The organism is Mesorhizobium caraganae (assembly GCF_016836705.1).
Classification (GTDB): domain Bacteria; phylum Pseudomonadota; class Alphaproteobacteria; order Rhizobiales; family Rhizobiaceae; genus Mesorhizobium; species Mesorhizobium caraganae.
Map to the genome: position 1 here is coordinate 57,055 of NZ_JAFCGY010000018.1, position 55,437 is coordinate 112,491.

Here is a 55,437-nt window from a genome sequence, read left to right on the forward strand (position 1 = left end):
AGGCCGGCATCAAAAGCAGCGTCGACGTGGCACCATCGGGCCGCTCGACCGCGTGGTGATGGCGGACGGGCTGCACAGCACCCTCGCGGAAGGCCGCGCGCAATGTCTCGACCAGTCCGGGAAAGCTCAGCGCCTGGTCGACAGCGTCGGCCGAAATGGTCAGCATGCAAAACTCCGCGAAGGTAAAAGCGCCGGCTTCAGGCCGTTGGCTTCGGCAGCGCCGTCCCCGGGGCAGAACCTTGCGGCGCGGCCGGCACGCGGCTGACCGCCTGGCGCAAATTCTCGGCCTCGATGCCGCGCTGGCGCGCCAGCTTGCGGTAGCGGCCCTGCTTGACCCAGGTCGCCAGGCTGCCGACGACCATGCCGATGGCCAGTGCCACGAACAGGAAGATAAACAGCGGCAAGTTCAGTGTCAGCTTCGGATTGCCTGGGTTGAACGGATCGAGCGTGAAGGCGACGAGCTCGCGGTTAGCGACGGCCAGTGCAATCAGGATGACGGCCAGCGGCACGAAGACCACGATAAGCATGAAGCGGTTGAACATAGAGATTCCTTGGGAAAGGCAGGCCTTGAGGAGGCCGACGCGTCAAGTCCGCGCTTATTTGCCGCCGTTCAGCCGTTCACGCAATTCCTTGCCGGTCTTGAAGAACGGCACCCACTTCTCCTCGACCTCGACGGATTCGCCGGTGCGCGGGTTGCGGCCGGTGCGGGCAGGGCGGTTTTTCACCGAAAAAGCGCCAAAGCCGCGCAACTCGACCCGGTTGCCTTCCGCAAGGGCATCAGTGATCTCGTCGAATATCGCCCCCACGATGTTTTCGACGTCGCGCAGGAAAAGATGCGGGTTGCGCGTGGCAATGATCTGCACAAGCTCGGATTTGATCATCAGAAAGGTCCCCGTGAAAGCGCTGCGGTCAAATTATCAGGATGATTTTATTTGTTTTTTTACTCGCCCCAAACGGCAGATCAAGGGTGCCAGACGGAAACGAGACCGTCAAGAAACAAGCGATCGGCGCCGATTTCGTGAAGAACGTCGCTTCCGGTCTCCGACAGACCGAGCGCGCTGCCGACGCTGCGCGCTATTGCTTTCGAGAACAGGAAGCTGCCGCGCCGTTCGGTGTCCTTCCATTCCACCACCTTGAGCTTGTGGTCTACACCCTTGGTCGCCAGCCAGTCGATGGCCACGCTTTCGCCGCCGACGGCGTCGATCAGACCGTTGGCGAGACCCTGGCGGCCGGTGAAGATCGACCCGTCGGCGAGCGCCAATGCCTGGTCGCGGGTCATCTTGCGGCGCTCGGCGACGATGCCGACGAACCAGTCATAGCTGTCGAGGATGAGCTTGCGGACCATGGCGCGCTCGTCTTCATTGGTCGGCTTGAAGGGCGAGGGCGCGGCCTTCAGCGGCGAGGATTTCACCTCTTCGAGCTTGATGCCGACCTTGTCCATCAGGCCGCTGACATCGGGATATTGGATCAGCACGCCGATCGAGCCGACGATCGAGGTCTTACGGGCGACGATGTGGTCGCTGGCGCTGGCGATCATGTAACCGGCCGATGCGGCCAGCGTGCCGACCTCGGCAACCACCGGCTTGTCGGCGGCGAGCTTGCGCACCTCCTCGTAGATCGATTCGCCGCCGACCGTGGTGCCGCCGGGCGAATCGATAGCCAGAATGACGCCCTTGACCTGCGAGGATGTGCGGATGGTTTCCAGTCGCTTGATCAGTTCCTCGTCCTCGGTGATGGTGCCTTCGATCCTGACCTTGGCGATATGGTTGATCGAGGAGCCGCCGAGATCTTCGCCATAGAACCAGCTTGCAAGTGCAATCACCCCGAGCGCCACGATGGCAATGGCGGCGCCGCGCCAGAAGGTCAGCTTGCGCCGCAAGCGGCGGCGGTCGATCAGGTCGTCGGCTCTCAGTGCCATAGTCTGCCTCATAGTCGGTGGGAAGCGATGCTTTTAAAGCAAGCGTCCGCGCCCGGCTACCTCTTCCTCACGGGCCTGCGACGAAGCGACCGCGCCAGTGGCGGCATTTCAGGAAAAAATGACGCGACGCGTTCGTTTCTGCTATGAAGTGCCGAAATTGTGACGCCTGATTTCCGTTTGCAAAAACAACGGCCGTCACATTTTTGCGGTTTTCCTCCGCTTGTGCTTGCTTGCGGGGGCCGGCAACCCACCTATAGCAGGTGTTTTGGCGGGCAAGGGTTTATTAGAAGACAGTCATGCTAGCTCGATCGAACGAACCGACCAACGCCGATGCGGCCTTGGCGCCCACGGCGCCAGCGGGCACGCGCGGGGACGCCTTCGACCGCGCCCAGCGCCATTCGCGCCGCGTGCGCGTGCTGAAATTCGCAGTGCCGGTGCTTGCCGCTGGAATCGCGGTTGCGTTTCCGGTCTATTCCTATCTTGCGGCGCCGGTCTCGGTCTCGATACAGGCCGACGGCACCGCCTTTGCCGACGGCAAGCTGGTGATGGCCAATCCCAAGCTCAACGGCTTCACCAAGCAGAAGCTGCCCTATTCGCTGACGGCGCTGCGCGCCATCCAGGACGTCGGCAAGCAGGACATCATCCAACTCGAAGGCATCCATGCCAAACTGCCGCTGACGGCGGACAATGTGGCGATCGTCGATGCCAAGCGCGGCATCTATAACCGCAACGCCAACACGATGGACATGACCAGCGACGTCACCGTCACCACCACCGACGGCGTCGCTGCCACGTTCAAATCGGTCTTCCTCGACATGGGCAAAGGCTCTATGAAGACAGGTGATCCGGTCGATGTCAGCCGCAACGGCTCGCGGATCACGGCGGGTTCGATGTCGGTCGAAGAAAATGGCAACGTTGTCGTTTTCGAAAATAAGGTAAGCGTTCACATCGATCCGGCCACTATGAAGGCGGCAGAGGCAAAGAGCGGAGAATCGAATGCGTCCCAGTAATTCGGCACGGCTTGTCGCCGCAGCTTCGGCCTTGCTGTTGCTGGGTGTGGCGCCGTCCTGGGCTCAGTCCAGCGCCAGCAGCCAATCCGGGCTCAAACTGTCGGGCGACGAGCCGATCCAGATCGAGAGCGACAAGCTCGAGGTCCGCCAGGCCGACAGCATGGCGCTGTTCAGCGGCAACGTCACCGTGACGCAAGGGCCGACGCTGCTCAAGGCCGGCAGTATGGAAGTCTACTACGTCAAGGACCCCAACGCCGCCAAGGGTGCGGCCGCCGGCGCTTCTGCGATGACAGGTTCGGCCAACATCGATCACCTGGTGGTCAAGAACAAAGTCTACATCAAGTCGAATGACCAGATCGCCACCGGCGACAACGCCACGTTCGACATGAAGACGCAGGTTCTCGTCCTGTCGGGCAATGAAGTCGTGCTGTCCCAAGGCCCGAATGTGCTCAAGGGCTGCAAGCTCACCGTGCAGATGAAAAGCGGCCTGGCTCAGGTCGATGGCTGCGGCGGGCGAGTCATCATGTCGATGACACCGCCGCCGAAATCTGAGGCGCCGAAATAGTAATGACTGGCGTATCTTCGCTGCTGACCCGCCTTCCGGGACGGGCGGCCAGCAAACTTGCTGCACCGGCCACAGTCACCGTCGATTCCGCGAAGTTCAAGGGCACCCTGATCGCCAAGGGTCTGACCAAGAGCTACAAGGGCCGCAAGGTGGTCAGCGGCGTCACCATCGGTGTGCGCGCCGGCGAGGCTGTCGGGCTGCTCGGCCCCAACGGCGCCGGCAAGACCACCTGTTTCTACATGGTCACCGGCCTGGTGCCGGTCGACGAAGGCACGATCGAGATCGACGGTTTCGACGTCACCTCGATGCCGATGTATCGCCGCGCCCGACTCGGCATCGGCTATCTGCCGCAGGAGGCGTCGATCTTCCGCGGCCTCAATGTCGAGCAGAATATTCGCGCCGTGCTCGAGGTGGTCGAGAAGGACCGCAAGGTGCGCGAACGCAATCTCGACGAACTGCTCGAGGAATTCCACATCAGTCATCTGCGCAAGTCGCCGTCCATGTCGCTGTCCGGCGGCGAGCGGCGGCGCCTGGAAATCGCCCGTGCCCTGGCGACACGGCCGGCCTACATGCTGCTCGACGAGCCTTTCGCCGGCATCGACCCGATTGCGGTCGCCGACATCCAGCAGCTGGTGCGCCATCTGACGGCGCGCGGCATCGGCGTGCTCATCACCGACCACAATGTGCGCGAAACGCTCGGCCTCATCGACCGCGCCTACATCATCCATGCCGGCCAGGTGCTGACGCATGGCCGCGCCGACCAGGTGGTGGCAAACCCCGATGTGCGGCGGCTTTATCTCGGCGAGGGTTTCACGCTCTGAGCGTGAAATTTGTTTCCTGAGGCGATTTTTGCCGCCCCGTAGGGCCTTTTTCTCCGATTTTGCGTGAGATAGCGCCCCGGTAGAGGCCTTTTGCCAGCATTTTCCTTGACAAGCAAAAGCTGGGCCAGTTTTTATGGAGGGTCGGAAAAATTCATTTTCCGGCAGCTTCTGATGTGTAGGCTTCCGGGTGCAGAAGGGCGTTTGAAACCGAACCATGGCGCTGGCGGCGAAACTACAGCTACGACAATCCCAGTCGCTGGTGATGACGCCGCAACTGATGCAGTCGATCAGGCTGCTGCAGCTCACCCATATCGAGCTCGACCACTTCATCGACGACGAGATCGAGCGCAATCCGTTGCTGGAGCGCGCCGAGCCCCAGGATGACGCCGCAAGTGACCAGGTGCAGAAGGGCGACGCCGCGCCTGAGCCTGCCGCCGATGGCGACTGGTTCGAGAGCGAGACGGCGTGGAGCGCCGAAGCAATCTCGGACAAGCTCGACAGCTCGCTGGAGAACCTGTTTCCAGACGATCCCGGCACCAGCGAGCGACTCGGTCCCGACCTGACGGCGCAGTGGAAGTCGGCCACCGGCAATGGTTCGTCCGGCTCGTCCGAAGGCTTCGACGTCGGCGACATGGCCGCCGCGGCGATCACGCTGCGTCAGCATGTCGGCGAGCAGATCGCGCTTGCCTTTGCCGATCCGGCTGCAAGGCTGATTGCCGGCGAACTGGCCGATGGCCTGGACGAGGCAGGCTATCTGCGCGCCGATCCCGCCGAGATCGCGAAGCGGCTCGGCGCCGATCAGGCCATGGTGGCCAAGATGCTGGCCGTTTGCCAGACATTCGAGCCGGTCGGCCTGTTTGCGCGCGACCTTGCCGAGTGCCTGTCGCTGCAGCTTGCCGTGCGCGATCGCCTCGATCCGGCGATGAAGACGCTGGTCGGCAACCTTGAACTCCTGGCGCGGCGCGATTTCCAGACGCTGAAGCGGCTTTGCGGGGTCGACGAGGAGGATCTCCTCGACATGTTGGCCGAAATCCGCGCGCTCGACCCGCGCCCGGGCATGGCGTTCTCGGGCGGCACCAGCGACGCCATCGTCGCCGATGTCGAAGTCCGCGCCGCCAATGACGGCAGCTGGACGGTCGAGCTCAACGCCGAGACGCTGCCGCGGGTTCTGGTCGACCACATTTATTTCGCCCAGGTCTCGCCGCAGGCCAAGAACCAGGCGGAGAAGGATTTTTTGGCCGAATGCCTGCAGAACGCCAATTGGCTGACGCGCAGCCTCGACCAGCGGGCAAAGACGATCCTGAAAGTGGCGTCGGAAATCGTGCGCCAGCAGGACGCTTTTCTGGTCCATGGCGTGCGTCATCTCAGGCCGCTCAACCTGCGCACGGTGGCCGATGCCATCGGCATGCACGAATCGACCGTCAGCCGCGTGACGGCCAACAAATACATGCTGACGCCGCGCGGCGTGTTCGAGCTGCGCTATTTCTTCACCGCTTCGATCGCGGCATCGGGCGGTGGCGACGCGCATTCCTCGGAAGCGGTGCGCGACCGCATCAAGCAGCTGATCGACGAGGAAAAGCCCGCAGACGTGCTGTCCGATGACGCCATCGTCGACATGTTGAAAGAAAGCGGCGTCGATATTGCCAGGCGCACCGTGGCCAAATACCGCGAGGGCATGAACATTCCCTCATCGGTGCAGAGGCGGCGCGAGAAGCGCGCTCTGGCCAGCGCCGGGCGCTAGTTCTGCTTGCCCGACACGGCTTTTGCTGTGGCTGGATTTCCACAACTCTAGGCCTTCATTGACAAGCCGCAATGAAGTGTCTAGAAGCCCGCCCGCATGAGACGGGCTGAATTGCCCGCATGCGGATGGTCCGTCACGATGAAGGCCACGGGACGGCCGAGAAGGCGGATTGTGATCAACCGGAAAGTTCGGATCTAAAATCGGCGCGAGTTGACGCCGCAAAGCTTGTGCGCACGGACCACGAGTATAAACTCTGGCCAGTTTGAAGCCTGAGCAAGGAAGGTCAGTTTTCAGATGAAGCTGCGCATATCGGGAAAGCACATGGATATCGGCGATGCGTTTCGTACGCGCATCACCGACCGTGTCGGAGAGGCGATCGGAAAATATTTCGACCGCGGTTTTTCAGGGCATGTCACGGTCATCAAATCGGGTTCGCGTTACTCCGCCGACTGCATGATCAGGCTGGATTCCGGCGCTTCGCTGCAGGCGACCGGGGACGCCCAGGATCCAACGCTTGCCTTCGAGGCGGCTGCGGATCGCCTCGAAACGCGGCTTCGGCGTTACAAGCGCCGGCTGAAATCGCACAATTCAGGCAACGGAAATGGCGAAATCACCGACATCGCCTATACGGTGATGGCGCCGCTTGCCGACGACGACGAGGAGATTCCGGAGGATTTCGCGCCGGCCATCGTCGCCGAATCAACCATGACACTGCAGACCATGTCGGTGGCGTCGGCAGTCATCGAGCTCGACACCAAGGACAGCCCGGTCTTCGTCTTCCGCAACGCCGGAAACGACCACCTCAACATCGTCTATCGGCGGCCGGACGGAAATATCGGCTGGATCGACCCGTCCACGACCAAAGTCGCACAAGGATGACGACAATAGTCGCACAGGGATAAGAACCAGCCGCGCGAGGGGCGAGGACTGGCGACGGCAGGCGAATAAGGGATTTTCAAGCATGGATCTGAGCGATCTTATCAACGTTCCGGCGATCATGCCGGCGTTGAAGGCGAACTCCAAAAAGCAGCTTCTGCAATTGCTGTCCGAGAGAGCGGCGGCGATTTCCGGCATTCCGGAGCGCGAAGTGTTCGACACCATCCTGCAGCGCGAACGGCTGGGCTCCACCGGCGTCGGCAACGGCATCGCCATTCCGCACGGCAAGCTCGCCGGGGTCAAGCGCATCGCCGGCGTCTTTGCCCGGCTGGAAACCCCGGTCGATTTCGAGGCGCTGGACGACCAGCCGGTCGATCTGGTGTTTTTGCTGCTGGCCCCGGAAGGCGCCGGCGCCGATCACCTCAAGGCGCTGTCGCGCATCGCAAGGGTGTTGCGTGACGCCGACACGGTGGCCAAGATCAGGGGCACGCGCGATGCGGTCGCCATCCACGCGCTGCTGTCGGACACGCAGGCCTCGCACGCGGCCTGAAGTCTTTTGGGGATTAAGTCTTCCAGGGGCCGCCAAAGGCGGCCCTTTGCATTTCCGATCCTGACAATCGCCGATTTCTATCGGTCAACCATGATCTTGCCCGAAAACCGGTTCCCACTTTTCGGGATCGTGGTTTTAGTGAATGGCGACAGTGGTCAGGTCGTTTTCCATGGCGCCGGCCAGAGCCCGGTCTTTCGCATCGGAAAGCAGGATCGGCTGGCCGTTGGCGGCAAACAGGGCCCACAAGACCATGCCGGGCGCGATTTCGCCGAGATTGGGGAAGCGACCGAGCAGTTCGTCGCTCGAGACCTTGCGGAGGTAAGCGACCGAGCCTTCGCCGAGATGGGCGAATTCGCCGCTGGTCATGGTGATGGTTTCGTCAGTTCTGGTCATTTCAAGCCTCCTTGGTGCGTGGACGCCGCTCAAGGCCATCCCGCATGAGAGCCATCGGTAAAGATCAGTCTTTCACCGATATATTTATTTTCCGTACCAGCCGTTCGGACTCCGGCCGATCGAGATCGATCGACAAAAGGCCGTTCTTCAGTTCCGCTGCGATCACCCGCATGCCGTCGGCCAGCACGAAACAGCGCTGGAACTGGCGCGCGGCGATGCCGCGGTGGAGGAATTCGCGCTCGGTGTCGTCGGTCTGACGGCCGCGCACGACCAGCTGGTTTTCCTCCGTGGTGACATCGAGATCGCTTTCGGCGAATCCCGCCACAGCGAGCGTAATGCGCAGCCTTTCGGCCTTGCCGTCGGCACCGCTGAGGCGCTCGATGTTGTAGGGAGGATAGCTGTCACCGGATTTCGCCAATCGTTCCAGGGTCTTTTCCATGGCATCGAAACCCAGGAGAAGCGGGCTGGAGAAGGGCGTCATTCGGCTCATGTTACACTGTCCTCTTTGGAGCGACATAAACTGGAAAAACCCGGATGGCATTTTTCCCGATGGTCTTGATATGGTCCGCGCCGCGGCGAAGTTCAAGCCGTCTAAAACCCCCGCCAAAAAGACTCCCCCGCATAAGGAAATGAAATGCCCCAAACCCGCAAGATCATCATCGACACGGATCCCGGCCAGGACGATGCCGTCGCCATATTGCTGGCGCTCGGCAGCGCCGAGCTGGAGATCGTCGGCATCACCGCTGTTGCCGGCAACGTGCCGCTGAAATTGACCGAGAAGAACGCCAGAAAGATCTGCGAACTGGCCGGTCGCCCCGATATCAAGGTCTATGCCGGCGCCATCCGCCCGCTGGCGCGCGAACTCGTCACCGCCGAGGAAGTGCATGGCAAGACCGGCCTCAACGGCCCGCAACTGCCCGACCCGAAGATGAAGCTGCAGCACCAGTATGCGGTCGATTTCATCGTCGAGACGTTGATGAAGGAAGAGGCCGGCACGATCACGCTGTGCGCACTCGGCCCGCTCACCAATGTCGCGCTGGCGCTGATCCGCGAGCCGAAGATCGCGCCGCGCATCAAGGAAATCGTGCTGATGGGCGGCGGTTTCTTCGAGGGCGGTAATGTCACACCGACCGCCGAGTTCAACATCTATGTCGACCCGCAGGCCGCCGACCTGGTGTTCAAATCCGGCATTCCGATCGTCATGATGCCGCTCGACGTTACCCACAAGGCGCTGACCACGGCCAAGCGCACGCAGGCCATCCGCAAGCTCGGCACCAGGGTCGGCACGGCGACGTCCGAGATGCTGGAATTCTTCGAGCGCTTCGACGAGGAGAAATACGGCACCGATGGCGGGCCGCTGCACGACCCCTGCGTCATCGCCTATCTGTTGAAGCCGGAGTTGTTCAATGGGCGCAAGTGCAACGTCATCGTGGAAACGGCCTCCGAGCTCACCATGGGCATGACCGTGATCGACTGGTGGGGTGTGACCAAGCGGCCGAAGAACGCCATGGTGATGCGCGACATCGACCATGACGCCTTTTTCGCGCTGCTGGTGGAGCGGTTGGCGCGGCTTTAGGGGGCTTTTTACCTTCTCCCCTTGTGGGGTCCGAAGGACGGGGCGAGACAAGTGGCTCGCCCCCGGGCGGTGTCGCCGCAGGCGACGGATGAGGGGGGTTCCAGGGAAAGCCAGCGTCTCACTCCGCTGGAACACTCCTCAACCGTCTCGGCGCTATCGCGCCGATCCACCTTCTCCCACAAGGGGAGAAGGAAAAGGCGCCGTTACTTCGCCTTTGAAAACGCCAGCCACAGGCCGCCGCCGACCAAAAAACTGCCGCTGATCCTGGACATCAGCTTGATGCGGCTGGCCGAGAGCAGGCGGCCGGCGCGGCTGGCGGCGAGCGCGTAGGTCGAATCCGAGACGGCGGCGAAGATCATGGCGGTGAGGCCCATGACGACGATCTGCAGCGTGTAGTTGCCCTGAGGGGCGATGAACTGCGGGAAGAAGGCGCCGAAGAAGACCAGCGTCTTGGGGTTGCTCAGCGCCATAGCCAAGCCCTGCAGGAAGAAGCCGCCGCGCGGCTTCCTGGCGGTGCCGTCGGCGTTCAGCGTGCCCTTGGCGCGGAACATCTGCACGCCCATCCATATCAGGTAGGCGGCGCCGATCAGGCGCACCCATTCGAACCAGTGGCCCATGCCCGATATCAGCGTGTTGAGGCCGATGCCGACAATCGCGATCATCACGGCAAGCCCCGCCTGCGTGCCGGCGACATTGGCGAGCCCGGCGCGCGCGCCGTGGCGGATGCCGTTAGCGATGATCAGCGTCACGGTCGGGCCGGGCACCAGGATGATGACGATGCAGGCAAGGACATAGGCGGCGTAGAGTTCCAGCGACATTGGGATTCCTCGGGGATTTCCTCAGGCAGAATGCGCCACGCGCGGGCGCGGCAGGGCCTGATCAATGCACGCCGGCGACGCCGGTGCAAGCCGGCAGGAGAGGTCGCCGGCAGCCGCGGGTTGACATCAGGAGGCTCCGGCCTGCCACGGCAGCGTCGCCTCATAGGCCGCGCCGGCCCTGAGCACGGCGAGATCGCCGCGCGGCCGGCCGATCAGCTGCATGCCCATCGGCCTGCCCGCGGCGTCGAAGCCGACCGGCACGTTGAGCGCCGGACAGCCACCCAGTGTGGCGAAGGCCGAAACCTGCATCCAGCGGTGGTAGCTGTCCATCGCGCGTCCGGCGACCTCCTGCGGCCAGTGGATGCCGACTTCGAAAGGAAAGACCTGCGCCGTCGGCAGCGCGATGAGATCGAAGCGCTCGAACAGCGACAGCAGCGTGCGGTGCCAGGAGGTGCGGACAACCGACGCCGCGCGGACCTGCGGCGCCGTCAGCCGCATGGCGTTCTCTACCTCCCAGACGGCTTCCGGTTTCAGCAGGGCGCGCTTGTGCGGGTCGTCATAATGGACTTTCAGCGCCGAGCCACTGCTCGCCTGGCGCAGCGTTACGAAAGCCTGCCACAGCGCTTCGAAATCGACATCCGGCAGCAAGGGCTCGCTCACGAAGGATGCCTGGGCGAAGCGTCCGAGCCCGGCCTCGCACAGGTCGAGGATGCCGGCTTCGACCGGCAGATGACCGCCGAGATCGCCGAGCCAGCCGATGCGGCCGCCCTTTGCCGGCGTTGCCAACCCTTCGAGGAAGGAGCCAGGCTTGTCCCATGACAGTGGCGCGTGCGGGTGATAGCCCGCCTGCACATCGAGCAGCAGCGCCATGTCACGCACATTACGGCCCATCGGCCCGTCGACGCCCATCTGGGCATGAAAGACCTCGACGTCCGGTCCGCCGGGGACAAGGCCCTGCGACGGGCGGAAGCCATAGACATTGTTCCAGGCGGCCGGATTGCGCAGCGAGCCGCCGAAATCGCTACCGTCGGCGACAGGCACCATGTCCAGCGCAAGCGCGACCGCGGCGCCGCCGCTCGAGCCGCCGGCTGTGAGCGCCGGATCGAACGCGTTCAACGTCGGGCCGAACACGTTGTTATAGGTGTTGGATCCCAGCCCGAATTCGGGAACGTTGGTCTTGCCGATGATGATGGCGCCGGCCTTGCGGATGCGCTCGACGAAGAAATCATCTTCCTGCGGCACGAAATCGGCGAAGATCGGCGAGCCGGAACTGGTTCTTAAGCCGCTGGTCATGGCGAGGTCTTTTATCGCCATCGGCAGGCCGAACAGCGTGCCGGTCGGGCCGCCCTTTGCCAGATGCGCGTCAGCCTCGTCGGCCTCGCGCAGTATGTCGGCGCGCTCGCGCAGCGACACGATGGCGTTGACCAGCGGGTTCACCGCCTCGATACGGTCGAGGAAGGCCGTGACCACCTCGCGCACGGACAGGCGGCGAAGCCTGATCGCCTCGGCAAGGCCGATGGCGGAAAGGCGGCAAATATCGCCGGCCGGCGGCACGGCGTGCTTCGTGGCGGGGCGCATCACTGTCATCCGGCGGCGTTACGCAGGGCGGCATCGACGTCCGCCGCCAGTGGGATCGCCGGCTGGGCGCCGGGCTTCAGGCAGGCCAGGGAGCCCGCTGCCGCGGCGCGGGTGAGAGCCTCTTCGAGCGGCAGGCCCGCCGCCAGCCCGGCTGCGAGGTAGCCGCAAAACGTATCGCCGGCACCAACCGTGTCGACAGGGGTGATCTTCAGCGCCGGCACGGTCATGAAATCGTCCGGCGTCGCCGCCAGCACGCCGTCGCCGCCGAGCGTGACGACGATGGTGCGGCCGGTCTTGCCGGCGAAGTCGCGCATGCGCGCCGGGCGGTCGCGGCCTTTCAGCGACAGCGCCTCGCCGTAAAGGTCGAATTCGGTCTCGTTGGCGACGGCGTAATCGGCCTTGCCGAGAAACGCCGCCGCCTCGGCGCGAAAGGGCGCCGTGTTGAGCACGGTGATGGCGCCGGCGGCGCGGGCGGCGTCAAGCGCGGCATCGACCGTCTGCAGGGGGATTTCGTGCTGCAGCAGGACGACGTCGCCTTTCCCTAGGAAAGCCTTGGCAAGATCGCCCGGCAGCACCGAATCATTGGCGCCCGGTACCACAGCGATGACGTTCTCGCCGTCGGCGGCGACCAGGATCAGCGCCGTGCCGGTGGAGGCGAAGCTCTGGCCAACGCCGGAAAGATCGACCTTGCCCGCGACAAGCAGCGCCTGCGCCTCGGTGGCAAAGTTGTCCTTGCCGACGGCGCCGACCATGCGCACCTTGGCGCCGGCGCGCGCCGCGGCCAGCGCCTGGTTGGCGCCCTTGCCGCCGGGCGCGGTGGTGAAACCGGAGCCGCGGACCGTTTCACCCGGCGAAGGCAAGCGGTCGACATTGGCGATGAGGTCGAGGTTGATCGAGCCGATAACGATGATCAAGAAAATGCCTCCTGCGGGATGCGCGGGAAGCTAACCTGTAAGCCGGCGGCTTGCCAGAGCGTGCGGACATTTTGCGCGATTTCCGAGGGCTCGCAAAACAAAAACGCCGGCGAAGGGTTTTCGCCGGCGTTGTTTGATGCGGGATGTCTTCAGGAAGCGGTCTGACCTGCTTCCCAACCGAGGATGGCGCGTTTGCGCGTCAGACCCCAGTGATAGCCGGTGAGCGCACCGGACTTGCCGATCGCCCGGTGGCATGGGACGACGAAGGACAACGGGTTGGCGCCGACTGCCGCGCCCACCGCCCGGCTCGCCTTCGGCGCGCCGATCCCGGCGGCGATCGAGGAGTAGGTGCAGGCTCTGCCCATCGGGATCCTGAGCAGCGCGTCCCAGACGCGCAGCTGGAAGTCGGTGCCGATCATCACCACCCGCAGCGGCTGGTCGGCGCGCCACAGCGTCGGGTCGAAGATGCGCGCGGCATAGGGCTGGGTGGCGCTCATGTCCTCGACATAGGTCGCGTTCGGCCAACGGCCCGACATGTCGGCGAAGGCTGCCCGCTCGCCGCCCGGATCGTTGAAGGCGAGCCCGGCAAGGCCACGGTCGGTGACCATGATCAGAGCGATGCCGAAGGGCGAGATGTGGTAGCCATAGCGGATGGTCAGCCCGGCGCCGCGCGTCTTGTAGTCGCCCGGCGACATCGCCTCATGGGTGACGAACAGGTCATGCAGCCGGCCGGGGCCGGACATGCCAAGCTCGAACGATGTTTCGAGCAGCGGCATGCCGGAATCGAGCAGCTTGCGCGCATGGTCGAGCGTGACCGCCTGCAGGAAGGCCTTCGGCGACAGGCCGGCCCAGCGGGTGAACAGCTTTTGCAGCCCGGTCGGCGTCTCGCCGACATCGGCTGCCAGAGCCTCAAGCGAGGGCTGGTCGCGGTAGTCGAGGCTGATCTTCTCGATGGCGCGGCGCACGACCTCGTAGTCGCTGCCTTCGGGGGTGATGTCGTTCTGCAGGATCGCTGTCGGTTTCATCCGCGTATTCATGGTCATCTGGGCGTTCATGGCAATATCTCCTTGACCGCGAATATCGTTCTTTCCGCACTCTGCAACCACCCGAAACTTGCCTTGTCGCCGACCGTTCCCAAATAGACACTGCATTGCCAAGCGGGAGCTGCCGATGGCCGGCGAAAAGGTAAATCTGACCGGGGCAAGGGAGACCTTGCTGATGACACTCTACGGCAAGGCGCTGGAGAGCCGGCTGGCGCATTCGCTGCTCAAGGACCGTTTCGCCGACGAGGCTGTGCGCGCCATCGACTATGATTTCTCGCGGCTCAAGGTCGACAGCAATCTCGGCATCGGCCTGGCGATCCGCGCCAGGACGTTTGATGTTCGTGTTCAGGACTTCATCGCCAGGAATCCCGGAGCCATCGTGCTGCATCTCGGCTGCGGGCTCGATACGCGCATCTTGCGCGTCGATCCGCCCGATGGCGTGGAGTGGTTCGATGTGGATTTTCCTGACGTCATCGCGCTCAGGCGCAAGCTCTACCCGTCCCGAGACAATTATCACCTCGTCGCGTCGTCGGTGACCGAACCGGACTGGCTGACGCAAGTGCCACGCAATCGCCCGGCCGTCGTGGTGATGGAGGGGCTGACGCCCTATCTCCCGGCCGAGGAAGGGCCGCGCCTGTTGTCGCGTCTCGTCTCGCATCTTGCCGGTGGCGAGCTGATGTTCGACGCCTACAGCCGCTTCGGCCTGAAGATGCTTCGCCTCAATCCGACCATCAGGGCGACAGGCGCCGAAGTCCACTGGGCGATCGACGACCCGCACGAGCTGGAGCGCGCCGTTCCGAAGCTGCGCTTCGTCGATGATATCTCGGCCTATAGCGCCGAACGCACAGCTCACATGGGCTGGTCGGCGAAACTGTTCATCGGGCTGTGGAGACACATTCCCGCGCTGCGCAAGGTCGGCAGAATCTTGCGCTACCGGTTCTGAGGCGCCGGGTCAGCGCGTTTTAGCGGTCGCCAGCGCGCGTGAGAACGCGGTGGCAAAACTCTCACGGGAATCTGGGTCCAGGAATGAGCCGATCGGTACATTCTGCCCCTGTGCTTCCACTGTCATCCTGGTGATACCGATCTCGGCGTGGCGGGCGACGGAAAAGCGCGCCCAGAACGGGTTGAAGCGATGCGCCTCCGATTTGCCCGAGGGCGCGGTCTTGCGGATGTCGAGGCTGGTGCGTGACACCGAGACCTCCTCGCGGGCGCGGGCGGCGCGGTAATTGGCGCGGAAGGCGATGTAGACGGCGATCACGTCGAGCCCGAAGAAGCCGAACACCGGCCAGGCGCCGCGCGACAGGAAAAACGCCCCGGTCACCACCCAACCGAACAGCAGCGCGCCCATCAGGATCAGGAAGCCCGTCCTTCCCAGCGACCGGTGTGGGGTCAACAATGCGTGAAAGAAGGGCTCGTCAGCCTGAAACGAGGCGTTTGTGTCGCTCATGGCGGGATATTATAGGAGGGAAATGGCTAGCCCCAAGTCCAAAGATTCTTCCATGCCCAAAAGTGAACTGCCGCCAGGCCGGCGCGACGGCTCGAACGCGAAGCCACGGCCGGCAAGGGTTCGTTCGCTCTACAGCGCCGCCGAAGTGCATGAGATTTTCCGGCGGTTTTCGGTGCAGCGGCCGGAGCCGAAGGGCGAACTCGAGCACGTCAACGCCTTCACGCTGCTGGTGGCGGTTGTGCTGTCGGCGCAGGCGACCGATGCCGGCGTCAACAAGGCGACGCGGGCGCTGTTCAAGGTCGCCGACACGCCGCAGAAAATGCTGGCGATGGGCGAGGCCAGGGTCGGCGAGTACGTCAAAACCATCGGGCTCTGGCGCAACAAGGCCAAGAACGTGATTGCGCTGGCGGAAGCGCTGATCCGCGACTATGGCGGCGAGGTGCCTGGCGACAGGGATGAATTGGTCAAGCTGCCGGGGGTCGGGCGCAAGACCGCCAATGTCGTGCTCAACATGGCGTTCGGTCAGCACACGATGGCGGTTGACACGCATATTTTTCGCATCGGCAACCGGCTCGGCCTGGCGCCCGGCAAGACGCCGGAACAGGTCGAGCAGGGACTGCTGCGGATCATACCGGACGAGTATATGCGCCATGCGCATCACTGGCTGATCCTGCATGGCCGCTATGTCTGCAAGGCGCGCAAGCCCGATTGCGCGGCCTGCGTCATTGCCGATATCTGCAAGGCGGCGGAGAAGACCACCGATGTGCCGGCGCCGCTGGTGGAAATCGCTGCGCTCGGCCCTTCGGACGTCCCGGATAACTAGTTCTCCTCCACGAACACCTCTTCGCGCTTCTTCTTGACCGACGGCAGGAAGACGACGACGAGCACGGCGACTGCCACGAGCAGCAGGCCGGCGCTGATCGGCCGCGTCACGAAGGTCGAGGGGTCGCCGCGCGACAGGATCATGGCGCGGCGCAGGTTTTCCTCCAGCAACGGGCCGAGCACGAAGCCGAGCAGCAGCGGTGCGGGTTCGCAGCGCAGCTTGGTCAGGACGTAGCCGAGCAGGCCGAAGAAGGCGACGGCATGGAGATCGAAGGCGTTGGTGTTGACGCTGTAAACGCCGATCGAGCAGAACGCCATGATGATCGGGAAGAGCACATAATAGGGGATCGTCAACAGCTTCACCCACAGCCCGATCAGCGGCAGGTTCAGCACGATCAGCATCAGATTGCCGATCCACATCGAGGCGATGATGCCCCAGAACAGTGCCGGCTGCTCTGTCGCGACATTGGGACCGGGCACGATGCCCTGGATGATCATGGCGCCGATCATCAGCGCCATGACCGGGTTGGCCGGAATGCCCAGCGTCAGCATCGGGATGAAGGACGTCTGGGCGCCGGCATTGTTGGCTGATTCCGGCCCGGCGACGCCGGCGATCGCACCCTTGCCGAATTCCTCAGGGTGTTTCGAGACGCGCTTTTCGACCGTGTAGGAGGCAAAGGCGGCAAGCACCGCGCCGCCGCCGGGCAGGATGCCGAGCGCCGAACCGATGATGGTGCCGCGCACGATAGGTGCCGCCATGGCCTTGAAGTCGTCGCGCGTCGGCATCAGGCCGGACACCTTTTTGATCAGCACCGAGCGCTCGTGTTCGTTTTCGAGGTTGCGCAGGATCTCGGCAATGCCGAACACGCCCACCGCCACCGCGACGAAGTTCAGCCCGTCGGCATATTCGCGAATGCCGAGCGTGAAGCGTGGCGTGCCGGTGTAGATGTCGGTGCCGACAATGCCGAGCAGCAGGCCGAGCACGACCATCGCCAGCGCCTTGACGATCGAGCCATGGGCGAGCGCGACGGACGAGACGAGGCCGACGATCATCAGCGAAAAATACTCCGCCGCGCCGAATTGCAGCGCTATCGCCGTCAGCGGCGGGGCAAAGACAGCGACCAGGAAGGTCGACACCGTGCCGGCGAAGAACGAACCGATCGCGGCGATCGCGAGCGCCGCCCCGGCGCGGCCGTTGCGAGCCATCTGGTAGCCGTCGATCGCGGTGACGGCCGAGGAGGATTCGCCGGGCATGTTGATGAGGATGGCGGTGGTCGAGCCGCCATACTGGGCGCCGTAGTAGATGCCGGCAAGCATGATGAGCGAGGAGACCGGGTCGCCGATCTGGAAGGTGATCGGCAACAGCATGGCGATGGTTGCGGTGGCGCCGATGCCGGGCAGGACGCCGATCAGCGTGCCGAGCAGAACGCCGATCAGGCAGAAACCGAGATTGGCCGGCGTTGTCGCCGTCGAAAAGCCGAGTTCGAGGTTTTTGAGCAGGTCCATCTCATCACCTCAGAATGCCGGCCATTGGGGCAGCCAGGGGCCGAAGCGCTGGAACGGCAGCCCGAGCGCGTAGCTGAAGACCAGGACCGAAAACAGCGTCAGGCCGGCTGACAGCACAAGCGCGGTCAGCGGCTTCATGCGGCCGCTGGCAAAGGAGGCGATCAGCGCGGTCAGGAAGATCGACGGGACGAAGCCAAGGCCGCGCACCGTCAGGCCGAAGAAGATCGGCGCCGGCAGGATGAACAGCATGCCGCGCCAGGCAATGGGGCCGATCGGTTCACCTTCGACGCGCACCGCCTGGATAAGGATGATGGCGCCGAGCACGATCAGCACGATCGCCAGCACCAGCGGGAAATAGCCCGGTCCCATGCGGAAGGCGGTGCCGATTTCGAGGCCGAGCGATTGTATGGCAAAAAAGGCGCCGAAAAAGATGAACAGCGCGGCGCACAGGCCGTTTGTCCGGTCGATTGCGAAAGGTTTCATGACGGTCCTCCCCAGACCTTGCAGCGGCCTGCCGTTGCAAATGTGAAAACGAATGAAAGCGGGCGCCGGAAGCGCCCCGTTCAAGCCCTCAGTCGGCGTACTGGCCGGCGGCTTCGATGATCGGCTTCCAGCGCATGATCTCGCCTTCCAGCTTGGCCTTCAGCGCCGCCGGCGTCGCATCGGCTTCGGATGACGGCTTGGTGCCGAGTTCGGCGAAGCGGGCGATGACGTTGGGGTCCTTCAGCGCGACCTGGAGCGACTTCGACAGCCGGTCGGTGATTGCGGCCGGCGTACCTTTCGGCGCATAGAGGCCGTGCCAGATGCCGACCTGCACTGCGGGCAGGCCGCCTTCGATCGTCGTCGGGACGTCCTTCATGACATCGAGGCGTTCCGGCGTGGTGACGGCATAGGCCTTGATCGTGCCGCCCTGGATCTGCTTGGTGGTGTTGGTGGTCTGGTCGCACATGATATCGACCTGGCCGCCGAGAAGGTCGGTCATGGCCGGGCCGGTGCCCTTGTAAGGCACGGTGACCAGCGGCGTGCCGATGGCGCTCATGAACAGCATGCCGCACAGATGCGAGGCCGCCCCGATGCCGGCATTGGCGACGGTGATGGAGTCCTTGTTGGCCTTGGCGTATTCGACCAGCCCTTTGAGATCGGTCGGCTCCAGGTCCTTGCGGGCGACGATGGCCATCGGCACCTCGGTGACGAGGCCGACATATTCGAAAGCGTTCAGCGTGTCGTAGGCGAGCTTCCTGTAGAGTGTGGCACTTGTCGCCATGCCGATGTGATGGAGGAGCAGCGTGTAGCCGTCCGGGTCGGCGTTGGCGACGCGGCCGGCGCCCAGCGTGCCGCCGGCGCCGCCAACATTCTCGACGATGATCTGCTGGCCGAGATCCTTCGACATGGCTTCGGCGACAAGGCGCGTGACCGTATCGGTCGGACCGCCGGCTGCAAACGGCACGACGACGGTGATGGTGCGCTCGGGATAGGTCTGTGCTGAGGCGGTGAAGGAGTAAAGCGTGACGGCCGCGGCGGCGGCCAGGGCGGTAACGAATTTCCTCATCGTAATTCTCCTCCCAGGATATCAATTTCCAACCGTTGCCCGGAACCCGCCAGCGATGTGCAACATTGGCAGGCTAACAGATTGTCGCCTGACGCAAACTGCAAAATACAGTCGTCCGCAAGCATGGCGATCGGTGGGGAGTATGCCGGCGGCGATGCGGTTTCGTGTTGGCGTTGCTTCAATAACCGTAGCCGCGCGCCATGGCCGCCGCGAAGATCGGGATCAGCAGGAAGATGAAGGCTTCGGCGCGCACATAGGTCTTCACCGAGGCGAGTTCGGCCGCCGGCACCTGGAAGCCGGGACCGGCGCTGGCCTGCCGGTTCCAGGAGATGAAGCGGATGGTGGGCACGATGGATAGCAGACCGACGACAGCGAATGCCGCCATCTTGGCCCAGAACATCCAGTTGTAGACGTAGAACTCCCAGCCCTTCAGGCCATAGATGACACGGCCAATGCCGATGATGATGATCAGACTGGCGATGATGCCATAGTGGCGGTCGATGCCGGCAAGCCGTTTGAGCGTGGCGGCGGAGAGGTCGCCGCGGATCAGGACAAATTCGGCGCCGATGATGCCGGCCAGCGAGAACACCAGCAGGTGATGGAAAATGGCAAGCACAAGATCGGTGGTGTCCATGGCGCTCTCCTCCCATCGGCGGTATCGAGACCGGCCCTCGCCGGGTCGGTTGCGGAAGGTAGCATCGTTCGGCGGAATTCCCAGAGGCGGGCTACTTCTGGTCCAGTCATCAGTGTCATCGACGCCACATCCTGACCCTAGCTTGATTAATCGAGATAGCTTGCCTGGCTGTACGATGATCCGCCTTGGCCCTTGTTGGCGAGCGTTGGTCTGTTAAGCGACGACCGTCAACGGAGGCAGAGTTTCATGGGCAGTCCAAAAGCAGCCGGCGTTCCGGTTCTCGAAACGGAGCGGACCATCATGCGGGCGCATCGGATCGATGACTTCGACGACTATGCCGTCATGTGGGCCAGTCCCGTCACCACCCGCTTCATCAGCGGCAAGCCGCGGACGCGCGAGGAAAGTTGGATGCGATTCCTCAGGCACGCCGGCTTGTGGTCGCTGCTCGGCTACGGCTTCTGGGCGATCGAGGACAAGGCCAGCGGCCGTTTCATCGGCGAGGCCGGGTTCCACGATCTCAAGCGCGATATCGAGCCTTCGCTCGAAGGCATCCCCGAAGCTGGCTGGGCGCTGGCGCCGCAGGCGCATGGCAAGGGTTTTGCCAGCGAAGTCGTCAGGCGGGCGCTGGCCTGGGGCGACGAAACCTTTGCCGGCGCCAGAACCGTCTGCATCATCGATCCAGAAAACACCGGCTCGCTGAACGTCGCGGCAAAATGCGGCTACACCAAAGTGCTGGAAACCACTTATCACGATGGGCCGACCATCCTGCTTGAGCGGCTGGTGTGAAGCACTTCATCGATGCAATTGCCTCGTTCTGCAAAAATTGCCATCCTGATCTAGCTACGCAATTCCTGTGGGGAAAACCGCTCGCACTTTTCCTGGAATTGCTCTTTGGGGGAGGCTGACCATGCGTACGATCGATGCGATACTTGCAAAGCTTTTCTGGGCCGGGCTGCTCATCTTTGCGACCGTGCGGCTGGCTGGCGCCGATGCGACGGTGCCGACCGCCGACATCGAAGGCGCGGCCGACAATCATCTGGCTAAGCGTTATGAGGGGTCGTTCATCGTCTCCTATGAAAAATTCGCCTATACCGATTTCACCGTGCCGCTGTCGCCGCTGAAGCCGAGCGCCGATGCGGACGCGCGCGATACGATGAACAATCGCATCTATGCACCGGACAAGAAGGCCGAGGTCGAGGGTGCGCTGACCCGCATCGCCTATGTGCTGCCGGCCGAGCGCTCGCCGCTGGAAGTGCTGCGCAACTATCAGGATGTGATCGAGGCGGCCGGCGGCGAAGTCCTGTTCGAATGCAAGAAGGAAGAGTGCGGCGGCGCTGCCGGCCGGTCGTCGAGCGGCGGTGGCGGCGACATGAGCCTGATGATGTATTTCTTCCATGAAAGCGACATCAAGGACGCGGCGTTTTCCAACGGCGCATGTGCGTTGACTTCGGGCCTCAACGACCAGCGCTTTTTCGCCGCCAAGGTCCCGCAGGACGGCGGCGACGCGTACGTCACCGTGCAGGCCTATTCCCTGATCAACGACCTCTACTGCAAGGAACTCAACGGCCGCACCATCGCCGTCGTCCAGGTGCTGGAGCCGAAGGCGCGCGACAAGAAGATGGTGGTCGTCGAGGCCGCCAAGATGGCGGATTCGCTCTCCACCACCGGCTCGATCTCGCTCTACGGCATCTTCTTCGACACCGACAAGTCTGACATCAAGCCGGAATCGGAGCCGACGCTGAAGGAGATATCGACGCTTTTGACCAACGAACCCGGCATGGCGGTGATCGTCGTCGGCCACACCGACAATCAGGGCGCTTTCGACTACAATATCGACCTGTCGTCGCGGCGGGCGCAGTCGGTGAAGGCGGCGCTTGTCTCGAAATACGGCATTGACGGCGGGCGGCTGACTGCCGCCGGCGCCGGCATGATGGCGCCCGTCGCCAGCAATGACGACGAAACCGGCCGCGCCAAGAACCGGCGCGTGGTGCTGGTCAAGGCGAACTGACGAAGTCCGGCAACGGCTTTTCTTGTCATCCGGCCTTGCGCAATTTTCGCGCAAGGCCGTTCCAACGATATTTGTCCGTCCCCTTTGCCGGCCCCGCTGGATTCAGCAGCGTCATGGAGGCGTTGAAAGGTTGCGGCCTGGCTATCGCATAGCCTTGCGCATAGTCGACGCCGATGGTCTTCAGTGCCGCGATGATGCCGTCGCTTTCGACGAATTCGGCAATGGTGCGCTTGCCCATCACCTTGCCGATATGATGGATCATCTCGACCATGGCACGGTCGATCCGATCCTCCAGCATGTCCTTGACGAAGCTGCCGTCGATTTTCAGATAGTCGACGGGCAGGTGTTTCAGGTAGGCGAAGGACGACATGCCGGAGCCGAAGTCGTCGAGGGCGAAGCGGCAACCCAAGCCGCGCAGATCGGCAATGAAGCGCATGGCATTGGCGAGATCGGCGATGGCGCTGGTCTCCGTGATCTCCAGACAAATCATTTTCGGCGGAATGCCATAGGCAAGAAACTGCTCGCGCAGGAAGCCGAGGAAGGTCTCGTCGCCGAAGCTGGCGCCGGAAAGATTGATGGCACAAGTGGTGATGGGGGAGGCCGTTCGATCGGCGAGGCGCGCCGCCAGGACGCCGAAGGTGTTGCGCACGACCCAACGGTCGATCGACGGCATCAACCCATAGCGCTCGGCCGCCGGAATGAAGCTGGCGGGCGAGACGACGAGACCGTCCTCGTCGGTCAACCGCAGCAGGATCTCGATATGCGCGCCGGCTTCGGCGGCCGCCTCGTTCAGCGGCCAGATCTCCTGGGCATGAAGCGCAAAGCGATTTTCTTCCAGCGCGGCATGGAGGCGCTGAACCCAGGCCATCTCGCCGAAGCGTTCGCGCAAGGCGACATCGCTGTCGCTGTGCAGCTGAACCCGGTTGCGGCCTTTTTCCTTGGCCATGTAGCAGGCGACATCCGCAGCCCGCAGGGTCTCTTCAAGCGTGATTTCGGCATTGGTGATCTGAACCATGCCGATACTGACGCTGCTGTTGAAGGGCCTGGCATCCCAGGTGAAATGCAGGTCCTGAACCGTTGCACGCAGGCGTTCGGCGATATCGACAGCGAGATCCGGACTGCAATCGAACAGCAGAACGCCGAACTCGTCGCCACCCAGCCGCGCCAGCATGTCGCCCGGTCGCAGCGCATTGCCGAGGAGAACGGAAATCTGCCGCAGCAACTGATCGCCGGCCGCATGGCCACACGTATCGTTGACAAGCTTGAACTGATCGAGATCCAGGTACATCAGAGCGTGCTGGCGGGACTTGTGACGCAATTCGGCGATTTCCGACGCCAGCCGGCTTTCGAAGTCGTGGCGGTTGGCAAGTCCGGTCAGCGCGTCATGCGAGGCCTGCCAGGAGAGCCGCTCGATGTAGTCCTGCTCGCGCGTCATGTCGTGGAAAGCCAGCACTGCGCCAACCACATGGCCGGAAATGAGCAGTGGTGCCCCGGTCAGCGCCACGGGAATGACCGAGCCGTCGTCGCGCTGCAGTAGTTGCGGGCGGACGTTGGGGCGACGTGGCTCGCCAGCCAGCAGGCGTTCCGCCAACCCGAGTTCCTCGACACCGGTGTCCTTGTCCAGCAAGCGGAACAGCGAGGTGATCGGCTTGCCCCTGGCCGTGTGGAGCGAGTGTGCCAGCAGCCGCTCCGCGACGGGGTTCATGTAGTCCACCAGTCCGTCCGCTTGCGTGCTGATGACAGCCTGGCCAATCGAGGCGAGGGTGATCTGGGCGCGCTCGCGTTCGGCATTGAGGGCGGATTGGAAAGCCCGGCGCTGCGCCAGCAGTTTGCGGGTGCGCCACACGGCGAGCAGGATGAGCAAGGCGGCGGTAGCCAGGTTGGCGAGCGTCAGCGCCACCTTGATGAAACGGGATCCCTCGCCGAGGCTGTCGGAGAAGGCCTTGGAAAGGGGACCGATCAGATGGTTGAGTTGATGGATTTGCGCTTTCCAGGTGCTGATTTGCGCAGCCGAAACTGCCCCTTCCAGAAATCCTTGGTGGATCGTGGTGCCGAGCCGATCGATTTCAAGAATCATGCTGTCGGCGGCCGTCCAATGCTGGATGGCAATGTCGAGATAGCTCACCTTGCGGAAGTTCTGGAACAGCCAGATCAATCCCGCCAGATCGTCAGGGTGGTTGCCGCCCTGCAGGAAGCCGGCGCGGGCGGCGCTGATGTCGGGTTCGGGTTGCTCGAGGGCAAGTCGAGCCGAACGATCGGCGAGCGGAACAGCGATGGCTCCGCGATACTCGTTGAAGAATTCTTCGTTGCCGGTTTCGGCATAGAGACTGAGAAAATAGATGGCCTGCTTCTGTCCCTTGGACCAGTGGCTCTCGCCGCCGACATAGGCGCGTACCGCCGAGAGCGTGTAAAGGCTACCGCTGGCAACCAGGGCCTGGACAAGAACCACGAGGATGAATGGCCAGACCAGCCCGAGAAGACGGGGGCTGGTGTCTGTTGGTGACAGCCTCATCAAGCTTCCATGGGAATAGCCATGGCTCCTCGCGAATTGCCTGCCGACCAGATGCCGGCCAGCCGACGCCCTTTCCCCATGTCGCCCATATCCGGCGACGCTTGTTTGACTAGCCTACGGGCAATAACAGCCAATAAATTCTTCGGCTATTTGCTTCCGGATTGGCCCGATTTCTGTAAAACTTGCCTACGCGGCGTCAGGTGCAATCTTTCGCAAAAGCTGCATTGTATTCGAGTAAACTACAAGAATACATTCGCGGTCGGAGGCCTGCAAGAGCGGCGGAAACACTGTGTGACCGCATGCTTGATTGCGTTGCGGGGTTTGATTGCGCTAGGTGAGGTTGCCAGCTTTCGCGCCAGCGCGTTCAAGGGCTGATGCGTCCTCGCCGAAGGCACGCGTGGCACGGGCCGCCGCCTCCAGAAGGGTCGGCGTCATGCGCCGCAGGAACGCCGCGTCGACACGCATGCTCGGACCGGCAAGCGTCAATGCCCCAAGCAAAATGTGCCCGGGTCCGAACACTGGCGCCGACACGCCCGCCGTCTCCGGGTCGCGGTCGCCGATCGACAGATAGTGGCAGGCCTGGCGAATGGTCTCGTAAGGCTCGCCCGGCTGGCCTGAAAACGCCGCCAGCACGCGACCACCCGAGCCGGCGAGCAACGGCAGCACATCGCCTTCCCGGATCGTGTAGCGGATCGGGTGCTTGGACTCGACGCGATAGAGACAGGTACGGACGTCGCCCGAGCGGACATAGAAGGCGACGCTTTCCCAGCTCTGTTCGGCCAGGTCACGCATGATCGGTAGCAAGATGTCGATGGCCACCACCGAACGCTGGTAGAGCGCGCCAAGCCGGAAGGTGGCCGGCCCGATGCGGTAGCGGCCATCGTCGAGCCGCTCCAGCAACTGCCCGCGCAGCAACGAGTTTGCCAGCCGCAATATGGTGCTCTTGTAGAGCCCGGTCCGCGCCGCGATTTCGGCCAGGCTAAGCGAACGGTCGGCGGTGGCGAAAGCGTCGAGAATGGCGATCGCGCGGTCGAGCGCGGCAACGCCATCGGCCTGTAACGGCTGGGATCGCGCTTCGGTCATCTGACGGACGGTTTCATTCCAGTTTACTCGCTCGGACTAGAGCGTTTCACCGTTCCAGGGAAACGGCGAACCGCTCTATCTCTTTGTTTTTACGCAATTCCTGTGGGAAAACCGATCACATTTTTCCTGGAATTGCTCTACGCCGACCGAAGCGATTGTGTCGCACATCACATGTTCTGTCTAGTAGAACGTCGTTTCTGTTGACAGAACGTACCGAAATCGGCATGAATTTTTGCCGAGCGGGTCTGTTTTCAGGCTACGTTTCTGGCAGGCACCGGAGGAGGTGTCGTGATTTGGAGGAATCCCATGCTGAACAGACGCAGATTTTTGATGAGCACCGCGGCCGCAGGCGCTGCCGGTTTCGTCGCAACGCATTTGACGCCCGCCTTCGCTCAGGATGCACCGCAGATCCAGATCTTCGTGCCGGCCGCGCCCGGCGGCGGCTGGGACCAGACAGGGCGCACCATCGACCAGGTGCTGCGCAGTGAAAAACTGATCTCCGGCTCGCAGATCACCAATGTCGGCGGCGCCGGCGGTACGGTCGGCCTGCCGCAGTTCATCAGCCAGTGGAAGGGCAAGGGCAATTCGCTGATGGTTGCCGGCATGGTCATGGTGGGCGCCATCATCGCCAACAAATCGGCCAACAACCTCTCCGAAGTCACGCCGATCGCCCGCCTCACCGGCGAGTTCGAGGCGCTCGTGGTGCCGGCGGATTCGCCGTTCAAGACGGCCGGCGATTTCGTTGCCGCGCTTAAAGCCGATCCGACCAAGGTGCCGGTTGCCGGCGGCTCGGCCGGCGGTTCCGACCACATATTGTTCGGCCTGATCGCCAAGACGGTCGGCGTTCCGGCAACCAACCTCTCTTATGTGCCGTTCGCCGGTGGCGGCGAGGCGCTGTCGGCGCTGCTCGGCAACCAGGTTGCGGCCGGCATTTCCGGCTTCGGCGAGTTCTCCGAGCAGATCAAGGCAGGCGCGCTTCGGTTGTTGGCGATCTCGGCCGACAAGCGCCAGGACGGCATTGACGCACCGACGATGAAGGAAGCCGGCATCGATGTCGAATTGTTCAACTGGCGCGGCGTCTTCGCACCGCCCGGCGTCTCCGACGCCGACAAGGCGGCGATGGTCACGATGATCGAAACCATGGCCAAGAGCGACGCCTGGGCAACCGAGTGCAAGAACCGCAACTGGACGCCCATCCTTCTGACCGGCGACGACTATGCCAAATTCCTCGCCGACGACACCGCCCGCATCACCGCGATCCTCAAGGATCTCGGCCTCGCCTAAACCTCCAAGGGGGCGGCCAACACCGCCCCCTTCCGACTTTGGCCTGCGGCATGGACATATCATGCGGTGGGAGTGAAACTGCGGATGCGGCCGGCGGGAGGATGGCGGCCATATTGGGAGGACATTGATGAGCAGCAGCGACCAGCAGCCGGCGCCAACGCGCCTTGCCATGCCCGAATTGTTGATCGGCATCGGGCTTCTCGCCTGTGCCGCGGCCGTGGCGTGGCAGACCCTGGCGATCCCGGTGTCGCCGCTCTATTCCAAGGTCGGGCCGACCGTCTTTCCCTACATCACTATGACCGGCATGATCGTGCTTTCGCTGCTGCTCATCCTTGCCGCGGTGCGCGGCGGCTGGCAGCCGCAGGAGGAAAAGGAAACGCCGACCGACTTGAAGGCGATGGGCATCGTCGTTGCCGGCCTGGTCGCAAATCTGGTGCTGATCCAGCCGCTCGGTTTCACCGCCGCCTCCGTCATCATGTTCGTGCTTGTCTGTTACGGCTTCGGCAGCAGGCACACGCTGCGCGACGCGCTGACTGGCCTGATCCTGGCGCTTGCCGCCTATTTCGGCTTTGCCAGGGCGCTCGGCGTCAACATCGGCGCCGGCTTCATCGAAAACCAGCTGAACACGGTGATCGACGCGATCATCACGACGTTGAGGGGCTGACGCCATGGAGACGCTCAGCCATCTCGGTCACGGATTTTCCGTCGCCTTCTCACCGATGAACCTGTTGTGGTGCCTGGTCGGCACCACGCTCGGCACCGCCATCGGCGTGCTGCCCGGCCTCGGGCCGGCACTAACCATCGCGCTTTTGTTGCCGATCACCTACCAGGTGGCGCCGGAGGCCTCCTTCATCCTGTTCGCCGGCATCTATTACGGCGCCATGTATGGCGGCTCGACGACGTCGATCCTGCTCAACACACCCGGCGAAAGCGCCACCATCGTCACCGCGCTGGAAGGCAACAGGATGGCCCGCTCCGGCCGTGGCGGCGCGGCACTGGCGACCTCGGCGATCGGCTCCTTCGTCGCTGGCACCATCGGCACGCTGGGCGTCGCCTTCCTGGCGCCGGTGGTGGTGAAGTTCGCGCTGGCTTTCGGGCCGGCCGAATATTTCTCGCTGATGGTGCTCGCCTTCATCACGGTGTCAGCGGTGCTCGGCTCGTCGTCCGTGCGCGGCCTCACCAGCCTGTTCATCGGCTTCGTCATCGGCATGATCGGCGTCGACCTGCAGACCGGACAGCCGCGCTTCACCTTCGGCATGAACGAACTGCTCGACGGTGTCGATGTCATCATTGCCGCGGTCGGCCTGTTTGCGGTCGGCGAGACGCTCTACATGGCCTCGCGCCGCTATGCCGGCAAGGACGAGATCGTGCCGCTCAAGGGCTCGCTCTACATGACGGCCGCCGAATGGGGGCGCTCGTGGAAGCCATGGCTGCGCGGCGCCTTAATCGGCTTCCCGATCGGCGCCATGCCTGCCGGCGGCGCCGAGATCCCGACCTTCCTGTCCTATGCCATCGAAAAGAAGCTGTCGAAGCACAAGGAGGAGTTCGGCACGGTCGGCGCCATCGAGGGCGTGGCCGGACCCGAAGCCGCCAACAATGCCTCAGCCGCCGGCGTGCTGGTGCCGATGCTGACGCTCGGCCTGCCGACCTCGGCGACGGCCGCGATCATGCTGTCGGCCTTCCAGAGCTACGGTATCAATCCGGGACCGCTGCTGCTGACGACGCAGGCCGATCTGGTCTGGGGCCTGATCGCCAGCCTGTTCATCGCCAACGTCATCCTGGTCATCCTCAACCTGCCGCTGATCGGGCTGTGGGTGCGGTTGTTGAAAATTCCGGCGCCGCAGCTCTACGCCGGCATCCTGGTGTTCGCCACCGTCGGCACCTACGGCATCTCGCAATCGCCGATCGATCTCATCATCCTCTACCTCCTGGGGGCCGCCGGCTTCCTGATGCGGCGCTTCGATTTCCCGACCGCGCCGGTGATCATCGGCATGATCCTGGGGCCGCTCGCCGAAACGCAGTTCCGCCGGGCGATGACGATCTCGAATGGAGACTGGTCGGTGTTCTACACCCACAAGCTGTCGCTGGTGCTGCTGATCCTTGCCTTCATCGGCCTCGCCGGTCCGCATATCTGGGCCTTCATTGAGCATAGGCGCCGGCGCGGACCGGAGCATGTGCCGGGCGATGCCTGAGCGATCTGGAGCGTCATGACCGATCTGCTTGCCGGCATCCGTGTTCTCGACCTGACCAATGTGCTGGCCGGGCCTTACTGCGCCTACCAGCTGGCGCTGCTCGGCGCCGACGTCATCAAGGTCGAGGCGCCGCAAGGCGGCGATCTGGCGCGCCAGCTCGGCGCCTCGCCGGCGCTCAACAAAGCCGGCATGGGCGCATCGTTCCTGGCGCAGAACGCCGGCAAACGATCGGTGATGCTCGATCTCAAGAGCGAGGCCGATCGCGAACGCTTCCTCGACCTGGTCGCCTCGGCCGACGCGCTGGTCGAGAATTTTCGTCCCGGCGTGATGGAGCGCCTTGGGCTCGGCTATGAGAAGCTGAAAGAGGTTCGCCCCGGTCTCGTCTATTGCGCCATATCGGGGTTCGGCCAGACCGGGCCGATGCGCGACAATCCGGCCTACGACCAGATCATCCAGGGGCTTTCCGGCATTATGAGCATCACCGGCACGCCGGAGACCGCACCCTTGCGGGTCGGTTATCCCGTCGCCGACACGCTGGGTGGACTGGTCGGGGCGTTCGCCATTGCCGCAGCACTTGTGAAGCAGAAGACCTCAGGCGAGGGCGCGTTTCTCGATGTCTCGATGCTCGAATGCACGCTGTCGGCGCTCGGCTGGCCGGTGTCCAACTACCTGACGGCCGGCGTCGAGCCAAAGCCGATGGGCAATGAGAACATGACGGCGGCGCCCTCCGGTGCGTTTCGCACCGGCGACGGCCTGCTCAACATCGCCGCCAACAAGCAGGAACAGTTCGTCACGCTGTGCCGGTTGATCGGTCAACCGGAGCTGGCATCGGATTCGCGCTTTGCCGAACGCGAGACGCGCAAGCAGAACCGTGCGGCGCTGAAGGCGCTGATCGAGACGGCTCTGGCCAGTGGCTCGGCCGCCGCCTGGGAAGAAAAGTTCAACCGCGCCGGCGTGCCGGCGGGCCGGGTGCTGACCATCCCGCAGGTGCTGGGCGAGCGCCAGGTGACTGAGCGCGACATGACCACCCGCTTCCAGGGCCTGCCCGGCATGGAGCAGCCGCTGACCGTCGTGCGCGGCGGCTTCATGGTCGATGGCCAGGCACCCTTGCCGGTCCTGCCGCCGCCTGAGCTCGGCGAACACATGGACGAGGTTTTTTCCACCCTGCCGCCGCGCACCAGGAGAAGCGCGTGAGCGAGCTTGAGAAAAAAACCGGCCGCGAGCGCGGTGAGGAATGGTGGCAGACCGGCATCATCGAGATGAGCCCGGGCATCATCCGGCTACGCGGCTATGAAATCCAGGATTTGATCGGCCGCGTCAGCTTTCCGGCTGTCATCTGGCTGATGCTGCGCGGCGAACTGCCAAGCGAGGACCAGGCGGCGCTGCTTGGCATTGCGCTGGGGGCAGCCGTCGACCACGGGCCGCAGGCGCCGTCGATCGCCATTGCCCGCATGGCCATCACCTGTGGCGTCGGCATCAACAGCGCCATGGCCTCGGCCGTCAACGTGCTGGGCGACGTGCATGGCGGCGCCGGGGAACAGGCGCTGTCCTTCTATGGCGACATTGCCGTGGCGCTCGACGCGGGTGCGACGCTGGACGAGGCGGTCTCGGCGCGGCTCGATCGCTTCTTCGCCGAGGAGAAGGGCTATGTGCCGGGGTATGGCCACCGCTTCCATCCGATCGATCCGCGCGCGCCGAGGCTGATCGAGGTGACCCGCGATTTTGCCGCGCGCGGCGTCGTCAGCGGACGCTTCGCCGACATCGCCGAGGCTGTCGAGGCGGAGGTGGCGCGGCGCAAGCGCAAGAAGATACCGCTCAACATCGACGGCGCCACCGCCGTCATCTATGGCGAACTCGGCTTTCCGCCGCCGCTGACGCGCGGCCTGTTCGTGTTGTCGCGCTCGGTCGGCATCCTGGCGCATGCCTGGGAGCAGTCGCAGCAGAGCGACCGCAACAAAGGACCGCTGCCGCGCGAATGGCTGTGGGCCTATACAGGCACGCCCGTGCGGCCGTTTCCCGCTGAAGGCGACGAGGGCAAGTGAGGCTCAGGTCGGGTCTGGCACCGCTGGCTGCGTGGTTGCCAGGTTTGCCATCAATGTCGAAAGATCGGGCTCATCGATGAGCAACGCCGCGTCTTGCGGCTTGAGCCAGGCGCGCTGGCGGCTCTTGGCCTCTTGCCAGTTGGCCAGTTCCTCGGACACTTCGAGCAGGTAGACGACGACGTCGACGCGGACGAAGTTGGTTTCCAACCGCTTCCAGTAGGAATAGCTGCCGGCCGGTTCCTTGAGCGTCTTGCCGAGCACGCCGGCCTCTTCGCGTGCCTCGATGGTGGCGGCCTTGCGCCCGCTCTTGCCCTTCATCGGCCAGCCCTTTGGCACGATGAAGCGCTTCGTCGTGCGCGACGTCACCAGCATCACTTCGAAATTACCGTCAACGTCCAGGCGAAAGGGTATGGCGGCGACCTGGCGAATCCGTTCACCTCGCCTTGCCTTGCGCACCGCCTTTTTCTTCGTCGTCGCCATAAGCTGAAAACCCGGTCGGCGGGCGCACCGCCGCACGCCCGCCTGCAAACCCCAAAAATGCCCGCGAGGCAATGAAGCATTTTTATTAGATAAGTCGACTAAGTAAATTGCAAGCGACCGATATCAACGGCAAACACGCACAATCTGGTTGCCGACGATCTGAATCGGGCAAGCTTGCCTGACGACCGGCACTTCAGGGCGCGGCTGCGGCACGATCCGGCGGTCCTGGTCGCGATATTGCTGCTGCTGTTGCTGGAACTGCTGCCGCTGCAGGCTGTTGCGCAACTGCTGCAGCTCGTTCTGCTGGATCAGCCGGTTTGTGCCGGGATTGACGGCCTGCGCCGAGGCAGATTGCACATTGCCCGGCAGCGTCACCGCCGCCAGCATCGCCGACATCAGAATTGTCGATAGACGAAGCGTCGACATTGGTTCATTCCCGCACAGACATAGCCTCCCTTTTATATAGGGCGTTCGTCCCGATCTGCCATGGTTGCGAAATCGGCGGAGCCAGTGGCGGATGGGACCTGCCCGCACTTGACAGAAAAGATCGAATGAACGCTCTATCGGGCGCGGTCCTTGAGCTCAATGGCGGCTGGCTCGAGGCACAATCGGGAGATATTGATGAAAAGCAGGCAAGTATATTTCGCAGCGCTACTGGGCAGCGTCTGTATTCTCGGCCCGGCGGCGGTCGCCGCGCAGACCAAGACCGACAAGGCAGCACCTGCCGCCGCTGCCGCTGGCCCGACACTGCCTGGCGGCGCGTCGGCGCTGTCCGAAACCCATGGCGACTGGACGGTCAATTGCCAGATAACGGGGACCAATAAGGCCTGCAGCCTGTCGCATCAGCAGTTCAACAAGCAAACCAACCAGCGCCTGCTGGCAATAGAGCTGTCGAGCAAGAGCGGCGAGGATGCGGCCGGAACACTGGCGCTGCCGTTCGGCCTGGCGCTGGCCAAAGGCGTCAGCCTGACCATCGACGAGCAGAAGCTGGATGGCAGCCTGCCGTTCAACACCTGCCAGGCCGTCGGTTGCCTGGTGCCGGTGGCGTTCGATGCCAGCGTCATACCACTGCTCAAGGCAGGGACGACGCTGAAGATCGACACCTTCGCGGCCGACACCGGGCAAGCGGTGAGCTTTACCATCCCGCTCAACGGCTTCGGCGGTGCGCTGGCACGGACGGCGGAATTGTCGGCGGACTGACCTCGGGTTCTATAGGCGCTCTAACCAAGAGCGTTCGGCGAAGCGTTAAGCGTTACCTGCTATCAGGTATGCATGAAGCACTTGGCTCTGCGGTTCCTGTTCAGCTGCGTCGGCATTGCCGCTGGCATTTATTTTCGTGATTTCTGGCGGTCCGATCTCGGACCGCCAACATTTATTTTCGTCGTCTTTCTGAGCACAACATTGGTGATGAGTTGGCAGGGCAAGGGCAGGCCTTGGTCTCCAATAAGCGGACTTATCTTTGGTCTGGCAATCACCATTGCCATGATCATAACCTTTTTCATAAATCACTATGCTGGGATGGCCACTTTAGTTTTATTCGCGGCTTTGGCCCACAAGACAGGCCTTTGGCAGCGGTGGGCGGATAAACTGTAGTTGGGAACAATGCCAATCTGCTGCTGCTACTCAACCTCGCGCAGCCGATACCCGACGCCGGTCTCGGTGGTGATGTAGCGCGGCTGGTCGGGCGATTTTTCGATCTTCTGCCTGAGCTGGCGGACATAGACCCTGAGATACTGCACGTCGGTGGAATCGCCCCACACCTGCTTCAGCAGGAAATGGTGGGTGAGAACCTTGCCGGCGTGCTGCACCAGAATACGCAATATGTCGTATTCCTTCGGCGAGAGTTTTACCTCCTTGCCCTCGACCTTGACGATGCGCTTGACCAGGTCGACGCTGAGATCGCCGGTGTGGAAGACCGGCTTTTCGCCCTGTTGCTGGAATTTGTGGCGCAGCGCCACGCGAATGCGGGCGACCAGCTCGTTCATGCCGAATGGTTTGGTGATGTAATCGTCGGCGCCCAGTTCCAGTGCGGCGACGATGCCGGCCTCGTCGGTGCGGCTGGACAGGATGACCACGGGGACGTCGAGCCCGTCGTCGCGCCATTTGCGCAAAAGATCGAGGCCGCCCATGCCGGGCAGGCCGAGATCGAGCAGGATCAGATCCGGCTTTTGCGTATCGACGATCTCGATCGCCGCCCTGGCGTTGGGCGCCTCGCTGACCGCATAGCCCTGGCTGCCGAGGCCGACGCGCAGCAGTTTGCGGATCGGCGGCTCGTCATCGACCACCAATATGCTGACGTTGGAATTTGTCATGCCAGATCACCGGATGTTTGCCCGTCCACGCTTTGTTCGTCGATACCGGGCGATTGTGCCGGCCTCGGCAAGCGGATGGTGAAGACCGCGCCCGTGCGGTCGCTGCGGTTCGCCGCCGTGATCGTGCCGCCCATCGCCTCGATGAAGCCGCGGCAGATCGACAGGCCGAGCCCGGTGCCGGCCTGGACCTGGTCGCGTTTGCGCACCCGGTAGAAGCTGTCGAAGATACGCTCCAGGTCAGCGGGTGGAATGCCCGGTCCTTCATCCATGACCTGCAGCACCACGGAGCCCTTGTCGACCCAGCCCTGCACGCGGATGGTCGACCCCGGCGGCGCGTATTTTGCGGCATTGTCGAGAAGGTTGAACAGTGCCTGTTCGAACAGGACGGGGTCGAGCTTCAGCATCGGCAGGTCGGGTGGAATATCGACCTCGGTCTTGTGCCCGGCAGTGATCTTGCGCGCCCGCTGCAAGGCCGAGCCGACGACATCACCGACATAGTGAAGCGCGAAATTCGGCTCCATGGCGCCGGACTCGATCTTGGTCATGTCGAGCAGGTTGGCGATGAAGCGGTTCAGCCGCTCCGATTCGTCGAGCACGGTGGTCAGCAGCTCGGCTCGATCGCTCTCGGGCAATGAGGGTGCGTATTCCCGCAGCGTGCCGGCCGCGCCCATGATGGCCGCAAGCGGCGTCTTCAGATCATGGGAGATTGAGGTCAGCAGCGCCGAGCGCAGCCGGTCGGCCTCGGCCGCCAGATTGGCGCGGTCGACATCGGCGACCAACTGAATGCGCTCGATGGCGACCGCCGCCTGGTCGGCCAGCGCGTCGAGCAGGCGCTGCTGCTCAGGCGTCAGCAGCGGCCCTTGCTTGTCGTTGTCGAGGCCGACGACGCCGATGGCGGTGCGGCCTGTCCGCAAGGGCAGATAGAGGCGCTTGGCGCCGGGCAGCGTGTCGGCGCCACGGCCGGCGGCACGGTTGTGCTCCCAGGCCCAGCGGGCGGCGGCGATGTCGGCCTCGGCCAGTGTGTCGTCGGGTGGATAGCCGGCCTTGACGGTGATCGTGCCGTCTTCAGGCAAAAGCAGCACGACGCGCAGCTTCAGCATCGAGGCGATCTGGAAGGCCGTGGCCCACAGCACGTCGTCAAGCGTGCCGGCGCCGGCGAGCTTCTTGGAGAATAGGTAGATATCCTCCGTAGCCCGGGCGCGTGAACGGGCAGCGACCGCCTGGCGCTGCACGCGCGCCGTCAGATTGCTGGCGATGACGGCAACGACAAGGAAGACGGCGAGCGCGACAATGCTCTCCGGATCCCGGATGGTGAGCGTGTAGCGCGGCTCGAGGAAAAAAAAGTTGAAGGCAAGGGCGCTGGCCACACAGGCATATAGAGCCGGCCACAGACCACCGGCCACCGCCGATGTCAGCACGCCGATGAGAAAGATGATCGCAAGATTGCGGACGTCGAGAAACTGGTCGAGCAGGGCGGCGAAACCGAGCGAGCCGGCAACGAAGGCCGTCGCCTTGAGATAGGGCCAGACATCGAACTGCCACTGCTCGTCCGCCGCCTTGACGTTCCGCGAGGCCGCCTCGTTGCCGCGCTCGGTTCCCGAAATGACATGGACGCTGATGTCGCCGGCATTGCGGATGAGATCGTAGGTAAGCGAGCCTTCGATCAGCTCGCGCCAGCGCGACCGGGTTGGCCTGCCGACGACGATGTGGGTGAAATTGTTGGCCGTGGCGTGGCGCACGATGTCCTGGGCAACGTTCTGGCCGGGAATGGTTGTCACCTCGGCGCCGAGTTGCTCGGCCAGACGCAGCAGCGTCGCCAGCCGGTCCTTGTCCTCCTCGGACATGGTGGCCGAACGCGGCGTGTCGACATGCAGTGCCGTCCAGGGCGCGCGCAGCCGGTCGGCCAGCCGGCGCGCATAGCGGATGCGGGAGGCTCCGCCCGGACGCGAGTCTACGCAGACAAGCACCCTTTCACCGGCCGCCCAAGGGCCAGGAATCGCATGCGACTGCATGTGGTTGAGCAACTGCTCATCGACGCGCTGGGCGGTGCGGCGCAGCGCCAGTTCGCGAAGCGCCGTCAGATTGCCTGATGAGAAATAGTTTTCGACCGCGCGTTGGGCGGTGTTGGGGAAATAGACCTTGCCTTCCTTCAACCGCTTGATCAGGTCGTCGGGGGTGAGATCGATGATCTCGATGTCGTCAGCCTGGTCGATGATGGAGTCGGGAACCGTCTCGCGCACTCGTACGCGAGTGATCTGCGCCACGACGTCGTTCAGGCTCTCGACATGCTGGATGTTGAGCGTGGTGTAGACGTCGATGCCGCGGGTCAGAAGTTCCTGGACGTCGAGATAGCGCTTGGGGTGGCGGCTGCCTGGCGCATTGGTGTGGGCGAGCTCGTCGACAAGCACCAGCGCCGGGCGGCGGGCGAGGATGGCGTCGATGTCCATCTCGTCCAGCACGCGGTCCTTGTAGCTGACCTTCTGGCGCGGGATGACCTCGTAGCCTTCGACCAGCGCCAGGGTTTCCTTGCGGCCGTGGGTTTCGACGATGCCGATCACCACGTCGACGCCGTCCGCCAGCCTGGCGCGGCCGGCCATCAGCATCTCGTAGGTCTTGCCGACACCGGGGGCGGCACCGAGAAATATCCGCAGACGGCCGCGCTCTTCCCGTTCCGCATGCTCAAGCAGCGCGTCCGGAGAGGGTCTGGTGTCGTTGCTTCTGTCGTCCGGCATCAGGCTCGATCATGAACGGCGCCGGGGATGCTGTCGATCCCCGGCGCTAGGCTTCACAGACTGTCTCTCACTTGGTATCGTCCAGCGCCAGGTTGAGCGCCAGAACATTGACGACCGGCTCGCCGAGGAAGCCAAGTTCGCGGCCTTCGACATGGCTGTCGACAAGCGCCTTGACCTTGGCTTCGTCGAAGCCCCTGGCCTTGGCCACCCTGGCGACCTGGAAATAGGCGGCCTCAGGGCTGATGTCGGGATCGAGGCCGCTGCCGGAGGTGGTGACCAGGTCCATCGGCACATGCTGGTTCGGATTCTCCGCCTTCAGCTTGTCGGCGTCGCCCTTGATGCGATCGATCAGCTTGGGATTGGTCGGGCCGAGGTTGGAGCCGCCGGAGGCGGTGGCGTTGTAGCCGTCGCCGGCAGCCGAAGGGCGGCCATGGAAATATTTGTCGCCGGCAAAGCCCTGGCCGATCAGTTCGGAGCCGACGACCTTGCCGTCCTTTTCGATCAGGCTGCCATTGGCCTGGTGCGGAAACAGCGCCTGGGCGATGCCGGTCATCCCCAGGGGATAGACCAGGCCGGTCAGGACAGTGAAGAAGACGATCATGATGATCGCGGGTCGTATCTGGGTGAGCATGGACGTGTTTCCTTAAGCGAGGCCGAGGCCGGTGACGATCATGTCGATCGCCTTGATGCCGACGAAGGGAACGATGATGCCGCCGAGGCCGTAAACCAGCAGGTTGCGGCTGAGCAGGGCGCCGGCGCCGATGGCCCGGTATTTGACGCCTTTCAGCGACAGCGGGATCAGCGCGATGATGATCAGCGCGTTGAAGATGATGGCCGACAGGATGGCGCTTTGCGGTGTCGCCAGGTGCATGATGTTGAGCGCCTGCAGCGGTCCGGTGGTCTGCCCCGGCGCGACGTAGAAGACGGCGAACATCGCCGGAATGATGGCGAAGTATTTGGCGACGTCGTTGGCGATCGAGAAGGTCGTCAGTGAGCCGCGCGTCATCAGCAGCGCCTTGCCGATCTCGACGATCTCGATCAGCTTGGTCGGATCAGAGTCGAGGTCGACCATGTTGCCGGCCTCGCGGGCAGCGACCGTGCCGGTGTTCATGGCGACGCCGACATCGGCCTGGGCAAGGGCGGGTGCGTCGTTGGTGCCGTCGCCGCACATGGCGACCAGCTTGCCCTTGGCCTGTTCGTCGCGGATCAGCTTCAGCTTGTCCTCCGGCGTTGCCTGGGCAAGGAAGTCGTCGACGCCGGCTTCCGCCGCGATCGCCGCCGCCGTCATCGGATTGTCGCCGGTGATCATCACCGTGCGGATACCCATCTTGCGCAGCTCGGCGAAGCGCTCCCTGATGCCGCCCTTGACGATGTCCTTGAGGTGGACGACGCCGAGCAGGCGGCCGTCACGCTCGACCGCCAGCGGCGTGCCGCCCGACTTGGCGATCTCGTCGGCGATCGCCTGGAGATCCTTGACCGTGTCGCTGCCGGGGCGCGCGCCATGGGTGGCTGATGTCGACTGGTTGACATAGGCGAGAACCGAATCGACGGCGCCCTTGCGCACCGACGAGCCATCGACGTCGACGCCGCTCATGCGGGTCTGGGCGGTGAAGGGAACGAAGGTCGCATGCAAGGTCGCCATGTCGCGGGCGCGGATGGCGTATTTCTCCTTGGCCAGCACGACGATCGAGCGTCCCTCCGGCGTCTCGTCGGCCAGCGAGGCGAGCTGCGCCGCATCGGCCAGTTCCTGCTCGGTAACACCTTTGACCGGGCGGAACTCGGTCGCCTGGCGGTTGCCGAGCGTGATGGTGCCGGTCTTGTCGAGCAAAAGCGTATCGACGTCGCCTGCGGCTTCCACGGCACGACCGGACATGGCCAGCACGTTGAAGCGCACGAGACGGTCCATGCCGGCAATGCCGATGGCCGACAGCAGGGCGCCGATGGTGGTCGGGATCAGGGTGACGAACAGCGCGACCAGCACGGTCACCGAGATATAGCCGCCGGAATAAGAAGCAAAGCTCGGGATCGTCGCGGTGGCAAGCACGAAGATCAGCGTCATGCCGACGAGCAGGATGTTGAGCGCGATTTCGTTGGGTGTCTTCTGGCGCGCAGCACCTTCGACCAGCGAGATCATGCGGTCGAGGAAGGTGTGGCCGGACGCGGCTGATATGCGCACGCGGATCCAGTCGGACAGCACCTGCGTGCCGCCGGTGACGGCCGAACGGTCGCCGCCGGATTCGCGGATGACGGGTGCGGACTCGCCGGTGATCGCCGCCTCGTTGACCGAGGCCACGCCCTCGATCACCTCGCCGTCGGACGGGATGATGTCGCCGGCTTCGACCAGCACGATGTCGCCGACCTTCAGGCTGGTGCCGGGCACCAGCTTGAATTTGGAGCGGTCCTCGCCGGCAAGCAGCTTGGCCTGGGTCTCGGTGCGCGCCTTGCGCAGCGAGTCGGCCTGCGCCTTGCCGCGGCCTTCGGCAACGGCTTCGGCGAAGTTGGCGAACAGCACGGTGAACCACAGCCAGATGATGATCTGCAGGGTGAAGCTGAAATCGCCGCCGCCGGTGAAGCGATCCCTGACGAAGAGGACCGTGGTCAGCAGTGAGACGATGGCGACGACGAACATCACCGGGTTCTTGATCAGCGTGCGCGGGTCGAGTTTCCTGAAGGCGCCGCCGATGGCGGGCCACAGGATGTTGGCATCCATGATGACAGCGGATTTGGACTGGCTCATTTGGTGGCTCCAGTATCTGAACTGTTGGCTGGCACCGAGTGGTCGGATGCCGAGAAAAGGTGCGGCGACCCGTAGGCCAGCAGCCAGATCACGATCATGACTGCCGCGAGGCCGAGGAAGGTGGACACGCTGGGGAAGGGAGGGGGAGTTTCCTCCCCCTCAGTGCCGGCTCGCGGCCGGCCCTTCCTGCGTTTTGGGTTGAACCAGGACATAACAAGCCTCAGAAGGTCTGCCCGTTGATGGTAGCCAGGTGCTCGACGATCGGTCCGATCGCCAGTGCCGGGAAGAAGGTCAGGCCGACGACGATCAGGATGACGCCGACGAGCAGGCCGACGAACAGCGGACCATCGGTCGGGAAGGTGCCGGCCGAGGCAGGCACTGTCTTCTTCGCCACCAGCGAGCCGGCAATCGCCAGCGCCGGGATGATGACCAGGAAGCGGCCCATCAGCATCGTGATGCCGAGCGTGATGTTGTACCAGGGCGTGTTGCCGGAAAGACCGCCAAAGGCCGAGCCGTTGTTCGCGGCCGCCGAAGTGTAGGCATAGAGAACCTCGGAGAAGCCGTGCGGCCCGCCATTGGCCATGGAGGCGACGGCGGATGGCAGCACCACCGCGATGGCGGTGAAGGTCAGCATCGCCAGCGGCAGGCACAGGATGGCCAGCATCGCCATCTTGACCTCCTTGGCCTCAATCTTCTTGCCGAGATATTCCGGCGTGCGGCCGACCATCAGGCCGGCAACGAAGACGGCGACGATGATGAACATCATGATGCCGTAGAAGCCGGCGCCGACACCGCCGACGATGACCTCGCCGAGCTGCATGTTGACCATCGGGATCAAGCCGCCCACGGCCGTGAACGAGTCATGCATGGCGTTGACGGCGCCGCACGAGGCGGCCGTGGTGATGACCGCGAACAGTGCTGAAGCGGCAATGCCGAAGCGGCTCTCCTTGCCTTCCATGTTGGCGCCGTCGATGCCAAGTGCGTGAACCAGCGGATTGCCTGCGGCTTCGGCCCAGTAGCAGATGGCGACGCCGGCGATGAACAGCACACCCATCGTGGCCAGGATCGCCCAGCCCTGGCGCTGGTTGCCGACCATGCGGCCAAAGACGTTGGTCAGCGCCGCACCCAGCGCGAAGATCGTCACCATCTGGATCAGGTTGGAGATAGCGTCCGGGTTCTCGAAGGGATGCGCGGCATTGGCGTTGAAGAAGCCGCCGCCATTGGTGCCGAGCATCTTGATGGCGACCTGCGAGGCAACGGGGCCGAGCGCCAGCGTCTGCTTGGCGCCTTCCAGCGTGGTGGCGTCGACATATGGCCCGAGCGTCTGCGGCATGCCTAGCCAGACATAGACGAGGGTGAGCACGATGCAGAGCGGCAGCAGGATGTAGAGCGTGCAGCGGGTCATATCGACCCAGAAATTGCCGATCGACTTGACCGAATGCCGGGCGAAGCCGCGGATCAGCGCCACCGCAATGGCGACGCCGACAGCCGCCGACATGAAGTTCTGCACGGTCAGGCCGGCCATCTGCACGAGGTAGGACATCGTGCTTTCGCCGCCGTAATTCTGCCAGTTGGTGTTGGTGACGAAGCTGACGGCGGTGTTGAAGGCGAGGTTGGGCTCGACAGCGGTCATGCCCGCCGGATTGTAAGGCAGCACGCCTTGCAGGCGCTGCAGGAAGTAAAGCACCAGGAAGCTGGCGAGGCTGAAGAAGATGATGCCTGCCGAATAGGTCGTCCAGTGCTGCTCTTCGCGCTCACTGGTTCCCGAGATGCGATAAAGGCCGCGTTCAACCGGGCCAAGTATGGGCGAGAGAAAGGTGCGATCGCCGTTGAAGACGCGATACATGTAGCCGCCGAGCGGCTTCACCAGCAAAACGACGATCCCGCAATAGACGAGGATCTGTATCCATCCGTTGACAGTCATGAGAATAGCTTTCCGTGCCTTGCGTCAGAAGTGTTCTGGACGGACGAGGGCGTATGTCAGGTAGACGAGCAGGAACAAGGTCACGCCGCCACCGAGGATGTAATCGACAAGTATGGTGTGATCCTTCCGCTTAAAGAGCGTCGCAGGCTTTGATGTAGGCGAGGGAAAGAGCGAAAAACAAAACGTCGATCCCGATGACGACAATGTCCATTGTGTTGGTCCTTGCTTCTGCTTGTATTTGGCGCCGGCTGCTGGCGAGCCAGAAATTCCATGAGAACGACCCGCCGTACCTCGATCGGTCACGACGGTCGGAGCGTTTTGCTCGGAATGGAATATGGACCCGATCGCCATAAAGGTTCGAGACGGGCCGCGGAGGAAAGATATAAGATTCCTATAAAGATTTCGCGCCAGCAGGCTCGATTCCGGGTCGCTCAAAAACCGATGTCTTGATATCGCGGCCCCCCTTGCGGCGGCGCCGTCTTTCGAAACAATGAGAGCGCAAAACAAGGGAAGAAAAGATGCTCGACATGGCCCCATCGAAACAGGCGGCGACATGGCTTTCCGCCCTTGCGCGGGTGCTGGAAGCGGACGACATCGAGGCCGCCGCCAACCTGTTCGTCGACGACTGCTACTGGCGCGATCTTCTGACCTTCACCTGGAACATTACAACCATGGAAGGCCGCGACGCCATCCGCGACATGCTGCAAGCGACGCTGGCGACAGCGAAGCCCTCACACTGGACCTTGTCTGGTGAGGCGAGTTCGGACGAGGGCACCGTCGAGGCCTGGTTCACCTTCGAAACGACTGTCGCGCGTGGCGAAGGCATCCTCCGCCTCAGGGATGGCCGCTGCCGGACCTTGTTCACGGCGATGCGCGAGCTCAAGGGGTTTGAGGAACAAAAGGGTCCGGCGCGGCCGCTCGGCATTCGCCACAAGGCTGATCCTGAGCGCGAGACCTGGGCGGAGGCGCGGGCGCGCGAGACGCGCGACCTCGGCGCCACCGAGCAGCCCTATTGCCTGGTCATCGGCGGCGGCCAGGGCGGCATCATGCTCGGCGCGCGGCTGAGGCAGCTCGGCGTGCCCACGATCATCATCGAGAAGAATGCGCGTCCCGGCGATTCCTGGCGCAACCGCTACCGCTCGCTCGTGCTGCACGATCCGGTCTGGTACGACCATCTGCCCTACATTCCGTTCCCCGAGAACTGGCCGGTGTTCACACCCAAGGACAAGATGGGCGACTGGCTGGAAATGTATACCAGGGTGATGGAGCTCAACTACTGGGTCGCCACCAGATGCGTCAGCGCCGGTTACGACGAGGCCGAGAAGGTGTGGACGGTGGTGGTCGACCGTGTCGGCCGACACATCACGCTGAAGCCGAAGCACATCGTCTTTGCCACCGGCGCTTACGGCCCGCCGCGGCAGATCGCGCTGCCCGGCGCCGAGACTTTCAAGGGCGAGTTGCTGCATTCCAGCCAGTATTCCAGCGGCGAGAAATTCCGTGGCAAAAAGGTTGCGGTCATCGGCGCGGCAAGCTCCGGCCATGACGTCAGCGTCGACCTCTGGGAGAGCGGCGCCGACGTCACCATGATCCAACGTTCTCCGACGACTGTGGTGAAGTCCGACACGCTGATGGAAGTCGGTTTCGAAATCTTTTCCGAGAAGGCCCTGGCGCGCGGCATCACCACCGACAAGGCCGACATGATCGTCGCCTCGACGCCGTTCGCGCTGGTGCCCAAGGGCCAGCGGGACCTCTACGAGGTGATCAAGGAACGCGACGCGGCGTTCTACGATCGGCTGCGCGCTTCAGGCTTCGCCATCGATTTCGGCGACGACGAGACCGGGCTGTTGATGAAGGCCTACCGCACCGGCTCCGGCTACTACATCGATGTCGGCGCTTGCGAGTTGATCATCAATGGCGAGATCAAGGTGAAAAGCGGCGTCGGCATCAAATCGCTGACGCCGACCGGCATTGCCTTCGACGGCGGCAGCGAGTTGGCGGTCGATGCGATCATCTCGTGCACCGGCTATCAGTCGATGAACGAGACGGTGGCGGCGATCGTCTCGCGCGAGGTCGCCGACAAGGTCGGGCCATGCTGGGGCCTCGGCTCCGGCGTCAAGGGCGATCCCGGCCCGTGGCAGGGCGAGTTGCGCAACATGTGGAAGCCGACGGCGCAGGAGGCGCTATGGTTCCACGGCGGCAACCTGGCGCTGTCGCGGTTCTATTCGAAATATGTGGCGCTGCAGATCAAGGCGCGGATGGAGGGGATTGAAACGCCAGTTTATGGGGCGGTGAGTAATGCGGGCGCTGCTGATCTCCCCCCTTGAGGGGGAGATGTCGCCGAAGGCGACAGAGGGGGTCGCCGCGCGTGGAGCGCTGACCTTCATCCGCCACAAGCAGGTCGCGTCCGGTCGAACCGACCCCCTCTGGCCTGCCGGCCATCTCCCCCTCAAGGGGGGAGACTACCCACGCCCGAAATGCCGTGCCGCAACCTCGACATGCGTATGCGGTGCGTGCGGCTCGAATCTCTCGGTCTCGTTGCAATCGCCGGCCTCGTTTGGATACCAGACACCACCAATGACGATGCCGTCGGAGGTGAGCCGCTGATCGGCGATCAGTGCTGCGCCGACGGCATCGACAAAGGTGAAGCGGCCGGGGCGCAGCCTGAGCACCGAGACATCGCCGACGCCGCCCACTTTCAGCGTGCCGAGCTCCGGCCTGGCGATCGCCTCGGCAGGGCGCTGCGTGGCGGCGCGCAGGACTTCGACCAGCGGCATGCCGAGCGCCATCAGCTTCGACATGCAGACCAGGATATCGAAAGCTGGACCGTCGACACAGTAGAGATGCACGTCGCTCGAGATGACGTCGGGCGCCAGGCCTTCGGCCAGCATGGCTTTGGCCACCTCGAAGTCGAACGAGCCCATGCCGTGGCCGATGTCGAAGATAACGCCGCGTTCGCGTGCCAGATACATGTCCGGCCGCACGGCGCCGGAGGCGAAGACCGGCGCGTTGGGGAACGGCCGGAAACAGTGGGTGAGGATATCGCCCTTGCGCAGGCGCGGCAGCACTTCGGAGCGGCCGGGCGGCGGCTCGTCTATATGCGCCATCAGCGGCAGGCCGGCCTGGTCGGCGGCTTCGAGCGCGAGGTCCACCGGCGCAATGCCGCTGGTGCCGCCGGCATGCTTGCCGGAGCGCACTTTTACGCCGACGACGACATCGGCGTGCTCGCGCACCGCCGCCACCGTCTCGCGCGGCTCGCAGAGCCTCAGATCGCTGCATTCGCCGACCGAGACCGTCTGCGAAAAGCCGAATATGCCGGCAAAGGAGATGTTGACATAGGCCAGGATGCGCACCTTCGAGCGCTCGATGACATGGCGGCGAAAGCCGAGGAAATTGCCCGCACCCGCGCTGCCGGCGTCGATGAAGGTGGTGGTGCCGCTCTTGGCCGCCAGGCGGTCGGCATCGACGCCAAGCGAGGTGCCGCCCCAATAGACATGGCTGTGCAGATCGATGAGGCCGGGCGTGACGATGCAGTCCCGGGCGTCGACGACCTGCGTGGCGTGCTCGGCATCGATGGCGGCCTCTATGGCCGCGACGCGGCCATTGGCGATGGCTACATCGCGCACGGCCTCCAGGCCGGAGGCCGGATCGATCAGGCGGCCGCCCTTGATCAGGAGATCGAACTGCATCGGCGCCTCCGCTGGTATTTATCTACTGATCAAACCGGCCGGTAGGCGACGGCTTCGACCTCGATCTTGATGTCGATCATCAGCCGCGATTCGACCGTGGTGCGGGCCGGCGGGTTGCTGGGAAAATGTTTGGCGTAGACGGTGTTGAAGGCGCCGAAATCGCGCGCGTCCTCGAGCCAGACCGTGGTCTTGACGACATCGTCCATGGTGCAGCCGGCCAGGGCAAGTGCTGCCTTGACATTCTGCAGCACCTGCTCGGTCTGCTCGGTAATGCCGCCCTTGACCACGATGCGGTCAGCGTCGACCGGCACCTGACCAGAGATATAGACGAAATCGCCAGCGCGCACCGCTGGCGACAGCGGCACATGCGATGTTCCAAAACACTGCTTGGACAAGGGAAAACTCCTGTTCTGACCTGGCGGATCACGCCTGCGGTTGCGTTTCAGCCGACCGCTCTACGCCTCTCCCCACGATCCTCATAGGGGGCTTTTGGGAAAGCAAGATTTTTCCAGATGCGTGTTGCTTTATCGGGGGACGGCCAGCATCTTGCGCATCGCATTTTCCCGGCAGGAGATTTTAGATGACCTTCGACAAGAACCCGTTTCCGGAAGGCGATGCCGATCGTCATGCGCTGTGGGAAATGCTGGTGCGGCGCGACATCGACGCCTTCATCGGCCAGGACTGGTCGATGGTCGAGGATGATTTCATCGCCGACAGTTTCTTCGGCATGCACGCCCATTTCCTCAATGATGCCGACGCCTGGCGGCTGCAATTCCCGAGCCTTGCCGTCTATCGCGACGAGTGGTTGCGCCAGGCCAAGGAGACAGCGGCGACCAAGTTCGCCGAGCCGCTGCGCGAAGCCCTGTTTCGCATCACCAATATGCGCGACATCGATGTCGATGGTGACCGCGCCGTGCTGCACAAGAAGTTCAACGGTTCGGTGACCAAGGCCGACGGCAGCGTCGATCGGCTGAAGTGGCAGACGCTGTATTTCTGCCGGAAGGTGGCGGGGCGCTGGAAGATTGCCGGCTTCGTCGGCTACATGCCGCATCCCCTCGGAAGCTGAGGCGCGCTGCAGTATTGCAGGGTTTTCCGGACTATTCCCGGAGCTAATGCCGGCCTTCGCGGACGAACACGTTCGCTTCCCGGGCTGCGGCGGTGAAGGCGCGGCGCGCCGTGCCAACCGCCCGGCGCTGCTCCATCGCATCCATCATCGCTTTCAACGCGGAGCGGCATTTTGGCCCACGCTCTTCGTCCGGCCATCCGTCGGCCAACAGGGAGGCTGCCTGGACCGTTCCGGTAACGGTCAGGCCGCTGCCTTCGCTTTCGATGGTCACGGGAACGTCGAATTGTTCATCGCGCATTGACGCTACTCCTGGAACTCAACTCTTTGTTTTGACGCAATTCCCAAGGGAAAGCGCTACGCGCTTTTCCCGGCAAAACCGCTCACACTTTTCCTGGAATTGCTCGAACTTGAAGACGTCAGAAACGGCGCAATGCACGTTTCGTTCCAGCGTCACTGCTTGCGGTGGTCGAACACGACCGCCATGGTCTTACCAATTGCCGCCATCACGATCAGTTCGACCAGATCGTCGTCGCTGTCGACACAGGCCGGATTCATGCGGCGGATGGCGTCGAGCGCCGCCCTGGTCGAGACGGTATCGCCGGCGCGGAATTTGGAAAGCGCAGAGGAAACAAGATTTTGAGCTGTCAGATCGATGACAGGTACGCTTGCTGCAACGTTCATTGGCTTCCTCCTGCCAAGAACCCTCTCCCGCAGGAATGATACGCCGAACGGTGATTTCCGCCAGCGGAATCGTGGTCCGACCAGATTGCCGAGCGGGCACGTTTGCGTGTTTGATAAGGTCGAGCCACCAGCGTCTAGGAACCAGCCCGAACATGAAACTGTACTTCAGCCGCAATCCCAATCCGCGCCTCGCGGTTGCAACGGCGCGTCATCTCAGAGTCAAGGTCGAGTTTGAGTTCGCGGCACCCATGGCGCCGGGGCAGGCGGAGCGGTTCCGACCGCTCAATCCTAATCTAACCCTGCCGACATTGGCATGGCCGGGCGGTAGCCTCTGGGAAGCCGACGCCATAGCCTGCCTGCTGTCGCGCGAGGCGGGTTCGGATTTCTGGCGCAATGGCGACGACCAACCCGACATGATCCGCTGGCTGAGCTGGGGCAAGGAGAATTTCGTCCGGGCCTGCGACACCGTGCATTTCGAGCGCGGCACCAAGCAGCGCTACGGGATTGGCCCGATCGACCAGGGCAAGGTCGAGGAGGGAACGGACGGGTTCCGCAGGGCGGCAGGGATTCTCGAGGCCGAGCTGTCCCAACGGCAGTGGCTGGTCGGCAGCTCACTTTCCTACGCCGATTTTCGCATGGCGACGTTCTTGCCTTTCAACGATGTCGCGGGCCTGCCGTTGGATGATTATCCATCGGTCCTCAGTTGGTATCGCCGGCTCGAGGCCATCGACGCCTGGCGCGATCCCTTTGACGGGCTGGATGCGCCGCTTTTGCCGCCGGTGAAGCCGGTCTAGCCAGCTTTTCAACCGACCAGGCCGGCCAAGTGTGGCGCTTTGGCAGCATAGGTGTGGAACACAGGGCCTGTTGCCTCGGCGCGCTCGACGGCTTGCGGTCAGGTTGATAAGCCCTCTCCTCAAGGAGAGTCGTGACATGACCGTAGCCATCGAGATGGGACAGACGACGGCGGGTGCGCCGGCGGCGCTCGACCTTGAGGAGCTGCTGGCGACGCGCCTTCTAGTGCAGGGCAATTCTGGCTCCGGCAAATCGCATCTTTTGCGCCGGCTCTTGGAGCAGAGCGCGCCCTGGGTACAGCAGACCATCATTGATCCCGAAGGCGATTTCGTCTCGCTGGGCGACCATTACGGCCATCTGGTGATCGATGCCGAGGAGCATACAGAGCGGGGGCTGCAGGCGGCCGGCGAGCGGGCGCGCATCCACCGCGTCTCCACCGTGCTCAATCTCGAAGGGCTCGACGCCGAGAACCAGATGCGTCGCGCCGCCGCCTTTCTCGGCGGCCTCTTCGAAGTTGCGCGCGAGCACTGGTACCCGATGCTGGTGGTGGTCGATGAGGCGCAATTGTTTGCGCCCGCGGTGGCCGGCGAGGTGTCCGACGAAGCGCGCAAACTCTCGCTCGGCGCCATGACCAATCTGATGTGCCGGGGCCGCAAGCGCGGCCTTGCCGGCATCATCGCCACCCAGCGGCTGGCCAAGCTTGCCAAGAATGTCGCGGCGGAAGCCTCAAATTTCCTCATGGGCCGCACCTTTCTCGACATCGACATGGCGCGCGCCGCCGATCTTCTGGGCATGGAGCGGCGGCAAGCCGAGGCGTTCCGTGACCTGGAGAGGGGACACTTCATGGCGCTCGGGCCGGCCCTGTCGCGCCGTCCGCTCGGCGTGCGCATCGGCCAGACCGAGACGAGCCCGCGCAACGGAACGCCACGGCTGATGGCGATGCCGGAGGCAGCGCTTGAGGACGCCCGTGCGATCATCCTGGCGGCGCCGCCACCCGAGACGATGCGCGCACCGCGCCGGGTGGCATCGCCGGACCTGCTCGACCAGCTGATGGCGGCCAAGTCTGCAGCGCTGGAAATCCGCCCCGAACCGGCGGAACCGGCGGTGAGCGCCGAGGATCTGGCCGAGCGGCGAGAGCGGGTGGACCGTGTCCTGCGCGCCATCCTGGCGCAGCCCGACGCGGGTTTTCGCGTCATCGGCGTGCTGTACCAAGAATTTGTGGTCCGCTGCCGCATCGAGGGCCTCGCTTCGGTGGTGCCGGACCTCTCCGAATTCCGCCGCATGCTGACACGCGCCCGCGCCGGGCTCGGCGCTGATATGGCAGGCGATGACGCCTGGCAGGATGTTTCCGTCCGCGCCTCGCTGCTGCCCGAGGACATGCAAGGCGTGTTCATGATGATTGCGCGCGCCGCCAAGGAGGGCTGGCCGTGCCCGAGCGACGCGGCGATCGCGCGCGCCTACGGTTCGCATTCGCTGCGCCGCGCCAGGCGCCTGCTCACCTATATCGAGGAGCAGGGTCTCATCGTCTGCCAGCTCGACGGCACCGGCCGGCGCACGGTGACGCTGGTCGAACTCGCCTGGGCAACGGCGCCGGGCGATCCTAATGCCGCGGAGGCGGAGCAGGGCAGTTTGGCGCTGTGATTGCGGGCGCTTTGGGCAGCCTGGCCTCATCGCTTATGTAGGCGGTTCTGAACAAGATGTGTTTCGCTGATCGGTGCGCGGCGAATTATGATGGTTTCTGAGAATCGCAGAACGGTTGGGGCGGGAGGGTTGTCCGGTGCGGTTGAAATCTCTGGCTGTCTTTGTCCTCGGCATCCTTGCGGTCGCCGTCATTGCGATCACGGTGTCGGCCCGGACGTTTGCCGCGCCCTCCGGTATACCGGATTGGTTGCAGGCCCATGTCGGCGATGGCGACGGCGAAATCTCTCAAGTGGTGCTGGAACGGGCGCGGGCGCTTTATCAGAAGAAGGTGTCGCAGGGCGCGGTCCACAATGGCTGCTATTTCGCCATGGACGCCACGCGTCCCGGCGATCTCGGCGGCGGCGTGCTGGGGCGACGCTACTACGTCATCTGCGAAGCCAAGCAGACGTTTCGGGCGATTTCGTCGGGGCATGGCGGCGGCCGCAATCTGAAGGGCGTCGTCGATTTTTCCAACGGGAAGCGCTGCGCGAAAAACTTCGGCAATGCCCTGGACTCGTCCTTGACGATGGGCGGCGCCTATATGACCAGCGAGGCAAAGACGTCATTCAAGGGTTTCTATCGCGTCGGCGCGAAGCAGGATCAGATTCTGCAACGCACCTTTATCCAGTTCGACGGCGAGGGTGAGACGGCGAATGCCAGGCAGCGTGTGATCGGCGGCCACGCGGCGCGGCTGTTGCGCGGCATGTGCCTGCGCAAGAAGCCGAACAGCTCTTACGCCGACCATGACGGCTTTGTGCCCTACGGCAAGCTGGTGGATTACGCCGGCGGCCGCAGCAATGGCTGCACCAGCTGGTCGCCGGCCGATGCGGAGCAGATCATTTCGATGGTGAAGGGCAATCCGACGACGCTCTACATCTATCCCGAATCGCGCGACATAGCCGCCGTTGGCAAAGCCGGCACCTACTGGAACGCGTCCTGTCTGAAGGAGATCGGCAAGCCGAAATTCTGGCCGCGCCAGCGCCTCGAGCCGATCATCGCGCAATACAGCAAGGACAACCCACCACCGCCGGCGCAGCCGCTGCCGATCTGCAGCGGGCCGTGAGGCGGTGAGCACTCGGCTTGGCATTGTCGCGACGCGGGCTGGGCCGCGCCGCCGCCGATTGCGATGGGGTGGGTGCTCTACTGATTGATCTCGGGTTCGACGAGCTTTGCCAGGTTGCGCAGCGACTCCTGCCAGCCGAGATAGCACGCCTCGGCCGGAATGGCGTCCGGAATGCCCGCCTGCGTGATATCGAGTTCCGTACCGACCGACACTTTCTTCAAGGTCACGGTCACCACGATCTCGCCGGGCAGGTTGGGATCGTCGAACCTGTCGGTGTAGCGCAGGCGTTCGCCGGGAACGAGCTCAAGGTACTCGCCGCCGAAGGCGTGGCTGCCGCCCGTGGTGAAGTTGCGAAACGACATTTTGAAGGTGCCGCCGATTTTCGCCTCTAAGCTGTGCACCGTGCAGGTGAAGCCGTTCGGCGGAAGCCATTTCGCCAGTGCATCGGCTTCAGTAAAGGCACGGTAGACCTTCTCCGGGCTGGTCGTCAGAACGCGGTGCAAACGTACGGTGCTTGGCATGTCTTCGGTATCCTTTGTGGTTTCGTTGATCGATGCCTCAAGGACGGGTGGACTTCACCCGGTCCGACACAGCCTGTCAAATTTTTTGGGCCCTTTGCCTGCTTCCTTCCGTCCTGCGATTTCGAGCCGCCGCTTCGGGCGTGCGGCCGCGGCGCGACGAATTGCATGCATCATCGACAATCTGCCTAATCTTTTTGCACAAATTTTTACAATATTTATTAAAATTTACCAAGTCTCACCCTTAAATTGTATTAGGATTTGCTTATTATACTCAACTTGATATATTAATTAACGAGTGACGATCTTCTTCGTGTACTATAGGATGATTCCCTGGAGCCAGGGATTAACCTAAACCTTGATCCGAAGTGATCGCTCGAAGGTTGTCGAGCGACCAAGGCAGCACGCGCAAGGAGTGTCCGAATGAGCACCGTCCTCAACGCCAAAGGCATTCCGCTTCCCTACACCGGGGCTTCCACCCACTGGTTTTCGGCGACCGGGGCCGGGCCGCAGCTCTACGGCACCTCGGGCAACGATTCCTTCTGGGGCGACACCAGCGTCAAGGTCACCATGTATGGCGGCGCGGGCGACGATTATTACCACCTCTATTCGACGATCAACAAAGCGGTCGAGCTGCCCGGCGAGGGTATCGACACGATCGACACCTGGATGAGCTACAAGCTCCCCGACAATTTCGAGAACCTCGTCGTCACCGGCGCCAATCACTACGCGTTCGGAAATTCGCTCGACAACATCATCAAGGGCGGCACCAGCAGCCAGACGTTCGACGGCGGCCTGGGTAACGACGTGCTGATCGGCGGTGGCGGCGCTGACACTTTCATCATCACCAAGGGCCACGGCAGCGACCTGATCACCGATTTCGGCGCGGACGACACCATTCGCCTCAATGGCTACGACTTCATGTCGTTCGACGCCGTCAAGGCGCATATGACGCAGGCGGGAGCGAACGTTGCGCTGACCCTCGGATCCGACGAGGTGCTGGTGTTCAACAACACCACCATCGACAAGCTGCAGCCCGGCCAGTTCGAGCTGCCGGTCGACAAGTCCGGCATGACGCTGTCGTTCTCCGACGACTTCAACACGCTGAGCCTTAACAATAGCCAAGGCGGCACGTGGGACACCAACTTCTGGTGGGGCGCGCCGAACGGCAGCACGTTGACCCAGAACAACGAGCTGCAGTGGTATATCGACGCCAATTACGCGCCAACGAGCTCGGTTCATCCGTTCAGTGTGGCAAGCGGCGTTCTCACCATCACCGCGGCGCAGACGCCGGCGGACATCAAGCCGCTGATCAACAACTACGAATACACCTCCGGGCTCCTGACCACACACGACTCCTTCTCGCAGACCTATGGCTATTTCGAAATGCGGGCCGACCTGCCCGAAAACACCGGGGCCTGGCCGGCTTTCTGGCTGTTGCCGGAAGACGGCTCATGGCCGCCGGAGCTGGACGTCGTGGAAATGTACGGCCAGAACCCGAACCAGCTTCTGATGACCGCGCACACGAATGAGACGGGGCAGCACACCACGGTCGGGGCGACGGTGAATGTCTCGGACACCGCCGGCTTCCACACCTATGGCCTTTTGTGGGCGCCGGACAAGCTGGTCTGGACCTATGATGGCGTCCAGGTCGCGGAAGCGGCGACGCCGTCCGATATGAACAAGCCCATGTATATGCTGGTCGACCTTGCGATCGGCGGTCAAGCCGGCGCGCCGCCCGACCATCTGGCCACGCCCGCGCAGATGAAGATCGACTATATCCACGCCTATACGCTGAACGATTTGCAGCAGAGCCATCTGAGCGCAACAGGCGAGCACGCGGTCTAGATGTCGCGGGACCGCGCGCCGCTCAGGGATGCGGCCATCCGGCACGGCCTGCGCCCGGTCTTCCTGCGCGCCATCGCCGATATTGGCGTCTTCTCGTTGCTGATCAACATCCTGCTTCTGGTAATTCCGCTCTATCTGCTGCAGGTCTATGACCGGGTGCTGCCATCCTCCAGCGTCGAGACGCTGATTTATCTCTCGGCCATGGCGGTCGTCGCACTCGCCTTCCTCGGCCTGCTGGATGCGGTCCGCGCCATTTACGCGCAGCGTATTGCGGCTGCCGTCGACCAGAAACTGGGCGCGCGGACATTCGCCGCCTCGCTTGGCGCCAGATATGCCGGCAGTGCGCTGTCGCCGCTGAACGACCTTGCCACGGCCTGCGCCTTCATCAGGTCGCGCGGCGTGGCGGTGCTGTTCGACCTGCCGTTTGCTCCCGTCTTCCTCGCCTTGCTCTATTTCATCCATCCCGTCCTGTTCTGGCTGACGCTCGCCGGCGCCGTGCTTCTGTTTCTTCTCGTCGTGGCCAACCAGTCTGCCATCGGCAGGAACGATGCCATGTCGGCGGAACGCTCTGCCGTGGCCAGCCAGGCGGAGCAGGCCTTTGCCCGCAACACGGACACATTGCGCGCCATGGGCATGGTGCAAAATGCGGCTGCGGTCTGGGGACAGCACGTGGCCGAAGCGCTGACCCTGCACGACCGTTCCGGAAGCGCCAACGCGATCTTCAGCGCGACATCGCGGTCGCTGCGCATGATGCTGCAGCTGGCGATCCTCGGCGCCGGCGCGTGGCTGGTGCTGCAAGGGCAGATGACCGCCGGCATGATCTTCGCGTCCTCGCTGGTGTCGTCGCGCGCGCTGCAGCCGCTCGACCAATTGATCGGATCCTGGCGGCAGATCGTCGACGCCAGGCGATGCTGGAAGCGGCTGGACGCCGCGCTTGCGGCGCGACCGGCGCAAGCGCGCAAGCTTGCTCTGCCCGATCCGTCCGGTGCGATTTCGGTACAGGATCTTTTCTTCATCGCGCCGAATGCGGCTTTTGGCACGGAGCCCATCCTCAAGCGGCTGAATTTTGCCATCGGCGCCGGCGAAGCGGTGGCGATCGTCGGCCCGAGCGGCGCCGGCAAATCGACGCTGGCGAAACTGCTTGTCGGGGCACTGCAGCCGACCGGCGGTGCGGTCAGGATCGACGGCGCCGACCTGAGGAGCTGGGACGAAACCCAGCTTGGAAGGCATATCGGCTATCTCCCGCAGGAGGTGGAGCTTTTCCCCGGATCGATCGCGCAAAACGTCGCCCGCTTCGACTCCGCTGCCGATGACGCAGCGATCGTCGAAGCGGCCAGGCATGCCGAGGCACATGGACTGGTGCTTACGCTGCGCGATGGCTATCAGACCATGATCGGCCCGTCGCATACCGTGCTGTCGGGCGGCGAGCGCCAGCGGATCGGGCTGGCGCGCGCCTTCTACGGCAATCCACGCATGCTGATATTGGACGAGCCCAACGCCCATCTCGACGGCGCTGGCGAAACGGCGCTCGAGGTGATGCTGTCGGCCGCGCGCGGCGCCGGCGTCACGGTGCTGGTGATCACGCATCGCCCGTCGATCGCGGCGGCCTGCGACCGCGTGATGGTGCTGCGCAACGGCGCGATCGAAGCCTTCGGCCCCGCGAGCGAGGTGCTGCGGCAATCGGCGACCGGCAAGGGTGTCGCCGGGAACGCGGTGGTGACGGGCTCGTTCGTGCCGACCGCGCGCCCGCACAGCGTCCGCTTCGGATCATAGACAATGATGCAGCAGAGCCTTGCCTTCGAAAGCCGACCGCGCACCGACTTCCGGCGCACGGCCGTTGTTGGCTACGCGGCCATAGCGCTTTTCGCCGGCTGCTTCGGCTATTGGGCGGCGAGCGCTCCGCTCTCCGGCGCGGTGATCACGTCCGGCACGATCTCGGCGACCGGCGGCAACATCCTCATCCAGCACCCCGAAGGCGGCATCATCGAGCAGTTGCTGGTGCATGAGGGCGACCGCGTGCAACAAAGCGAGCCGCTGGTCCTCCTCGACCGCACGGCGGCCGAGGCCGACCTCAACCGGCTGACCAGACAGTCGATCGCGCTGAGGGCAAGTGCCGCGCGGCTGGAAGCGGAGCGCGACGGATCGGACAGGCTGGCGCCAATCACCGATGCGGCCCCCGCGCCGTTCCAGAGCGATTTCGACAATTTGGTGCGCGAACAACAAAAGGAGTTCGACGCAAGGCTCGCCCGGTTCCGGTCCGAGCAGTCGATCCTGGCGCAGCGCGTAGCCATGCATCACGAGTCGGCACTGGGCCTGGACGCGCAGAAACTGGCCATCCAGCAACAGGCCGACATCGTGAAGAAGGAGCTCGGCATCAAGGCCAGCCTGCTCGACAAGGGCCTCACCAACCGCAGCGAATATTCGCAGCTTCTGCGCAGCGAGGCCGATCTGGTCGGCCAGGCCGGTGCGCTGGAGGCGGACCTTGCGGCGACCAAGACACAGATCGTCGAAGCCCAGGCGCAGGTCGAGCGCGCGACCACGCAACGTGTCGAGGAGGCGCTGACCAAGCTCGACGAGGTCCGCACCAAGCTGGCCGACATCAGCGAACAGATCACGGCGGCCGAGGCGGTGCTGGGGCGCACGACGATCAAGGCGCCGGCAGCCGGTATCGTGGTGTCGTCGACCTATAATTCCAAGGGCAGCGTGATTGCGCCGGGGCAGAAGATCATGGAGATCCTGCCCACCGCGTCAGGCCTCATCGTCGACGCGAAGCTGCGGCCGAAGGACGTGGATCTGGTTCGCGTCGGCCAGCCGGCGAAACTCAGACTGTCGGCCCTCAACGCGCGCCTCACGCCCGAGGTCCCGGCGACGGTGACCCAAATCTCCGCCGACCGGCTGATCGATGAAACCACGCACGAGGCCTATTTCCGCGCCAGGCTGAAGATCACCGACACGCTGCCGCAGGGGGTGAAGGCCGGGCAGCTTTACCCGGGAACGCCGGTCGAGGCGTTTATCAGCACCGGCGACCGGACCTTC

56 protein-coding genes (2 of these 56 cut by a window edge) are annotated in these 55,437 nt (G+C 63.6%); 26 read left to right on the forward strand and 30 right to left on the reverse strand.

Going from position 1 to position 55,437, the window contains the following annotated elements:
* The 4 genes from lhpI to sppA all read right to left on the reverse strand — a co-directional run.
* Positions 1-166, reverse strand: partial view of a bifunctional Delta(1)-pyrroline-2-carboxylate/Delta(1)-piperideine-2-carboxylate reductase gene (gene lhpI, locus JQK88_RS24515; protein WP_192259158.1) — the 5' portion only. Its footprint begins 800 nt before the window's first position; 166 of the gene's 966 nt are visible here — the first part of the coding sequence; its start codon is at positions 164-166; its stop codon lies beyond the left edge, outside the window.
* A gap of 31 nt (positions 167-197) precedes the next feature.
* Positions 198-542 carry a lipopolysaccharide assembly protein LapA domain-containing protein gene (locus JQK88_RS24520; protein WP_203279696.1) on the reverse strand — a complete coding sequence of 115 codons (345 nt, stop codon included), beginning with the start codon at positions 540-542 and terminating at the stop codon, positions 198-200.
* 54 nt (positions 543-596) lie between these two features.
* Positions 597-881 (reverse strand): integration host factor subunit beta, encoded by a 285-nt coding sequence (locus JQK88_RS24525; protein WP_006200394.1) that lies wholly within the window; start codon positions 879-881, stop codon positions 597-599.
* A gap of 80 nt (positions 882-961) precedes the next feature.
* Positions 962-1,918 carry a signal peptide peptidase SppA gene (gene sppA / locus JQK88_RS24530; protein WP_203279697.1) on the reverse strand — a complete coding sequence of 319 codons (957 nt, stop codon included), beginning with the start codon at positions 1,916-1,918 and terminating at the stop codon, positions 962-964.
* Between the two features lie 296 nt (positions 1,919-2,214).
* Between sppA and lptC the strand changes: the two genes are divergently transcribed.
* From lptC to ptsN, 6 genes are all read left to right on the forward strand, one after another.
* Positions 2,215-2,928 (forward strand): LPS export ABC transporter periplasmic protein LptC, encoded by a 714-nt coding sequence (gene lptC, locus JQK88_RS24535; protein WP_192259155.1) that lies wholly within the window; start codon positions 2,215-2,217, stop codon positions 2,926-2,928.
* On the forward strand, positions 2,915-3,493 hold the full coding sequence (locus JQK88_RS24540; protein WP_203279698.1) for an LptA/OstA family protein: 579 nt from the start codon (positions 2,915-2,917) through the stop codon (positions 3,491-3,493). Before lptC ends, JQK88_RS24540 begins: the two co-directional genes overlap by 14 nt.
* Before the next feature lie 2 nt (positions 3,494-3,495).
* Entirely contained in the window at positions 3,496-4,314 is an 819-nt protein-coding gene (lptB, locus tag JQK88_RS24545) for an LPS export ABC transporter ATP-binding protein (RefSeq protein ID WP_112562685.1), read from the forward strand.
* A gap of 214 nt (positions 4,315-4,528) precedes the next feature.
* Positions 4,529-6,055, forward strand: coding sequence for an RNA polymerase factor sigma-54 (gene rpoN / locus JQK88_RS24550; protein ID WP_192259153.1), 1,527 nt, complete (start codon positions 4,529-4,531; stop codon positions 6,053-6,055).
* Between the two features lie 294 nt (positions 6,056-6,349).
* Positions 6,350-6,934 carry a ribosome hibernation-promoting factor, HPF/YfiA family gene (gene hpf / locus JQK88_RS24555; RefSeq protein WP_192259152.1) on the forward strand — a complete coding sequence of 195 codons (585 nt, stop codon included), beginning with the start codon at positions 6,350-6,352 and terminating at the stop codon, positions 6,932-6,934.
* Between the two features lie 82 nt (positions 6,935-7,016).
* Entirely contained in the window at positions 7,017-7,481 is a 465-nt protein-coding gene (gene ptsN / locus JQK88_RS24560; protein WP_006200387.1) for a PTS IIA-like nitrogen regulatory protein PtsN, read from the forward strand.
* 135 nt (positions 7,482-7,616) lie between these two features.
* On the opposite strand, the gene JQK88_RS24565 is transcribed toward ptsN, so the two are convergent.
* Positions 7,617-7,874 (reverse strand): BQ00720 family protein, encoded by a 258-nt coding sequence (locus tag JQK88_RS24565; RefSeq protein ID WP_023683072.1) that lies wholly within the window; start codon positions 7,872-7,874, stop codon positions 7,617-7,619.
* Positions 7,875-7,938: 64 nt separating this feature from the next.
* The gene (locus JQK88_RS24570; protein ID WP_013893014.1) at positions 7,939-8,364 is read right to left on the reverse strand and encodes an Hsp20 family protein; all 426 of its coding nucleotides are present in this window, start codon (positions 8,362-8,364) and stop codon (positions 7,939-7,941) included.
* Positions 8,365-8,508: 144 nt separating this feature from the next.
* On the opposite strand from JQK88_RS24570, the gene JQK88_RS24575 reads away from it, so the two are divergent.
* Positions 8,509-9,450 (forward strand): nucleoside hydrolase, encoded by a 942-nt coding sequence (locus JQK88_RS24575; protein WP_203279699.1) that lies wholly within the window; start codon positions 8,509-8,511, stop codon positions 9,448-9,450.
* Positions 9,451-9,653: 203 nt separating this feature from the next.
* Here the strand turns inward: JQK88_RS24575 and JQK88_RS24580 are convergent, their stop codons facing one another.
* The 4 genes from JQK88_RS24580 to JQK88_RS24595 form a co-directional block, all read right to left on the reverse strand.
* The gene (locus JQK88_RS24580) at positions 9,654-10,268 is read right to left on the reverse strand and encodes a LysE family translocator (RefSeq protein WP_203279700.1); all 615 of its coding nucleotides are present in this window, start codon (positions 10,266-10,268) and stop codon (positions 9,654-9,656) included.
* A gap of 126 nt (positions 10,269-10,394) precedes the next feature.
* On the reverse strand, positions 10,395-11,855 hold the full coding sequence (locus JQK88_RS24585) for an amidase (protein WP_192259149.1): 1,461 nt from the start codon (positions 11,853-11,855) through the stop codon (positions 10,395-10,397).
* The gene (locus tag JQK88_RS24590; RefSeq protein WP_203279701.1) at positions 11,852-12,760 is read right to left on the reverse strand and encodes a ribokinase; all 909 of its coding nucleotides are present in this window, start codon (positions 12,758-12,760) and stop codon (positions 11,852-11,854) included. The genes JQK88_RS24585 and JQK88_RS24590 overlap by 4 nt, the downstream gene beginning before the upstream one ends.
* A 149-nt stretch (positions 12,761-12,909) precedes the next feature.
* The gene (locus tag JQK88_RS24595) at positions 12,910-13,815 is read right to left on the reverse strand and encodes a methylated-DNA--[protein]-cysteine S-methyltransferase (RefSeq protein WP_203279702.1); all 906 of its coding nucleotides are present in this window, start codon (positions 13,813-13,815) and stop codon (positions 12,910-12,912) included.
* 115 nt (positions 13,816-13,930) lie between these two features.
* On the opposite strand from JQK88_RS24595, the gene JQK88_RS24600 reads away from it, so the two are divergent.
* On the forward strand, positions 13,931-14,746 hold the full coding sequence (locus tag JQK88_RS24600) for a class I SAM-dependent methyltransferase (protein WP_203279703.1): 816 nt from the start codon (positions 13,931-13,933) through the stop codon (positions 14,744-14,746).
* 9 nt (positions 14,747-14,755) lie between these two features.
* Here the strand turns inward: JQK88_RS24600 and JQK88_RS24605 are convergent, their stop codons facing one another.
* Complete coding sequence (locus JQK88_RS24605) at positions 14,756-15,250, reverse strand: DUF2244 domain-containing protein (RefSeq protein ID WP_112562662.1); 495 nt, start codon at positions 15,248-15,250, stop codon at positions 14,756-14,758.
* Between the two features lie 22 nt (positions 15,251-15,272).
* On the opposite strand from JQK88_RS24605, the gene nth reads away from it, so the two are divergent.
* The gene (gene nth / locus JQK88_RS24610; protein WP_203279704.1) at positions 15,273-16,073 is read left to right on the forward strand and encodes an endonuclease III; all 801 of its coding nucleotides are present in this window, start codon (positions 15,273-15,275) and stop codon (positions 16,071-16,073) included.
* Here the strand turns inward: nth and JQK88_RS24615 are convergent.
* The 4 genes from JQK88_RS24615 to JQK88_RS24630 form a co-directional block, all read right to left on the reverse strand.
* On the reverse strand, positions 16,070-17,578 hold the full coding sequence (locus JQK88_RS24615; protein WP_203279705.1) for a tripartite tricarboxylate transporter permease: 1,509 nt from the start codon (positions 17,576-17,578) through the stop codon (positions 16,070-16,072). The genes nth and JQK88_RS24615 overlap by 4 nt on opposite strands.
* Positions 17,579-17,587: 9 nt before the next feature.
* A complete protein-coding gene (locus JQK88_RS24620) occupies positions 17,588-18,061 on the reverse strand; it encodes a tripartite tricarboxylate transporter TctB family protein (RefSeq protein WP_192259142.1) in 474 nt (157 codons plus the stop codon).
* An 88-nt stretch (positions 18,062-18,149) separates the two neighbouring features.
* The gene (locus tag JQK88_RS24625; protein WP_192259141.1) at positions 18,150-19,127 is read right to left on the reverse strand and encodes a tripartite tricarboxylate transporter substrate-binding protein; all 978 of its coding nucleotides are present in this window, start codon (positions 19,125-19,127) and stop codon (positions 18,150-18,152) included.
* 178 nt (positions 19,128-19,305) lie between these two features.
* Positions 19,306-19,761, reverse strand: coding sequence for a DUF2214 family protein (locus tag JQK88_RS24630; protein WP_192259140.1), 456 nt, complete (start codon positions 19,759-19,761; stop codon positions 19,306-19,308).
* Positions 19,762-20,007: 246 nt separating this feature from the next.
* Between JQK88_RS24630 and JQK88_RS24635 the strand changes: the two genes are divergently transcribed.
* Positions 20,008-20,547 carry a GNAT family N-acetyltransferase gene (locus tag JQK88_RS24635; protein ID WP_192259139.1) on the forward strand — a complete coding sequence of 180 codons (540 nt, stop codon included), beginning with the start codon at positions 20,008-20,010 and terminating at the stop codon, positions 20,545-20,547.
* 121 nt (positions 20,548-20,668) lie between these two features.
* Entirely contained in the window at positions 20,669-21,769 is a 1,101-nt protein-coding gene (locus JQK88_RS24640; RefSeq protein WP_203279706.1) for an OmpA family protein, read from the forward strand.
* A 25-nt stretch (positions 21,770-21,794) separates the two neighbouring features.
* Here the strand turns inward: JQK88_RS24640 and JQK88_RS24645 are convergent, their stop codons facing one another.
* Together JQK88_RS24645 and JQK88_RS24650 are read right to left on the reverse strand one after the other, a co-directional pair.
* Complete coding sequence (locus JQK88_RS24645) at positions 21,795-24,281, reverse strand: EAL domain-containing protein (protein ID WP_203279707.1); 2,487 nt, start codon at positions 24,279-24,281, stop codon at positions 21,795-21,797.
* Positions 24,282-24,611: 330 nt separating this feature from the next.
* Positions 24,612-25,364, reverse strand: a complete 753-nt coding sequence (locus tag JQK88_RS24650; protein ID WP_192259136.1) for an IclR family transcriptional regulator — start codon at positions 25,362-25,364, stop codon at positions 24,612-24,614.
* Between the two features lie 306 nt (positions 25,365-25,670).
* Here JQK88_RS24650 and JQK88_RS24655 point away from each other — a divergent pair, with 306 nt between their 5' ends.
* The 5 genes from JQK88_RS24655 (at position 25,671) to JQK88_RS24675 (ending at position 30,882) form a co-directional block, all read left to right on the forward strand.
* On the forward strand, positions 25,671-26,648 hold the full coding sequence (locus JQK88_RS24655) for a Bug family tripartite tricarboxylate transporter substrate binding protein (protein ID WP_142869019.1): 978 nt from the start codon (positions 25,671-25,673) through the stop codon (positions 26,646-26,648).
* Between the two features lie 127 nt (positions 26,649-26,775).
* The gene (locus JQK88_RS24660) at positions 26,776-27,312 is read left to right on the forward strand and encodes a tripartite tricarboxylate transporter TctB family protein (RefSeq protein WP_203279708.1); all 537 of its coding nucleotides are present in this window, start codon (positions 26,776-26,778) and stop codon (positions 27,310-27,312) included.
* A 4-nt stretch (positions 27,313-27,316) separates the two neighbouring features.
* Entirely contained in the window at positions 27,317-28,840 is a 1,524-nt protein-coding gene (locus tag JQK88_RS24665; RefSeq protein WP_203279709.1) for a tripartite tricarboxylate transporter permease, read from the forward strand.
* Between the two features lie 15 nt (positions 28,841-28,855).
* Positions 28,856-30,034 carry a CaiB/BaiF CoA transferase family protein gene (locus JQK88_RS24670; RefSeq protein ID WP_203279710.1) on the forward strand — a complete coding sequence of 393 codons (1,179 nt, stop codon included), beginning with the start codon at positions 28,856-28,858 and terminating at the stop codon, positions 30,032-30,034.
* Entirely contained in the window at positions 30,031-30,882 is an 852-nt protein-coding gene (locus tag JQK88_RS24675; RefSeq protein ID WP_203279711.1) for a citryl-CoA lyase, read from the forward strand. Before JQK88_RS24670 ends, JQK88_RS24675 begins: the two co-directional genes overlap by 4 nt.
* A gap of 3 nt (positions 30,883-30,885) precedes the next feature.
* Here JQK88_RS24675 and JQK88_RS24680 read toward each other — a convergent pair whose 3' ends face one another.
* Both JQK88_RS24680 and JQK88_RS24685 read right to left on the reverse strand, forming a co-directional pair.
* Entirely contained in the window at positions 30,886-31,362 is a 477-nt protein-coding gene (locus JQK88_RS24680) for an NUDIX hydrolase (protein ID WP_192259131.1), read from the reverse strand.
* 123 nt (positions 31,363-31,485) lie between these two features.
* Positions 31,486-31,758, reverse strand: coding sequence for a hypothetical protein (locus JQK88_RS24685; protein WP_203279712.1), 273 nt, complete (start codon positions 31,756-31,758; stop codon positions 31,486-31,488).
* A gap of 225 nt (positions 31,759-31,983) precedes the next feature.
* Here JQK88_RS24685 and JQK88_RS24690 point away from each other — a divergent pair, with 225 nt between their 5' ends.
* Positions 31,984-32,562 carry an invasion associated locus B family protein gene (locus JQK88_RS24690; RefSeq protein WP_192259129.1) on the forward strand — a complete coding sequence of 193 codons (579 nt, stop codon included), beginning with the start codon at positions 31,984-31,986 and terminating at the stop codon, positions 32,560-32,562.
* Positions 32,563-32,634: 72 nt separating this feature from the next.
* Complete coding sequence (locus tag JQK88_RS24695) at positions 32,635-32,955, forward strand: hypothetical protein (RefSeq protein ID WP_192259128.1); 321 nt, start codon at positions 32,635-32,637, stop codon at positions 32,953-32,955.
* A 26-nt stretch (positions 32,956-32,981) separates the two neighbouring features.
* Here the strand turns inward: JQK88_RS24695 and JQK88_RS24700 are convergent, their stop codons facing one another.
* The 6 genes from JQK88_RS24700 to JQK88_RS36430 all read right to left on the reverse strand — a co-directional run bounded on the left by JQK88_RS24700 (position 32,982) and on the right by JQK88_RS36430 (position 41,502).
* A complete protein-coding gene (locus tag JQK88_RS24700) occupies positions 32,982-33,674 on the reverse strand; it encodes a response regulator transcription factor (RefSeq protein WP_192259127.1) in 693 nt (230 codons plus the stop codon).
* Positions 33,671-36,406 carry a DUF4118 domain-containing protein gene (locus JQK88_RS24705; RefSeq protein ID WP_203279713.1) on the reverse strand — a complete coding sequence of 912 codons (2,736 nt, stop codon included), beginning with the start codon at positions 36,404-36,406 and terminating at the stop codon, positions 33,671-33,673. Before JQK88_RS24705 ends, JQK88_RS24700 begins: the two co-directional genes overlap by 4 nt.
* Positions 36,407-36,473: 67 nt before the next feature.
* Complete coding sequence (gene kdpC / locus JQK88_RS24710) at positions 36,474-37,037, reverse strand: potassium-transporting ATPase subunit KdpC (protein ID WP_192259125.1); 564 nt, start codon at positions 37,035-37,037, stop codon at positions 36,474-36,476.
* Positions 37,038-37,049: 12 nt separating this feature from the next.
* A complete protein-coding gene (gene kdpB, locus JQK88_RS24715; RefSeq protein WP_203279714.1) occupies positions 37,050-39,143 on the reverse strand; it encodes a potassium-transporting ATPase subunit KdpB in 2,094 nt (697 codons plus the stop codon).
* 220 nt (positions 39,144-39,363) lie between these two features.
* Entirely contained in the window at positions 39,364-41,067 is a 1,704-nt protein-coding gene (gene kdpA / locus JQK88_RS24720; RefSeq protein ID WP_203279715.1) for a potassium-transporting ATPase subunit KdpA, read from the reverse strand.
* 24 nt (positions 41,068-41,091) lie between these two features.
* Positions 41,092-41,502 (reverse strand): potassium-transporting ATPase subunit F, encoded by a 411-nt coding sequence (locus JQK88_RS36430; protein WP_246750021.1) that lies wholly within the window; start codon positions 41,500-41,502, stop codon positions 41,092-41,094.
* A gap of 83 nt (positions 41,503-41,585) precedes the next feature.
* On the opposite strand from JQK88_RS36430, the gene JQK88_RS24730 reads away from it, so the two are divergent.
* Entirely contained in the window at positions 41,586-43,391 is a 1,806-nt protein-coding gene (locus JQK88_RS24730) for an NAD(P)/FAD-dependent oxidoreductase (protein ID WP_192259120.1), read from the forward strand.
* A gap of 135 nt (positions 43,392-43,526) precedes the next feature.
* On the opposite strand, the gene JQK88_RS24735 is transcribed toward JQK88_RS24730, so the two are convergent.
* Both JQK88_RS24735 and JQK88_RS24740 read right to left on the reverse strand, forming a co-directional pair.
* A complete protein-coding gene (locus JQK88_RS24735; RefSeq protein ID WP_192259119.1) occupies positions 43,527-44,753 on the reverse strand; it encodes an amidohydrolase/deacetylase family metallohydrolase in 1,227 nt (408 codons plus the stop codon).
* Positions 44,754-44,782: 29 nt separating this feature from the next.
* The gene (locus JQK88_RS24740) at positions 44,783-45,148 is read right to left on the reverse strand and encodes a RidA family protein (protein ID WP_192259118.1); all 366 of its coding nucleotides are present in this window, start codon (positions 45,146-45,148) and stop codon (positions 44,783-44,785) included.
* A gap of 185 nt (positions 45,149-45,333) precedes the next feature.
* On the opposite strand from JQK88_RS24740, the gene JQK88_RS24745 reads away from it, so the two are divergent.
* Positions 45,334-45,819 carry a hypothetical protein gene (locus JQK88_RS24745; RefSeq protein WP_203279716.1) on the forward strand — a complete coding sequence of 162 codons (486 nt, stop codon included), beginning with the start codon at positions 45,334-45,336 and terminating at the stop codon, positions 45,817-45,819.
* A 43-nt stretch (positions 45,820-45,862) separates the two neighbouring features.
* Here the strand turns inward: JQK88_RS24745 and JQK88_RS24750 are convergent, their stop codons facing one another.
* Together JQK88_RS24750 and JQK88_RS24755 are read right to left on the reverse strand one after the other, a co-directional pair.
* Positions 45,863-46,117 carry a DUF982 domain-containing protein gene (locus JQK88_RS24750; protein ID WP_203279717.1) on the reverse strand — a complete coding sequence of 85 codons (255 nt, stop codon included), beginning with the start codon at positions 46,115-46,117 and terminating at the stop codon, positions 45,863-45,865.
* 152 nt (positions 46,118-46,269) lie between these two features.
* Positions 46,270-46,500, reverse strand: coding sequence for a hypothetical protein (locus tag JQK88_RS24755; RefSeq protein ID WP_192259115.1), 231 nt, complete (start codon positions 46,498-46,500; stop codon positions 46,270-46,272).
* A 152-nt stretch (positions 46,501-46,652) separates the two neighbouring features.
* On the opposite strand from JQK88_RS24755, the gene JQK88_RS24760 reads away from it, so the two are divergent.
* From JQK88_RS24760 to JQK88_RS24770, 3 genes are all read left to right on the forward strand, one after another.
* Positions 46,653-47,294: a glutathione S-transferase family protein gene (locus JQK88_RS24760; protein ID WP_192259251.1), complete on the forward strand. Its 642-nt coding sequence runs from the start codon at positions 46,653-46,655 to the stop codon at positions 47,292-47,294.
* A 136-nt stretch (positions 47,295-47,430) separates the two neighbouring features.
* Positions 47,431-48,933 carry a helicase HerA domain-containing protein gene (locus JQK88_RS24765; protein WP_192259114.1) on the forward strand — a complete coding sequence of 501 codons (1,503 nt, stop codon included), beginning with the start codon at positions 47,431-47,433 and terminating at the stop codon, positions 48,931-48,933.
* A gap of 136 nt (positions 48,934-49,069) precedes the next feature.
* The gene (locus JQK88_RS24770; protein WP_192259113.1) at positions 49,070-50,035 is read left to right on the forward strand and encodes a hypothetical protein; all 966 of its coding nucleotides are present in this window, start codon (positions 49,070-49,072) and stop codon (positions 50,033-50,035) included.
* 77 nt (positions 50,036-50,112) lie between these two features.
* Here the strand turns inward: JQK88_RS24770 and JQK88_RS24775 are convergent, their stop codons facing one another.
* A complete protein-coding gene (locus JQK88_RS24775; protein ID WP_192259112.1) occupies positions 50,113-50,556 on the reverse strand; it encodes an SRPBCC family protein in 444 nt (147 codons plus the stop codon).
* A gap of 420 nt (positions 50,557-50,976) precedes the next feature.
* On the opposite strand from JQK88_RS24775, the gene eglC reads away from it, so the two are divergent.
* The 3 genes in view from eglC to JQK88_RS24790 are tightly spaced (at most 3 nt apart) and all read left to right on the forward strand, a layout consistent with a single transcriptional unit that may run on beyond the window.
* The gene (gene eglC / locus JQK88_RS24780) at positions 50,977-52,401 is read left to right on the forward strand and encodes an endo-1,3-1,4-beta-glycanase EglC (RefSeq protein WP_192259111.1); all 1,425 of its coding nucleotides are present in this window, start codon (positions 50,977-50,979) and stop codon (positions 52,399-52,401) included.
* The gene (locus tag JQK88_RS24785) at positions 52,402-54,174 is read left to right on the forward strand and encodes a type I secretion system permease/ATPase (protein WP_203279718.1); all 1,773 of its coding nucleotides are present in this window, start codon (positions 52,402-52,404) and stop codon (positions 54,172-54,174) included. It begins immediately after the preceding gene.
* Between the two features lie 3 nt (positions 54,175-54,177).
* Positions 54,178-55,437: the 5' portion of an HlyD family type I secretion periplasmic adaptor subunit gene (locus JQK88_RS24790; RefSeq protein ID WP_192259110.1), read on the forward strand. Its footprint extends 60 nt past the window's final position; the window shows 1,260 of its 1,320 coding nt (coding positions 1-1,260); it begins with the start codon at positions 54,178-54,180; its stop codon lies beyond the right edge, outside the window.

Bases quoted from the DNA above. Each gene is read 5' to 3' on its own strand.
- JQK88_RS24750 (WP_203279717.1), bottom strand. From the start codon at position 46,117: ATGCGCGATGAACAATTCGACGTTCCCGTGACCATCGAAAGCGAAGGC.
- JQK88_RS24700 (WP_192259127.1), bottom strand. From the start codon at position 33,674: ATGACAAATTCCAACGTCAGCATATTGGTGGTCGATGACGAGCCGCCG.
- JQK88_RS24605 (WP_112562662.1), bottom strand. From the start codon at position 15,250: ATGAGCGACACAAACGCCTCGTTTCAGGCTGACGAGCCCTTCTTTCAC.
- JQK88_RS24520 (WP_203279696.1), bottom strand. From the start codon at position 542: ATGTTCAACCGCTTCATGCTTATCGTGGTCTTCGTGCCGCTGGCCGTC.
- JQK88_RS24775 (WP_192259112.1), bottom strand. From the start codon at position 50,556: ATGCCAAGCACCGTACGTTTGCACCGCGTTCTGACGACCAGCCCGGAG.
- JQK88_RS24585 (WP_192259149.1), bottom strand. From the start codon at position 11,855: ATGACAGTGATGCGCCCCGCCACGAAGCACGCCGTGCCGCCGGCCGGC.
- kdpA (WP_203279715.1), bottom strand. From the start codon at position 41,067: ATGACTGTCAACGGATGGATACAGATCCTCGTCTATTGCGGGATCGTC.
- JQK88_RS24575 (WP_203279699.1), top strand. From the start codon at position 8,509: ATGCCCCAAACCCGCAAGATCATCATCGACACGGATCCCGGCCAGGAC.
- JQK88_RS24745 (WP_203279716.1), top strand. From the start codon at position 45,334: ATGACCTTCGACAAGAACCCGTTTCCGGAAGGCGATGCCGATCGTCAT.
- JQK88_RS24600 (WP_203279703.1), top strand. From the start codon at position 13,931: ATGGCCGGCGAAAAGGTAAATCTGACCGGGGCAAGGGAGACCTTGCTG.
- JQK88_RS24540 (WP_203279698.1), top strand. From the start codon at position 2,915: ATGCGTCCCAGTAATTCGGCACGGCTTGTCGCCGCAGCTTCGGCCTTG.
- JQK88_RS24630 (WP_192259140.1), bottom strand. From the start codon at position 19,761: ATGGACACCACCGATCTTGTGCTTGCCATTTTCCATCACCTGCTGGTG.
- JQK88_RS24660 (WP_203279708.1), top strand. From the start codon at position 26,776: ATGAGCAGCAGCGACCAGCAGCCGGCGCCAACGCGCCTTGCCATGCCC.
- JQK88_RS24640 (WP_203279706.1), top strand. From the start codon at position 20,669: ATGCGTACGATCGATGCGATACTTGCAAAGCTTTTCTGGGCCGGGCTG.
- JQK88_RS24655 (WP_142869019.1), top strand. From the start codon at position 25,671: ATGCTGAACAGACGCAGATTTTTGATGAGCACCGCGGCCGCAGGCGCT.
- lptC (WP_192259155.1), top strand. From the start codon at position 2,215: ATGCTAGCTCGATCGAACGAACCGACCAACGCCGATGCGGCCTTGGCG.
- JQK88_RS24705 (WP_203279713.1), bottom strand. From the start codon at position 36,406: ATGCCGGACGACAGAAGCAACGACACCAGACCCTCTCCGGACGCGCTG.
- sppA (WP_203279697.1), bottom strand. From the start codon at position 1,918: ATGGCACTGAGAGCCGACGACCTGATCGACCGCCGCCGCTTGCGGCGC.
- lptB (WP_112562685.1), top strand. From the start codon at position 3,496: ATGACTGGCGTATCTTCGCTGCTGACCCGCCTTCCGGGACGGGCGGCC.
- JQK88_RS24615 (WP_203279705.1), bottom strand. From the start codon at position 17,578: ATGGACCTGCTCAAAAACCTCGAACTCGGCTTTTCGACGGCGACAACG.
- JQK88_RS24680 (WP_192259131.1), bottom strand. From the start codon at position 31,362: ATGGCGACGACGAAGAAAAAGGCGGTGCGCAAGGCAAGGCGAGGTGAA.
- JQK88_RS24670 (WP_203279710.1), top strand. From the start codon at position 28,856: ATGACCGATCTGCTTGCCGGCATCCGTGTTCTCGACCTGACCAATGTG.
- JQK88_RS24565 (WP_023683072.1), bottom strand. From the start codon at position 7,874: ATGACCAGAACTGACGAAACCATCACCATGACCAGCGGCGAATTCGCC.
- JQK88_RS24595 (WP_203279702.1), bottom strand. From the start codon at position 13,815: ATGAACGCCCAGATGACCATGAATACGCGGATGAAACCGACAGCGATC.
- JQK88_RS24785 (WP_203279718.1), top strand. From the start codon at position 52,402: ATGTCGCGGGACCGCGCGCCGCTCAGGGATGCGGCCATCCGGCACGGC.
- JQK88_RS24685 (WP_203279712.1), bottom strand. From the start codon at position 31,758: ATGTCGGCGATGCTGGCGGCGGTGACGCTGCCGGGCAATGTGCAATCT.
- JQK88_RS24620 (WP_192259142.1), bottom strand. From the start codon at position 18,061: ATGAAACCTTTCGCAATCGACCGGACAAACGGCCTGTGCGCCGCGCTG.
- JQK88_RS24765 (WP_192259114.1), top strand. From the start codon at position 47,431: ATGACCGTAGCCATCGAGATGGGACAGACGACGGCGGGTGCGCCGGCG.
- JQK88_RS24690 (WP_192259129.1), top strand. From the start codon at position 31,984: ATGAAAAGCAGGCAAGTATATTTCGCAGCGCTACTGGGCAGCGTCTGT.
- nth (WP_203279704.1), top strand. From the start codon at position 15,273: ATGGCTAGCCCCAAGTCCAAAGATTCTTCCATGCCCAAAAGTGAACTG.
- JQK88_RS24760 (WP_192259251.1), top strand. From the start codon at position 46,653: ATGAAACTGTACTTCAGCCGCAATCCCAATCCGCGCCTCGCGGTTGCA.
- JQK88_RS24665 (WP_203279709.1), top strand. From the start codon at position 27,317: ATGGAGACGCTCAGCCATCTCGGTCACGGATTTTCCGTCGCCTTCTCA.
- JQK88_RS24650 (WP_192259136.1), bottom strand. From the start codon at position 25,364: ATGACCGAAGCGCGATCCCAGCCGTTACAGGCCGATGGCGTTGCCGCG.
- JQK88_RS24755 (WP_192259115.1), bottom strand. From the start codon at position 46,500: ATGAACGTTGCAGCAAGCGTACCTGTCATCGATCTGACAGCTCAAAAT.
- JQK88_RS24635 (WP_192259139.1), top strand. From the start codon at position 20,008: ATGGGCAGTCCAAAAGCAGCCGGCGTTCCGGTTCTCGAAACGGAGCGG.
- ptsN (WP_006200387.1), top strand. From the start codon at position 7,017: ATGGATCTGAGCGATCTTATCAACGTTCCGGCGATCATGCCGGCGTTG.
- hpf (WP_192259152.1), top strand. From the start codon at position 6,350: ATGAAGCTGCGCATATCGGGAAAGCACATGGATATCGGCGATGCGTTT.
- JQK88_RS24735 (WP_192259119.1), bottom strand. From the start codon at position 44,753: ATGCAGTTCGATCTCCTGATCAAGGGCGGCCGCCTGATCGATCCGGCC.
- JQK88_RS24625 (WP_192259141.1), bottom strand. From the start codon at position 19,127: ATGAGGAAATTCGTTACCGCCCTGGCCGCCGCCGCGGCCGTCACGCTT.
- kdpC (WP_192259125.1), bottom strand. From the start codon at position 37,037: ATGCTCACCCAGATACGACCCGCGATCATCATGATCGTCTTCTTCACT.
- JQK88_RS24570 (WP_013893014.1), bottom strand. From the start codon at position 8,364: ATGAGCCGAATGACGCCCTTCTCCAGCCCGCTTCTCCTGGGTTTCGAT.
- JQK88_RS24730 (WP_192259120.1), top strand. From the start codon at position 41,586: ATGCTCGACATGGCCCCATCGAAACAGGCGGCGACATGGCTTTCCGCC.
- rpoN (WP_192259153.1), top strand. From the start codon at position 4,529: ATGGCGCTGGCGGCGAAACTACAGCTACGACAATCCCAGTCGCTGGTG.
- JQK88_RS24525 (WP_006200394.1), bottom strand. From the start codon at position 881: ATGATCAAATCCGAGCTTGTGCAGATCATTGCCACGCGCAACCCGCAT.
- JQK88_RS24580 (WP_203279700.1), bottom strand. From the start codon at position 10,268: ATGTCGCTGGAACTCTACGCCGCCTATGTCCTTGCCTGCATCGTCATC.
- kdpB (WP_203279714.1), bottom strand. From the start codon at position 39,143: ATGAGCCAGTCCAAATCCGCTGTCATCATGGATGCCAACATCCTGTGG.
- JQK88_RS24645 (WP_203279707.1), bottom strand. From the start codon at position 24,281: ATGAGGCTGTCACCAACAGACACCAGCCCCCGTCTTCTCGGGCTGGTC.
- JQK88_RS24695 (WP_192259128.1), top strand. From the start codon at position 32,635: ATGAAGCACTTGGCTCTGCGGTTCCTGTTCAGCTGCGTCGGCATTGCC.
- eglC (WP_192259111.1), top strand. From the start codon at position 50,977: ATGAGCACCGTCCTCAACGCCAAAGGCATTCCGCTTCCCTACACCGGG.